The sequence below is a fragment of the Janthinobacterium sp. BHSEK genome, assembly GCF_056174685.1.
Map to the genome: position 1 here is coordinate 1 of NZ_JBWBYV010000015.1, position 55,459 is coordinate 55,459.

Sequence of the window (55,459 nt, forward strand, 5' to 3'; positions counted from 1 at the left end):
CCCGCCGCCACACCACGCACTCGCAACACGGTTCCCTGGGGCACGAGCCACCAGGCAAGCTTGAAACTTACTGACTTTACAAGGTTACACACATGGAATGGTTATTTGACCCGACAATCTGGGTCGGCCTGCTGACGCTGGTCGTACTGGAAATCGTACTGGGTATCGACAACCTGATCTTCATCGCCATCCTGGCCGAAAAGCTGCCGCCGCACCAGCGCGACAAGGCGCGCGTGCTGGGCCTGACCCTGGCCCTCGTCATGCGCCTGGGCCTGCTCTCGCTGATTTCCTGGCTCGTCACACTGACGACGCCCTTGTTTTCCATATGGACCTTCTCGTTTTCGGGGCGCGACCTGATCCTGCTCGTCGGCGGCCTGTTCCTGCTGTTCAAGGCCACCACCGAGCTGCACGAACGCCTCGAAGGCGTCACGCATGCCCAGACGGGCCCGAAAGTCTATGCCGGCTTCGGCCTCGTGGTGGCGCAGATCGTCGTGCTCGACGCCGTCTTTTCCCTCGACGCCGTCATCACGGCCGTCGGCATGGTGGAAAACCTGTACGTGATGATGGCGGCCGTCGTCATTTCCATCGTCGTCATGATGCTGGCCTCGAAGGTGCTGACGCGCTTCGTCAACGCCCACCCCACCGTCGTCGTGCTGTGCCTGAGTTTTTTGCTGATGATCGGCCTGTCGCTGGTGGCCGAAGGCCTGGGCTTCCACATTCCGAAGGGCTATCTGTACGCCGCCATCGGTTTCTCGATCGTCATCGAGTTCTTCAACCAGCTGGCGCGCCGCAACTTCCTCAAGCTGCAATCGAACGCCCCGCTGCGCGACCGCACGGCGCAAGCCGTGCTGAGCCTGCTGGGCGGACGCAAGGGCCGCGAAGCCGTGGAAGAGCACGAAGTCAAGGAATTGCCCGACGTCTCCGCCTTCGGCGTGGAAGAGCGCAACATGGTCAGCGGCGTGCTGACCCTGGCCGAACGCTCGATCCGCTCCGTGATGACGCCGCGCGGCGACGTCTCGTGGGTCAACCTGAACGACAGCAGCGAGAAGATGCTGCAACTGCTGCGCGACACGCCGCACAGCATGATTCCTGTCTGCAACGATGACCTCGACAATGTGGCCGGCATCGCGCGCAGCAAGGACCTGATCGAAGACCTCGTCTCGCATGGCAAGATCGATCCGGCCAGCATGCGCGAAGCCGTCGTCGTGCCGGAAGCGGCCGGCGTGCTGAAAGCCATGGAAACCCTGAAGCGCTCGCGCGGCCAGCTGGTGCTGGTGGTCGACGAATTCGGCACCGTGCAAGGCGTGCTCACGCCGATCGACATCCTGGAAGCCATCGCAGGCGAATTCCCCGACGAGGACGAACAGCCCGACGTGGAAGTGCTGGGCCCCGGCCACTGGCGCATCGATGGCGCGACGGACCTGCATTACCTGGAGCAAGTGTTCGAGACGGAAACCCTGGTCAGCGAAGACGGCGAATACAACTCGCTGGCCGGCTTCCTGCTGGCGCATTTCGAGAACATGCCAGCCGTGGGCGAAGTGCTGGAGCTCGACGGCTTGCGCTATGAAATCGTCGAGGCCGACGAGCGCCGCATCGCCAGCGTGGACGTGCGCCGCAGCGAGCCCGATCACAGTTTGTAACACAATGGCAAGCGTGCTACGCTTGCCATGCCGTATGCTGGGGTCTGCCTTTTTTGGAGACGCCAACATGAAACACTCGCTGCTACGCCTGACTCTGCTCGCTTGCGCCGCCTTGGGCAGCCAAGCCCATGCCGCCACCATCAAGCCCGGCCTGTGGCAAGTCGATAGCAAGATGGCGTCGCCCGACGCCGCCACCGACAACGCCATGTCCATGGTGCTGCAGCAGCTGGGCAACCTTCCTCCCGATCAACGCAAGCAACTGGAAAGCATGGCGGCCAGCCGCGGCATGGCCATGCCCACCGTGGGTGCCGACGGCGCCGTGCGCGTGACGGCGTGCGTGACGCCGGAAATGGCGGCGCGCAAGCAGATTCCCACGGGCCAGCCCGGCGACTGCACCTCGAAGAACAGCGACACCGCGGGCGGCATGCATGTATCGTTCACCTGCGCCAACCCGAAATCGAGCGGCGAAGGCCAGCTCACGTTCACCGGCGACCGGGCCTTCAATATGCAGTTGGCGGTGACGACCAGCGCGCGCGGCACACCGGAACAGGTGAATGTGACGAGCAACGGCAAGTGGCTGGGGGCAACGTGCCCGGCCCCATCCGCCTCCGCTCAGAAGCCGTGACGGAAACCCATGTTGAATGCGGCGTCGCCGCGCCCCGCGTCGCTGGCATTGCCCACCGTGTAGCGGGCGCCGTTCTTGTTGTGGATCTTCGCGTAGGACGCGTAGAAATCGCTGCGTCTTGACAGGGAATACGTGAGGCCGACGGCCACCTGATTGGCGTCGCGGTTGGCCAGGTCGCGGTCGTCCTTGCGCACGTACGAGGCCAGCAGCTTGAAGCCGCCCACGGGCACGGACACGCCCAGCAAGGTGTCGCGGCTGTCCGATGACGACATCGACAGGGCCAGCGAGCTGTAGGCATTGTTCGGGTCCCACGGCGAGCTGCCATAGCCCTTGTTCACGCCCACGGCGGCAAAGGCGGTGGCCACTTTCAGGTCGATGTTCGCCGCGATCAGGGTGTTGCGCGACGACATGTCAATGGCGGGCAAGGTGCCGGAGGCGAGGATGAAGTTGTTCTTGCGCTGGTGCGACACGCTGACATTCACGGCGCCGGCCGAATAGCCGAGGGTGGCGCCATACGCGCGGTTGTTGGCGCTGCTGTATGGCGACTCGCCGAAGCTGTAGATGGCGCTGGCCGTCACGCCGCGCAAGGCGGGCGTCGCGTATTTGACGGTATTGTCGTAGCGTTTCACGCTGTAGCCGGCCAGGTTGCTGGCGCTGCCAGCCATGCCGCCCTTGAACGGGTCGGCCACGTCGGTCAGGGTCAGGTATTGCAGGTTGTACTGGCGCCCCAGGGTCAGCGCGCCCAGGCGGCTGTCCAGGCCCACGTAGGCCTGGCGGCCGAACAGACGGCCCTCGTCCGACTGGCCCGTGTCGTTCTGGATGCCCGCTTCCAGGGTAAATACGGCGGAGACGTCGTTGCCCAGTGCTTCGCGGCCCTGCACGCCCAGGCGCGAGCCGGAGGCGACGCCACCGGACAGCTTGGCGCCGGCGCAACCGGCGGCACAGCCCCGTTCGGCCACGATACCCGCGTCGAGCACGCCGTACACGGCAACGTTGGTGGATGCGGCATTGCCCGCGCCATCGGCAGCCTGGGCCGTCGCGCCCAGCGCGAATGGCCCCATCCCTATCACAGCAAGCGCAAAATACGAGGTCTTCATGATAAATATCTCGGTCACGTGAATTGAAACTTCCCGGTATTGATCAGGACATGCGCTGTGTGTCTGATCCAAGTGTTACCTTATCCTCGCTTTTTGTCCAGCCATCCGTGCGTTGTACAACAGAAACTTCAGCTTAGCCTCAAGAAACACGTCGCGCACTGACAACACGCAAGATTGACCATGATTGTGCCAATATGCGGCAAAATGGCGTGAATTGCAGGCCCTGCCGTAAAGCAATGTTCGGTGGCGAACGTTGCGCGATCTGACGCAGGCGGTACACTACTGGTTTTACCGACAGCGGCTCGCCCGTTTTTTTGCATGCTAGCTATCCTCGAACGCATTGACCCCAACTCCAGCAATATCGACTTGCTGGTGGAATTATTCAACTCACTGCGTCCCAAGCGCCCCCACGACAGCGCTACCGCGATTGCCAACGTGCGCACCCTGCGCCAGCTTCTCAAAGGTAACCCCGCGCAGGCGCGCGCCCTGCACGAATACGTGCTGCGCGTGCTGGCCGCGCGCCGCCACGCCAGCCTGTACACCGATATCGGCGTGCTGTCGAACAGCGGTTTCTTTACAGAATTAAAACGCCGCATCGCCTACCGCATGCTGCCGCCCGCCCTCGGCGACGAATACCTGAACGACGCGCTCGACCAGGTGCTGTACCTGAAGACCGATTATTTGTGGATCAGCAACGTGCCCGCCACGGACTGGCTGGAACTGTTCGACGTATTGACCAGCGATGAGGTCGAACTGGCCGTCGGCGATGGCAATATCATGCTGCCGGGCATGCTCGACGCCATCCGTACCCTGTCCTACCGCGTCTGCGCCATGGGCCTGGAACCGGAACTGACGCGTTTCCACAATGAAATTGAAGTGTTCCAGTCGCCGTTCATGGTGCAGAACACGGAAGTGAACGCCTATCTGGACGCCTATACGAGCCTGCTGCAGGGCGATATCGAACACATCGAGGATGCGCGCCATTTGCTGGTGATGCTGGACCAGTGCGACGCCGTCATCGCCAAGATCCGCAAGAAGGCGCTGTACCAGGGCACCAGCATTCCCCTCACGTATTTATTGGTGGCGCTGGCGCAGAGCATCGACCGCTTGCGCAAGCTGCTGTTCCTCGTCGACACGAGCGGCGAGCTGCCCGCATCGAACAACGTGGACATCGACGCCATCACGGTGGACGCCACGCAGGACTTACTGCACCCGCAACCCGTCAGCCGCCGCCGCGCGGGCGCCGTCGGGCTGGCGCTGGAACTGATACGCGCGCATAACCACAAATACAAGGTCAGCGACCTGTTTTCCGACAATATCAACTTGCTGGCGCGCAATGTGACGGAAAACGCCAGCCGCACGGGCGAGCACTACATCGCGGAAAACCGCCGCGAAATGGGTGCCATGTTCCTCTCGTCCGCCGGCGCGGGCGTGATCATCGGCTTCATGGCCCTGTTCAAGATCTTGATGTCCTACCTGCGCTCGGCGCCGCTGGTCGAAGCCTTCATGTTCAGCATGAATTACTCGATCGGCTTCATGTTCATCCACTTGCTGCACTTCACGGTGGCCACCAAGCAGCCGGCCATGACGGCGTCGCGCATCGCCGCCGGCCTGCACAGCAAGGATGGCCGGAACATCGACCTCGACAGCATGGCGGAACTGATCAACAAGGTCTTCCGCACGCAAAACATGGCCGTGCTGGGCAACCTGGCGACGGCCATCCCCACGGCGTGGCTGATCGCGCTCGGCTACAAGGCGATCACGGGGCACAACCTGGTGACGCCGGAAAAAGCCATGCACCTGCTGCACGATATCGACCCCATCGGCAGCCCCGCCATCTTCTACGCCATGATCGCGGGCGTGTGCCTGTTCGTCGCGGGCCTGATTTCCGGCTACTACGACAACCAGGCCCTGTACACGCGCTGGGCGCAGCGCATCGCGCAATTGCGCGGCCTGGGCCGCGTGATCGGCCAGGAACGCTTACAACGGCTGGGCCTGTACCTGGAAAACAACCTGGGCGGCCTGATGGGTAACTTCTATTTCGGTATCCTGCTGGGCTCCATCGGCACCCTGGGCTTCCTGATCGGCTTGCCCATCGATATCCGCCACATCACCTTCTCGGCCGCCAACTTTGCGACAGCGCTGGTGGGACTCGACCACAATATGAGCTGGCAACTGGCCGTCAAGTCGCTGTCGGGCATCTTCGCCATCGGCACGGCCAACCTGCTGGTCAGCTTCGGCCTGGCCCTGTGGGTAGCTCTGCGTTCGCGCCAGGTGCGCTTCAAGCACGGCATGCAGTTGCTGAAGATCCTGGGCAAGCGTTTCCTGCGCTCGCCCATCGTCTTCTTCTTCGGTTCGAAAAACCCGCCGCCACTGGCACTGGCCGATGACTCGGCAAACCTGTCACCCACGACCAAGGCTCAAAAATGACCGCTCGCCGCATGCAACCCTGCCTCACCGCCCTACTGCTGTGCTGGACCCTGGCTGCATGCGCCGCGTTGCCAAACGTTAAAAATCTCAATACCACCCTGGAACCCGTGGCCAAGCCCAAGGTGATCACGGGCAAGGGCGCCGTGCTGAACGTCAACAGCCGGGCCGCCCTGCTCAACAAGCGCTGGGCCAGGTCCGGCATGGACTTGAAGACCCAGGCCGCGCTGGAAGAGGCGGCCACGGGCGTGCCTTTGATCAAGGGCAACAAGGTGACCCTGCTGTTTGACGGCCCGCAAACCATGGCCGCCATGTTCCAGGCCATCAGCGAAGCGAAGAACAGCATCAACCTGGAAACGTATATCTTCGACCAGGACCCGCTGGGCCTGAAATTCGCCGACATGCTGATCGAGAAGCAGCAGGCGGGCGTGACGGTCAACGTCATCTATGACAGCGTGGGCACGATCGGCGTGCCGCAGGCGTTTTTTGACCGCATGCGCGCGGCCGGCGTGCACCTGGTGGCCTTCAATCCCGTCAATCCCGCCAAGCTCAAGGGCGACGACTGGAAGATCAACAACCGCGACCACCGCAAGGTGCTGATCGTCGATGGCAAGACGGCGTTTACGGGCGGCATCAATATCAGCGATACCTATGCGAAAAGCTCGCTGTTCCGCTCGAAATCGAAGCCCACCGACAAGAAGGACGTGGGCTGGCGCGACACGCACGTGAAAGTGGAAGGCCCGGCCGTGGCCGCCTTCCAGTGGCTGTTCATCCGCACCTGGGCCCAGCAAGACCAGGCCGACTTGCCGGACGCCAATTATTTTCCCGTGCTGTCCGAAGTGGGCGACAAGCTGGTGCGCGTGGTGGCCAGCGAACCGGACGGCGGCTTTGAAATCTACAAGGCCTACATCCTGGCCATCCAGGAAGCCAAGAAATCCATCCACATCACGTCCGCCTATTTCGTGCCCGACCAGCAGACGGTCGACGCGCTGGTCGCGGCAGCGAAACGGGGCGTGGACGTCACCGTGGTGCTGCCCGGCGTGTCCGACAGCGGCCTCGTGTTTCATGCGGGACACGCGCTGTACGACCAGCTGCTAGCCGGCGGCATCCGCATCTTTCACTTGAAACTGGCCGTGCTGCACGCCAAGACGGCCGTCATCGACGGCGCCTGGTCGACGGTCGGCTCGACCAACATCGACATGCGCAGCTTTTTGCACAACAGCGAGCTGAACGTGATCGTGCTGGGCGACAGCTTCGGCCGCGAAATGGAAAACGCCTTCCAGGAAGACTTGCGCGACTCGGAAGAGATCACCAAGGCAAAATGGGAAACGCGCCCCATCTCCGACCGCATGAAGGAGTGGGCGGCGCGCTTCATGAACTACTGGCTGTAAGCACCGATCAGGCGGCTGGATATTTGCACAAATATGCACTATATTGCACCAATAGTATGACGATCGTCGTACTGCTCATATCTGGAGTGGACCACCATGGGAACCGTGCGCAAGACCATTACCTTGACGGACCAGCAGGACGACTGGATCAAGGCGCAAATTGACGCGGGGCGCTATACGAACGACAGCGAATACATCCGCGACCTGATCCGGCGTGAACAGGAACGCAGCGCCGAACTCGATGCGATCCGCGCGGCGCTGGTGGAAGGCGAGGCCAGCGGCGAACCCCAGCCTTTCGACGCCAGGGCTTTCAAGCAGAGAATGCTGGCAGCGCATGGCTGAATACCGGCTGACGCCCGCCGCCGAACGTGACCTTGAGGCGATCTGGGCGTATACGTCGCAGCGGTGGAGCGTGCAGCAGGCCAGTCTTTATCTTGACACCATGACGGCAGCCTTCGATGACCTGGCACGCGCGCCCGAGACGGCACCGGCATGCGAGCAGATTCGGCCCGGCTACCGGCGCCGCAAAGTCGGACGGCACATGATTTATTTCCACATCACTCACTATGGCATTGCCATCGTCCGCATTTTGCATGACCGCATGGATGCGGCACGCCATCTGTAATTAACACATCATTGATCACAGCGGCCGCAAGCTGGCCCACACCCCGCCCTGGCGTTCGAACGCTTCCGTGCTGACCTTTTCAAAGTCGGCGCTGTCTTCATTCCAGCTGTAGCGCTCGACCCGGATGCAGCTGTTTTCCACGCGCAGCACATTGAACGAGTTCGACTCGCCCCTGCCCCGCGTGGACGTGGCCGTGCCCGCCTGCACCATCAGGGCCGCGTAACCGGCGATCTTGTAGCGCTCGGCCGTGTTGCCCGCCACGCTGGCATGCAGATGTCCCGCCAGCAATAAATCCACGCCGCATTCGGAAAACATTTGCAGCGCCTGCGGCGCGCGGTCCACCAGGTCATCCTCGTCGAAGTGCTCGGGCAAGTCGAATGGATGGTGCGTGACGATGATGCGCGTCAAACCGGGCGACAAGCGGCCCAGGCGTTCACGCAGGAAATCGATCTGCTCGTGGCTGATGCGGCCATCCTTGAACGTCAATGAGCGGGCCGTGTTGATGCCCAGCACGGCGATTTCCTCATCCACGTATTCGGGCGACAAATCGTCCGTCACATGGCGCCGGTATTTCACCAGCGGCGTCAGGAAGCGGGAAACGACGTTGTACAGGGGCACGTCATGGTTGCCCGGCACCACGATCTGCGGCCCCGGCAAGCTGTCGAGAAAGTGCCGCGCCGCCTGGAACTGGGCGCTGCGGGCCCGCTGGGTGAGGTCGCCGGAGACCACCACCACGTCCGGTTCCAGGCGCTCGACCAGCGCGCGCAAGGGCGCCAGCAAGTCCCCGTCGACCCGGCCGAAATGCAGATCCGATAAATGCACGATGGTACGCATCGCGTTCTCCTAGCTGGCGGCGGGTACGGGCGCCGGCACGATCACTTCGAGCGCGGCCGTGCGGATGCGGTAGCGCAGCGGGGTATTCATGACGGTCACTTCGCCATCGGTGGCCACGCGCAGGCGGCGGTGGCGCGTGGCGATCTCCAGGTCGGTGGCCGTCAGCACATCGAAATCCTTGGCCTGCGACAGCTTGCCGAACAGTGCATGCAAGGCCAGCTTCAGCAAGCCCAGGCGGCCCGGACGCTGCGCCACGTACAGGCTCAGCTGGCCGCCATCGAGCCGTTCGCGCTCGCCGATATTCAAGCCTTCCATCAGATATTCATTATTGCCGATGAAGACGAAAGGCGTGCGGCGCGCATGCACGGCGTCGTTGAGTTTCAGCTGCACGCTGAGAAACGGATAGCGGCGCAAGGCGGCCACCAGCGCCCAGCTGAAGGCCAGCCACTTGCCCCGTCCCAGCCGCCGCTGCTGCTTTTCGCGGTCGCGCACGATATCGGGATACAGGCCCAGGCTGGAATTGTTCAGGAAGATGCGGCCATTGACTTCGCCCACGTCGACCTGGTGTCGCACGCCCTGCGCCACATTGGCAATCGCCGCATCGAGGTCAAGCGGGATATTCAAATCCTTGGCGAAGTGGTTCAAGGTGCCCAATGGCAAGACGCCAAACGACGTGCCGCTGCCGACGACGACGGAGGCGACGGCATTGATGGTGCCATCGCCTCCGCCGGCCACGACGATGGGCGCGCCATCGCGCAAGGCTTGTTCGGCCGTGGCGATCATCTCGGCCCCGCTTTGCGCCAGGGTGATGGCGGCGTCGAGGCCCACGGCCAGGAATTGTGCTTCGAGCTGCTGCGCCCAGTCGGGCGCATAGCCGCAACCGGCGCCCGCATTGATGATGACTGCAATCTTGCTCAGGATCACTCCCCTTATCTGGTTTGCCGGATATGCCGGCGGCGGCGCAGGGTCGATACGCCGGCGATACAGATGGCCAGCCAGCCATAGCTTTCCGCCATGGCCGCCAGCACATCGCTCAGGTAATGCGCGCCCAGGTAGATGCGGCTGAAGCCGACGAGCGACGCCATCAGGAATGCGCCCAGCGCGATGGCGATGCGCTTGCCCCAGGCGCCCGGTGCCGTCTGGCAAATCAGGTAGGCGGCCAGCAAGCCGTACAGGGCTGTCGAGGTGGCCGTATGGCCGCTGGGAAAGCTGTACGTGCTCAAGGCCGTCTGCAGGATGGGCTCGTCAAAGCTGGGCCGCGCGCGGACAAAAATGTACTTTAACAGCAGGTTCAAAAACATGACGCCCGGCATGGTGATCACCAGGGTAAACAGCCAGTAATTGGCGCCCTTGCGGTGCAGATACCAGCCCAGCAAGATAGCCAGGGTGATGGCGCCGATCACGCCATGCATATGCGTGACGACCAGCAGGCAACTGGTGATCCACGGCACGGCATGCTGGTTGAACCACTGCGCCACCTGCAGGTCGATCACGGTGATCCGGGCCATGCCCATCACGGCTTCGGCGATCTCGTGGAAGACCACGATGGCCACCAGCATCAGGGCCACGCCCACCGTCATATGCAGGCCCAGCTCGCCTTCGGGCGACAGGCGCGCCTCGACGAAGCGCCGCAGTTTCATGGTCCAGCCCGTGGTCATGCCCATGTCATTATTCTCTTGCAAACTGATCTCTCTTTCATGTTCCTGGCGATGATCAAAAAAACCACACCAGAAAAAAATACTGTTTATTCATACAGTAGCTGTGTTTTCATACAGTAGTTATGCTATTCTGATGACTCGTTCAACACATCTCCCTCAAAGGAATTGTCATGGCAACATTGAATAGCGGTTTTGGCTCACGGTTCGGCCTGGAATACGCCCCAAGCTCTTTCCTCGTCCGCATGGGCAAGCGCGAAATCCTCGTTTGCCGCGACTTCCGCAAGCGCTACTACACCGTCAATCCCTTGATCGAGTGCGGTACGGGCATCGAGCCGGGCTATGTTGAAGTGCTGCTGATGCGCCGTTGGCTCCTCATTCTATCCAAGGCGCATTAAGAATGCCTTTAAAGCATGGTGCTTGCACCCTGTTGTAAAGTCAGCTCCGCCCGGCCACGCCGGGAGCGCGCCAGTACCGGCCAGCGGCAACGCTGGCCGACCCCTCATTACTGCGTGCGTTCCGGGGCGGCCGGGCTGGCAGGTGTATTCGGGCCTGTCTTGACAGGCGCCACCTTGTCGAACACATTCGCTTCGTACCACAGCGTAACGAACAGCACCGTCACGACGGGGCCGATGAACAGGCCCACGAGGCCCAGGGTTTCCACGCCGCCCAAAATGCCGAACAGCACGGCCAGGAAAGGCAAGCGGGTGGCGTTGCCGATCATGCCGGGGCGCACGAAGTGGTCGGCCACGAACAGCACCACGGTGCCCCAGGCGGCCACGCCGATGGCGGCGCCCACATTGCCCTGGAAGACCAGCAAGGCGGCCGCGCACAGGTAAGCGAGCGGCGCGCCGAACGGGATGATGGCCAGGATGCCCGTGGCGAACGCCCACAGGGCCGGCGACGGCAAGCCGGCGATGGCATAGGCGAAGCCGATCAGCACGCCTTCAGCCAGACCCACCAGCACCAGGCCGTTGACGGTGGCGCGGATGGCGGTCGGGATCTTTTGCGCATAGCGGCCCCAGCGTTCAGGGCGCAGGAAATGGCTGCCGACGGCCGTGATCTGGCGCGTCAGCGCTTCGCCATCCTTGTAGAAGAAAAACAGGCATAAGAAGGCCAGGCCGAAGTCGACCAGGCGGTGGAAGACGTCCGCGCCCAGTACCTTGAGCATGTCGCGCGCGGAATGAAAGCCGCCCACGGCGCTGCCCGCAAAGAAGTGGCCGAGGCCGTGTGGCTGGCTCAGGGTGGCTAGCCACCAGTCGCCGATGGCGCTGCCCGCCAGGGGAATATGCGGCACCCAGTCCGGCACGGGCAAGCCGTCCGTATTCGCATGGACGACGAAATTGGCCAGCACGGGCACTTCGCGCGCCGCCTGCGCCACGCCGAACAGCACGGGGATGATGAAGATGCAGGCAAACGCCAGGGTCAGCACGGCTGCCGCGATGATGGTGCGCCGGCCCAGCGCCGCGCGCACGCGCAGGTACAAGGGCCAAGTGGCCACGCACAGGATGCCGGCCCACACGAGCGGCAAAAAGAAACGCTTCATGACGAAGGCCGTCACGGCGATCAGGGCCAGGGAAAAGCCTGCGCTGACGATGTCGCGCTGGGTATCGGTCATACCACTCCATTCGTGCCCGGCGCCACAGGCCGCCAGTATTCGCTATGCGCCAGTTGCGCAGGCATAGCGTAACACGCCACCCGCCAAGCTTATACCAGTCCCAGTTCCACCGGTTTGACGCCGGCAAACACATGATCGAGTTGCGCCGGCGTCAAACCGAAGGTGCGGCGCAGCAAGCCGCCCAGCACGGCCCGGTATTCATTCAGCACGGGCATGTCGCGGTTCTGGAACAGCGTCGCCTGCGAAATCGCCACCTGTTCGCCCGCCACCTGCTTGCCCTTGATCCCGCCACCGAGCACCCAGAACACGCTGCCGTGGCCATGGTCCGTGCCGCGGTTGCCGTTTTCGCGGAAGGTGCGGCCAAATTCGCTGACCACCACCACCACGGTATTGCGCCATTCGCTGCCCATTTCCTGCGAAAACGCGGCCAGGCCCCGCCCCAGCTCGTCGAAGCGCCCCGCCAGATAGCCGTTGGCGCCGCCCTGCCCCACGTGCGTATCCCAGCCGCCCACATCGACGAAACCGAGGTTGTATTTGTCCTTCATCAAGCGGGCGATGCGCTGCGCTTCCAGTTCAAAACCCTTGGTACTGATGGCGTTGCGGTTGGCCGCCTGCATTTCTCCCGTCAATTCCCGGCTCACGTCCGCGCGCACGGCAAAGCCCGCGCTGACCGGTTGCTGCAAGGGCGTGCCCTTGTACATGGCGGCGATGAGCTGGCTTTGACGCGCATCAATACCGGACTTGCCCACGGAGCGCAGCCCCATGTTCGGCACTTGCACGCCGCCCTGGAAGATCAGGGGCAGCTGGTCCGTGAAGGAAATGGCGTGATTGCCGCTGTTGAGGCTTTGCGCCAGCCGGTTCAAAAAGCCCGAGCGGAAATCGCGGCGCCCGCCCAGTTCCTGCCCCAGTTCAATGCTGTCCTGCGTCTCGAAATGGCTGCGCGTCAAATCCGTCGTGCCCGCAAACGGGATGAAGGCCGCCTCGCCGCCCGTGAACATCGGGTAGATGGTCTCGCGCAAGGCGGGATGCAGGGCCCAGTCGGCGTTCAAGGCCAGCGCGCCGTTGTCCGCACCTGGTTTTGCAATGGCGATATTCGGCCGCGATGCATAATAAAAATCGCTGCCGAGCGGCACCAGCAGGTTGTTCGCGTCATAGCCGCCGCGCAGGAAGACAAACAGCAGCTTCGCATTCGTGGCGGGCGCGGCCAGCAGGCTGCCCGCGTGCGACAACAGGGGCGCGGCGGCCAGGGCTTTCAACAGGTCACGACGGTTCATGGCGATCCTTTCAATCTAGCGGTGCATCATTTCCGGCGAAGAGAGCAGAAATGTATTCCACTCCTGCGGCGAGGCGGCCTGCTCCAGGGCCTGGCGCGTGGCGGGACTCAACGTTGGCTGCAGCGACTGGTAATACAGGGCGCTGGCCAGCTGGGGAAACGCGACCTTTTCCTGCGGCTGCGGCCCATCCGTCTTGAACAGGCCGGCGCTGCCCGAACCGATGGTGCGGGCGATATCGAAACGCGTCGTCATCTGGCCGGGGCTGGCCCAGGAGGCGTCCGTCAGCGGATAGCCATCGGGCGTCTGGCGCCCGTACAGGGGCTGGCCCATGCGCGCAAGCCAGCTCAGCATGGGGCCCGCGTTCAGGATCGGCTTGTCGTCGTAGCTGAGGCGCACGGCCGACACCACATAATGCATGGGATCCTTGAATTTCTTGCCCAGCGACTGCCTGAACTCGGGACTGCTGAACATGGTCTGCAGCACGTCGGCGATCATGCCGTCGCTGTGCTGGAAGGTGGCCGCCATGCGCGCCACCAGGGCTTCGGGTGGATTGTCGCCGACGAAATACTGGGCCAGCTTGCCGCTGATAAAGTGCGCGGTGGCGGGAATGCGGCTCAGGCGGTCCAGCGCTTCATCGAGTTCGGCCAGTCCCCGGCCCTTCACCGTTTGCCCCAGAAATTGTTTATCGCCGTAATCGTGGCGGTTCGGATTGAATTCGAACAGGCCGCGGCGCACGTATTGCGATTGCAGCGCCGGTTTCACCTTCGGCGTATCCGTGCCCAGGTTGACGCCCACGCCCGTCAGGATGCGCGCCAGTTCCTGCACGTCGGTCTGGCTGTAGCCGCCGTTGACGCCCAGGGTGTGCAGCTCCATCAGCTCGCGCGCATAGTTTTCATTGATGCGCTTGACGGCATTGGCTTCATTGTCCAGGTAGCGCAGCATCGCCGGATGGTGGACGGTGGCGCCCAGCAAGTCGCGGAATTTCCCCAGTGCGTGCGGCGCGATGGCGTTCGCCTCGTAATCGCCCACCATGGCGCGCAAGTTGTGTTTGCCTTGGTGTACGCTGAAATGGTTGAGCCAGAACCAGCTCAGCTGCTGCTGCAGCTGGTTCGGCGAATACACGTCCAGCAACAGCGAACGCGTGGCCGCCTCGCGCGCCAGGCGATTCAGTTCCTGCTGGTACTCCTTTTGCGCCTGCTGCTTCGCCATGTCGTCCATGACGCCGGCCGATGCCTTGCGCTTTTGCTCCACGGACATGACGAGCTGATCGAGCGGCACCTGGCTGATGGTCATGGCGTCGATCTGCGCCTGCACTGCGGGCGGCAGCGTGGCTTTGCCTGGGTGCAATTGCGCCCGCAGCCAGGCGTTCCAGCCTTTCTCTTGCACCTGGCGCACGCTGCCCCCGTTCACGCCCCAGCTGACCCGTTCCAGCATGGCAATGTCCTGCGCGGAACTGACCGGCGCGCGATGATCGGCCTGGACGGCAGGTTCCGTCGCGGCACAGCCGGCCAGCAACAGCAGGGACATCAAGGTCGTCGGCAATAATCGGTTCGGGGTCATGGCAATCCTTCAAGCGGTTTCATGCAGAATGCCTGAGAGTACGCCCAGGTTGACGTGCGCATGATTGCCATTTGCAACGAGTTGTAATCAAGCAGGATTGCTCATTAGGAAACTTTTCGCGGGTACGGGCACATGACTGATGAATAATCTCGGATAAAATGTTATCGGGAGAATTGCGTATTGCAATGGCAGCTACGTATTTTCTCTTGAACCAGACATTATCCATACAATACGTCCATATTAAAAAGAAATGAAAATATTATTTATCGCTGCATTCGGAATGTTATCGCTCATACAAACGCCGTCAGCCTCCGCGGAGAATCTGAATGGAAAAACGCTGTATGTCCAGCGATGTGCCGTGTGCCATGGCGCAGAGATCAAGGGCACAGGGCCATTGGCGAATAAAAGCACGCCTCCCACGCCGGACCTGACAACGGCCGCTTTCAAGAAACGCCTGAAGGATTATCCGGGCGTGATCGTATCCTCGGTCATACTGCGTCCGAATGGCGATTTGATTCCAAAGACCTTGAAAGAGAATGGCGTCAAGATCGCGCCATACGCCTGGCGGGTAAAGGATTTTCGCGATTTGAATCAATACATGAGCGATGTGATTTTCAAAAACCGCTGATCTTACAATCAGCGGAGTACACCTCGCGCAGGAATCATCCGCAATCAATTATCCTGTTTGAATAACTCCGCACACTTGTCGCGCAGGAAATCGCGCAGCTGCAGCACCAGCGGCGTCACCTGCGCCCGGTGCATGCAGACCAGGTGCAGGGGCGTGGCCTCGCCCGCCACGTCGGGCAGCAGCACGTGCAGGCGGCCGGCCGCCACGTCGCCGGACACGTCCAGCCGCGATTTACAGGCGATGCCCAGGCCCGCCACGGCCCAGCGCCGCACGAGTTCGGCATCGTCGGCGCTGCGGTTGCCGCTGACGGCAATCGTCACTTGCTCGCGCTGGGGCAAGCGGTAAAAAGTCCAGCGGTCGTGCAAGCCGTCTTCCAGCGCGAAGCGCAGGCAATTGTGCTGCGGCAAGTCTTCCAGCGCCAGCAGGGGGCCATGTTCGCGCAGGTAGCCGGGCGACGCCACCAGCACTCTGTCGTTGGCGGGCGCGATGGGCATGGCGACCATGCTCGAATCGTCTTGCTGGCCATAGCGGATGGCCACGTCGACTTGCTGGCGCACCATGTCGGCCACCCGGTCGCTGACGCTGAGCTGATACTGCAGCTTCGGATGGCGCACTTGGAACTCGTCCAGCCAGCCCAGCATCAGGTTGCGGCCCAGGTCGGAAGGCATGGCAATTTTCAAGGTTCCGCCGAAACTGTCCTTGCCGGCCAGCAGTGCGTCATGGCCCGCGCGCAGCAGGCGCAAGGCTTCGCGCGCGTGCTCCAGGTATTGCGTGCCTTCCGGCGTCAGGCTCAGCGAACGGGTCGTGCGGGCCAGCAGGCGCAAGCCCAATTCCCCTTCCAGGCGCTTGACGGCGGCGCTGGCCAGCGCGGGCGAGATGCCGATCTCGCGCGCGGCCGCCGAGAGGCTGCCCCGGTCGGCCGTGCGCACAAATACCTGCAAGTCATCGAGTCGCAGCAATTTTCAGCATTCCTTTGAAAGTGTTTCGGTACGCGCCGTCTTTTTCGCTGGCGAGAAAATGGCCATGATACGTCATCAAGCCTGTATGGCGTAGGTCGGATTAGGTCCAAAGGACCGTAATCCGACAACATTGTTGGCGTGGCCGATGGTGGTGTCGGATTACGCGCGGTACAGCCGCGCTAATCCGACCTACCCGACTCCATCACTGTTTTACCAAAGGAAGAATATGAAAGCCATCGCCTACCACCACAGCCGGCCCATCACGGATGCCGACGCCCTGCTCGACATCGAGCTGCCCGTGCCCGTCGCCACGGGGCACGACCTGCTCGTCGCCGTCAAGGCCATCTCCGTCAACCCCGTCGACGCCAAGGTGCGCAAGAACCGCGCGCCGAAAGACGGCCAGCCGGAAGTGCTGGGCTGGGATGCGGCCGGCGTCGTCACGGCCGTCGGCCCCGACGTCACCCTGTTCCAGGCGGGAGATAAAGTCTGGTACGCGGGCGCCATCAACCGCCCCGGCAGCAACAGCGAATTTCAATTAGTCGACGAGCGCATCGTCGGTCACATGCCGGCCAGCCTCGATTTCGCCCCGGCCGCCGCCCTGCCGCTCACGGCGATCACGGCCTGGGAATTGCTGTTCGACCGCCTGCAGCTCAGCCGCGACAAGAATCTGACCGGCAAGTCGCTGCTGGTGATCGGCGCGGCCGGCGGCGTCGGTTCCGTGCTGGTGCAGCTGGCGCGTCAATTGACGGGCGTCACCATCATCGGCACGGCGTCGCGCGCGGAAACGGCCGACTGGGTCAAGCAACTGGGCGCCCACCACGTGATCGACCACAGCCTGCCGCTGGCCGCCGAAATCACGCGCCTGGGCTTGCCGCCCGTCGATTACGTGATCAGCCTGAACCAGACCGACAAGCATTTCGAGCAGATCGTGGAACTGATCGCGCCGCAAGGGAAATTTGCCCTGATCGACGATCCCGAGCACATCGACGTGCGCAAGTTCAAGGGCAAGAGCGTGTCCCTGCACTGGGAACTGATGTTTACCCGTTCGCTGTTCCAGACGGCCGATATGCTCCAGCAGCATGCACTGCTGGAGGAACTGGCGCAGCTGGTGGACGCGGGCGTGATCAAGACCACCGTGGCCGAGCGCTTCGGCACGATCAATGCGGCGAATCTGAAGCGCGCGCATGCCTTGCTGGAGAGCAATACGGCCAAAGGCAAGATCGTCCTTGAAGGGTTCTAAACTCAGGTAATCAAAATGGCCCGGAAATCATTGACGTTCGTCAATGTCGGGCCCGTGATCACACTATCTCCCAGCGCCTGGAAGAAGCCGTGGCCATCGTTGTTGTCGAGGCTGTCGCGGGGACGGATAGCCAAGTCCCAAGCGCGCCGCAGGGTGTCGGGCGCCAGGAGCGCGCCGGCGATCTCTTCCTGGCCGTCGACGCCATCCGTGTCGCCGGCCAGCGCGTGGATGCCCGCTTGCCCGTCCAGCGCGATGCCCAGCGCCAGCAAAAATTCCACGTTGCGCCCGCCGCGACCGTTGCCGCGCACGGTGACCGTCGTTTCGCCGCCCGACAGCAGCACGCACGGGGCGGGAAACGGCTGGCCCCGTACCGCCGTCTGCAGCGCGATGCCGGCCATCACCTTGCCCACGTCGCGCGCCTCGCCTTCCAGGCTGTCGCCCAATATATACGGCGTGACGCCGGCCGCGCGCGCCACGGCGGCCGCCGCTTCCAGGGCCATCTGCGGCGTGGCGACCAGGGTCGTGCGCGTGCGCGCCAGCCGCGGATCATCGGGTTTCACGGATTCGCCGCGCCCGCTTTCCAGCGCGGCGCGCAGGCTGTCCGGCAATGCGATCCCATAGCGGCGCACGATGGCCAGCGCGTCGGCGCACGTCGTCGCGTCGCCCACCGTGGGGCCGGACGCGATATCGCCCAGCTTGTCGCCGGGCACGTCGGAAATCGCCAAGGTCACCACTTGCGCAGGATGGCAGGCGGCCGCCAGCCGGCCGCCCTTGATGGCGGACAAATGGCGGCGCACGCAATTCATTTCGCCGATAGTGGCGCCCGACGCCAGCAGCGCGCGGTTCAGGGTTTGCTTGTCTTCCAGGGTGATGCCGTCCAGCGGCAAGGCCAGCAGCGACGAACCGCCGCCCGAGATCAGGCACAGCACCGTATCGTCCGCCTGCAGATTGCTAACCAACTCCAGCATGCGGCGCGCCGCCGTCATGCCGGCAGAGTCCGGCACAGGATGCGACGCTTCCACGATCTCGATGCGCTCGCACGGCACGGCATAGCCGTAGCGCGTAACGACGAGCCCCGACAGCGGCCCCGGCCAGTGCCGCTCGACGGCTTGCGCCATGGCGGCCGAGGCCTTGCCGGCGCCGATGACGATCAGCCGCCCCTTGGGCGCGGGCGGCAGATGGGGCGGTATGCAATGCGATGGCTGCGCCGCCTCGATGGCGGCGTGGAACATGGCTTGCAGCAAGGCGCGCGGCGCTGGGGTCGTCGTCATGGTGTGTCCTCCGGTATCCGAACCCGATCATAGCAGTGCCGGCAAGCTGGCAGCTAGAATGGCGTCTTGACGACATCACAGGAACACCATGAGCGACGCCATCGAATGGACCAGTCTTGCCCGCACCTTCGGGCTGTTTACCGTTACGGCCGTGGCCGAACTGCTGGGCTGCTACCTGCCCATGCTATGGCTGAGCAACAAGGGCAGCGCCTGGCTGCTGTTGCCGGCCGCCATCAGCCTGCTGGTCTTCGTGTGGCTGCTGACCTTGCATCCGGCCGCCAGCGGCCGGGTCTACGCCACGTATGGCGCCATCTATATCGCCACGGCGCTGGGCTGGCTGTGGCTGGTGGACGGCATCACGCCCGCCTGGACGGATGTGACGGGCGTGGGCCTGGCCCTGGCCGGCGCCGCCGTGATTGCCATGGGACACAAGGCAGCATAATTACGCCGCGTGCTGGCGGAAATTCGTTTCCGCCGACCACGCCGCGCTGGCGCGGGCCAGCAGCACGGCTTCGCCATCGGCCAGCCAGTCGTCCGCGTCGGCGATCTTCCACATGGCTTGCAGCAGCTTGCGGCGCAAGTCCGGGTCCGTGATTTCATCGAGCAGGCTGTCGATCACGCCATGGGCCAGCTGCACGGCGCCATGCACGGTCGACGTCAGCATGTCGTCGCACAGGTCTTGCAGCAGCTGTTGAAAAGCGGCCGGCGCCAGGTCGATATGCTCGAGAATCTTGCTGCGGTGCATGGCTTGCAGCTCGGCGCTGGCCAGGTTGCCGTCGACCACCATCATCAGGGCCAGGATACGTCCCGCTGCCTGGGGACTGTTCGCTTCATAGGTACGCATGATTTCATTCTTTCATTGTGATTGATCAAAAGACGCGCCACCGCCTTGCGGGGCGCGCCGTACTGCAGTTTTACTTTTTGTCGCTGCGGGTGATGAACACGCTCGCCACGCAGCTCGATACGATCAGCACCGCCACCACCAGCAGCGACGCTTCGACGGGCACGTGGTACCACGGCATGACCAGCATCTTGGCGCCGATGAACACCAGCACCATCGCCAGGCCATACTTGAGCATGTGGAAGCGGTCAGCCACGTCCACCAGCAGGAAGTACAAGGCACGCAAGCCCATGATGGCGAACAGGTTCGACGTGAAGACGATGAACGGGTCCGTCGTGATGGCGAAGATCGCCGGGATCGAGTCGACCGCAAACACCAGGTCCGTCACCTCGATCAAGATCAGCACCAGAAACAGCGGCGTGACATAGCGCAAACCGCCCTTTGCCACGAAGAAACGCTCGCCGTGGTCGCCGTCCGCCACCCGCAAGTGACGGCGGGCAAAACGCAGCACGGGATTGTTCGCCACGTCCGGTTCCGCATCGGCCGCCACCAGCATGCGCATGCCGGTAATTAACAGGAAGGCGCCGAACAGGTACAGCACCCAGCTGAATTCGCTCACCACCCACGCGCCGGCCATAATCATCACGGCGCGCATGACGATCGCGCCCAGCACGCCGTAGATCAGCACGCGGCGCTGGTACTGGATCGGCACCTGGAAGGCGCTGAAGATCAGCAGGAAGACGAACACGTTATCGACCGACAAGGCTTTCTCGATCAGGTAGCCGGAGAAAAACTCCAGCGCCTTCTGGTTGGCGATCTCGGGACCGGCCGTGCCGTTCAGATACCACCACAGGCCGCCGTTGAACAGCAGGGCCAGGCTGACCCACACGAGCGACCACGTCGCCGCTTCCTTGACGCCCACCTTGTGCGCCTTGTTGCCGCCGAAGACGAACAAGTCCAGCGCCAGCATCAGCAGGACGAAGGCGATGAAACCGGCCCACATGGGCGCCGTTGCAATGCTCTCCAGGCCGTTCATCGGCGGCCTCCGCAATAATCTGTCTGTATCCTGATGCCCATGGCATTCTCCTTGCATGAATTGAGCAGTCATCATAGGCTGAATATAAACATCGAACAAATCGAATATAATTTACGAATACATCGAAAAAATCGATGCATTAATTTGCCGGGAACATACATGTCCACACTCAACTTCAAGCACTTGCGCTATTTCTGGATGGTGGCCAAGACGGGCAGCATCGCCCGCGCGGCCGAGCAGCTGCACCTGACGCCGCAATCGATTTCCGGCCAGCTCAGCGACTTTGCCGACACCCTGGGCGTGGAACTGTTCCGCCGCAGCGGGCGCAAGCTGGAATTGACGGAGACGGGCAGGCGCATCCTCAGCCATGCGGAAGAGATCTTCAGCACGGGCGACGAATTGCTGGAAATCGTGCGCGACCAGTCGCGCACGGCGACGACCACGTTTCGCGTGGGCTGCGCCGATTCCGTGTCCAAGCTGATCGCCTGCCGCCTGGTCGAACCGGCGCTGGGGCTGGCCGAACCGCTGCGCATGATCTGCCGCGAAGGCCGGCTGGCCAGCCTGCTGGCGGACCTGGCCGTGCACCGGCTGGACCTGATCATCGCCGACCGCCCCATGCCGTCCCACTTGAGCGTGCGCGGCTACAACCACCTGCTGGGCGAAAGCGGCATGACCCTGTTCGGCACGCCGGCCCTGGCCGCCACCCTGGAAGGCGGCTTTCCGCTATGCCTGAACGGCGCGCCGCTGCTGCTGCCGGGCGAGGATTTCGCCATCTACGGCCGCCTGCTGCAATGGCTGGGCGACAACCACCTGCACCCGCGCATCGTGGGCGAGTTTGACGACAGCGCCATGATGCAGGCCTTCGGCCAGTCCGGCGCCGGCCTGTTCTTCGCCCCTACCGTGATCGCGCCCCAGGTATGCGAACAGCATGGCGTGGTGGCGCTGGGCCGGGTCGACAGCCTCGTCGAGCAAGTGTATGCGATCACCACGGAGCGGCGGCTGAGCCACCCCGCCACCATCGCCATCAGCCAGAGCGCGCGGCGCGAACTGTTCGTGTAGTAGTTCCACAACTGAAGTTCCACAATTAAAACCCCGCAAATACATTTGAGCAAATACATCTATATAATGACAAGCCTCCCCGACGCCCTGCGCGCCCCTTCCAGGACTTGCCGCAATGAAGCACTTGCACGACATCCCCTCTGCCTTCAAGCATGAATTTGCCAACCCGCGCCTGTGGTGGTCGCGCGCCGTCGTCGTCGGCATGGCCGCCGTCGCGGGCCTCGTCGTCGTGGGCTTTACGTGGCTCGCGGAAACAGCGCTCGATTGTTTTCTCTTTTTTAACGGCAAGGCCTGGTGGTTCGCCCTGCTGTGGACACCGGCCTGCGCCGCCCTGCTCGTCTGGCTGACGCGCCGCTATGCCATGGGCGCGGCCGGTTCCGGCATCCCGCAGGTGATGGCGACACTGGACCCGGCCGTGGCGCCGGAACAGCGCTCATTGTTTGTGTCCCTGAAACTCAGCGCCGCGAAGATCGGCCTGACGGCGGGCGGCTTGCTGGGGGGACTCTCGCTGGGGCGCGAAGGGCCGTCCGTGCAGATCGCCGCCGGCGTGATGCTGGCCGCGCGGCGCTGGCTGCCGCGCCATTCGCAGGTGAGCGCCCACTCGCTGCTGGTGGCCGGTGGCGCGGCCGGCATCGCGGCCGCCTTCAACACGCCGCTGGCGGGCGTCATGTTCGCCATCGAGGAACTGTCGCGCTCGCCCGAGCAGCGCAACAGCGGCTTGATTGTCGCCGGCATCGTGCTGGCCGGCATGATGGCCGTCTCGATCCACGGCAACGCCACCCACTTCGGCATCATCCATCCCGGCCCCATCGGCCTGGCGCTGGCACTGCCAGGTTTACTGGTAACGTTGGTCGCGGGCGTGGCCGGGGGCCTGTTCGCCCGGCTGCTATTGGCGTCCGCCCGGAGCAATCCGCTGGGAAGATTATCGGCGTGGAGAACAGGCCGGCCCGTGCTGTTCGCCGCCGTCTGCGGTTTGCTGGTGGCGGCCATCGGCATCGCCAGCCACGGCGCCACGTTCGGCAGCGGCACCGTGGCCACGCGCGCCATGCTGGAAGGTTCCAGCGACGTGGCGCCGGCCTTTGTGGCCTTCAAATATGTGGCGACGTGGCTGACCGTGTGGTCGGGCGTGCCGGCCGGTATCTTTGCACCATCCTTGGCCATCGGCGCCGGGATCGGGCATGACATTGCGCAATTGCTGCACTACCCGCATGCGCCCGCGCTGATCGCGCTGGGCATGGTGGGATTCCTGGCCGCCGCCACGCAGGCGCCGCTGACGGCGTTCATCATCGTCATGGAAATGGTCGACGGCCACGGCATGGTGCTGAGCCTGATGGCCTGCGCCGTGGTGGCCAGCACCGTCTCGCGCGTGCTCAGCGAACCGCTGTACGGCGCGCTGGCCCAGCTGCAGCTGCAACGGCTGCCGGCGCCACCGAACTAAAAATGGCTGCAGGGGCGCAGCAAGCTGCCCTCCTGCCATGCGCAGAGGGTCCGCGTGCCGTCCTCGGCCCAGTTGCGCTCCAGCCCGTGCTTTTCCCCATGCACATAATGGAGGTGCGATTTTTCGCGGCCGTCCGGCCACCAGGCCTCGTACAGGCCCTCGCGCTGGCCGTCCAGATACGTCCCGTGCTCGGCCAGCCGGCCATTCGGATGAAACGCTGTCACTTCGCCCGACAGCACGCCATCGGCAAAATGGGCGCGGTTGCTGACCTGGCCATGCTCGTCAAAGCTCAGGTATTCGCCATCGGCGGGCTGGCCCGCGTGGTACCGCAATTCACGGCTCAGCTGGCCATTCGTATGGTAGTGGCTATGCAAGCCCTCGTACTCGCCGCCGCGGTAAGCCTTGCGGCTTTTTAGCGTGCCATCCGCATACCAGGCGACGTTCACGCCATCGAAGTCGCCCTCGCCGTTGCGCTCTTCCAGCAGGGCCGGCTGGCCATCGGCGAAATACACGCTGCGCTGATAGACGTAGCGGGGCGACTCCGGGTCCGCGCCGCGCAGCCAGGCATCCATGTGCAGCTTGCCCGGCGGCTGCGCGAAATACAGCTGCCAATGCCAGGCCTGGCGGACCGCATCGTGGCGCAGCGGCGCGCGCTGCTCGTACATGGCGGCGGCACGCCCGGCAGGCTGGTAATCCGCGTCGAAATACAGGATGGCCGGCGACGGTTCGGAAGGCAAGGCCGGGTCGGCCGACTCAGTGGCCATGGAAAGGGATGAACCGGCCAGGACGGTAGCCAGCAAAACGGGAATGACGATCTTCAAAGCATGCTTTCATCAACGGTGCGATGGCGCCGATGATAAGGGCAAGCGGAGCGGCCCGGCCACACGCTTGCCGCGTGATTACATGGTGAACGGAAACGGCTGCATGCCCCCCTGCCTGTCATCGGGGGCGACGACGGCCAGCAAGGCGTTCAAGCCCTGGTTCAGGTGCGCCAGGCTGTCGGGGTCCAGCTGGGCCAGCGCGCTGGGCAGCAAGCCGCGCGCCGGCTGCGGCGCGCCGGCGATCACGGCTTGCCCTTCCGCCGTCAGGGTGAGCGTAACGACGCGCTGGTCGGGCTGGTCGCGCGCCTTGCGCACATAGGTTTTCTTCACCAGCGCCTCGACCAGGTTGCTGGCCGTCGTCTGGTGTAGCGACATCTTGCCGGCCAGCTCGCCCATGCGCAGGCCCGGCCGCTCCAGCAATTCCTGCATCACCCACAGTTGCGCGCCCGACACGCCGCATTGCTTCTCGATCTGTGCCGAATGCCGCTGCGCCGCGCGCATGACCACGCGCATGTTTTGCAAGGCCATGCCTTGCGCCCTGGCCATTGCCGAAACTTCCGCTTCCACCACCATTGCCTCCAGTTATCAGACCCGGCTGCGCGCCTGCTGGCGGGCCGGAATCCCTGCATGATACCTGCAAAGGCGGGTGGATTCCTAGCGCATGGGGACTGGCTCTCCGCCTTGCCAAACCTGCTCCAGCACCAGCTTGCCGGCCGCGTCCCACTGGCGTTCGATGCCGTGCTTCTGGCCGCGTTCGTACGGCACGATCTGCCGCAGGCTGCCATCGCCGTACCAGGTCTGCAGCAAGCCATGGCGCTGGCCGTCGCGCATGGGCGTGACACTGGCGCGCATGCCGTTGTCATGCCATTCCGTTAAGTCGCCCTGCTCGCGCCCTTGGGCATCCTGCTGCCAGGCAACGGTCGGCTGGCCATTGCTGCCCCACTTCTGCATGCTCAGCAGCTTGCCCTTGCGGTACAGCGCTTTCTGCGCCAATTGGCCATTGTCATGGCTGTCGAACGACCAGCCGTCGGGCTCGCCATTGCGCCACGTCATGCTGGCGAGCACCTTGCCGTCCGGCGCCAGGGTGACTGCCTCGCCATCCTGCTGGTCATGGATGAAATGGCTGCGCTGGAACAGCTTGCCGTCGGCGTAAAACAATTGCTGCAGCCCATGCATCCTGCCGCCCTTCAGGAAGGCGCGGCTGCTCACCTTGCCATTCGGCCCATACGATACATACTCGCCATCGGCCATCTGCTGGCCGTGGTAAGTGATGCGGTTCATCAGCTGGCCATTCTCATGGTAAGACTCGACAATACGGTCGCGCCCGTTCGGCAGCCGGGTCACTTTTTGCTTGAGCTGGCCGTTGTCATAGAACGACGTGCCGCCGGCCGGTGCCTGTGCCTGCGCCGCCAGCGGCAGCACCGTCATGAGCGCTGCCAGCAGCGCCAGGCGCATTTGCTGTGCATACCGCATGCGATCCCCCTACTTCTCGGCCACGGGCTGGCCATCGTGCCACGCCTGCTCCAGCACCAGCTTGCCGGCCGCGTCCCACTGGCGCTCGATGCCGTGCTTCTGGCCGCGTTCGTACGGCACGATCTGCCGCAGGCTGCCGTCGCTGTACCAGGTCTGCAGCAAGCCGTGGCGCTGGCCGTCGATAAACGGCGTCACGCTGGCGCGCACGCCGTTGGCATGCCAATCCGTCGTGTCGCCATGGTCGCGCCCCTGCGCGTCTTTCTGCCACGCAAACTTGGGCCGGCCATTCGGCCCCCACGTTTGCAAGCTGAGCACGGCGCCTTTCCGGTACAGCGTCTTGTTCGACACGACGCCATTGCCATGGCTTTCAAACGACCAGCCGTCGGGCTGGCCGTGCACCCAGACGGTCCTGGCCAGCACCTTGCCATCCTCGGCATACATGACAAACTCGCCCTCGCGCTTGCCATCGACGTGCCGTCCCCTTCGGAACAGCTTGCCATCGGCATAAAACGATTCCTCGAGGCCATCCATCTGGCCATTGCGGCGATACGAACGGTTGCTGACGGCCCCGTTCGCGCCATACGACACGTGCTCGCCATCGGCCATCTCATCGCCGTGATACAGCGTGCGGCTCATCAACTGGCCGTTCTCGTGATACGTTTCCGAGATGCTGTCGCGCCCGTTCGGCAACGCGGTCACTCTTTGCTGGACCTGGCCATTCTCGAAGTACACGCAGCCGCCCAGCAGCTCCTCGCCCTGGGCATTGAAATAGGTTTCCCGCAACAGCTGGCCATTCTCGTAGTAATACTTGCGAAACTTTACGAACCTGATCTGACTCAGGTCCAGGTCCGTGGCATAGGTTTCAAAGGCCAGCACGCCCGGCGTATCGGGAAATTCGAGCCGTACATGCCAGGCGCCCAGCGCCTCGTCGCGCACGGGCGGCGTGCGCAGCGCATACACGGCGCGGCGCTGGTTGCTGGGCATAAAATTTTCATCCAGATACATGGTCCGGTCTTCCTCCTGCAAGGTTGGCGTTGGCGCTGGCGACTGCGCCGCCGGCTGTGCCTGCGCCGCCAGCGGCAAGGCCGCACCCAGCGCGGCGGCCAGCAGCCAGCGCATCGTCTGTTGATTCTTCATGTTGCTGTTCATGTTGCTTTGCGGCCACTATCATAAAGGCAAGCGCCGTTCGCCATGGGCACGATTGCCGCCCCCGCAATAAAAAACCGGGACCAGACCTGCTGGTCCGGCCCCGGTCCGGGGACATGCGCTGGCGCGGCAGGCGCGCCACACATCAGCCCATGCCATCCTTGACGGGCGACAGCTGGCTCGCATGCAGCCGCGCATACGCGCCGCCCTGCTGCAGCAAGGCGGCATGGCTGCCCGACTCGACCAGGCGTCCGCCCTGCATGACGACGATGCGGTCGGCGCTTTCGATGGTGGATAAGCGGTGGGCGATGACGATGGTGGTGCGGTTGCGCATCAGCACTTCCAGCGCTGCCTGCACGGAGCGCTCCGACTCCGTGTCCAGCGCGCTGGTGGCTTCATCGAGCAGCAGTATCGGCGCATCCTTGTACAGGGCGCGCGCGATGGCCAGGCGCTGGCGTTGCCCGCCCGACAGGCGCGAACCGTTCTGCCCCGCCTGGGTCGCGTAGCCTTGCGGCAACTGCATGATGAAATCGTGCGCGTAGGCGGCGCGCGCCGACGCTTCGATCCTGTCCTGGTCCGGGGCCGGGTCGCCATACGCGATATTCGCCGCCATCGTATCGTTGAACAGGATCACATCCTGGCTGACGAGGGCGAACTGGCGCCGCAGGGCCAGCAAGGCGTAGTCGCGCACGTCGACGCCGTCGAGCAGGATCTGGCCGCCGCTGACGTCATAGAAGCGCGGCAGCAAGCCCAGCAAGGTCGTCTTGCCGCCGCCGGAACCGCCCACCAGGGCCACCGTTTCGCCGGCGCGGATGTCGAGCGTGATATCGCTCAAGGCCGTGGGCGCATCGGGGTCGTCGCTGTTGTAGCGGAAGTTGACGTTCTGCAGAGACAGATTGCCCTGCACGGTGGCCGGGGCGATGGTGCCCGGATCCGGTTCCAGCGGCGTGTCGATCAGGCCGAAGACGGACTCGGCCGCCGCCAGGCCCCGCTGCAACGGCTCATTGATTTTCGTCAAATTCTTGATCGGCGACTGCATGGCCATCAACGCACCCATGAAGGCAACGAAGGCGCCCGGCGTGATGGCGCCGCTTTGCGCGCGCAGCATGGCGAAATAGATCACGGACGACAGGGTGATGCCGACGAGCATCATGATGAAGCCGGAATTCATGGCCGACGTGGCCGCGTGCTTGACGGCCAGCTGGCGGTTGCGCTTGACGACATCGACGAAGCGCGCCTGCTCGTAATCTTGCCCGCCGAAGATTTTCACCACGCGCTGGCCGCCGATGCTTTCGTCCAGCACCGACGTCAGCTCGCCCACGGCTTGCTGCGAACTCTTGCTCAGATGGCGCATGCGGCGTCCCGCCAGGGTCACGACGATGGCCACGATGGGCATCGATGCCATGCAGAACAGGGCCAGTTTCACGTCGATGCTGAACAGCAGGATCAGGTAGCCGATGGTGGCGACGGAATCGCGCACCATCACATTGAGCACGTTCAAGCCTGCCTGCGACACCTGGCTGGCGTCGAAGGCCACGCGCGATTGCGTCAGGCTGGTGGTGGTGGTGTCGAAGAAGCGGCTGGGCAGGCGCATGATGGTGGCGAACATCTTTTCGCGCAAATCGGCCTGCACGCGGCTCGATAGCCATACGGAACCGTAATCGCCGGCAAAGCTGGAGACCATGCGCAGCACGGCCAGGCCCAGGATGGTGGCGGGAATCACCCACAAGTCCACCTGCCCTGCCTGTGCCGGCAAGAAACGGTCGACCCAGCCCTGCAGCATGCCCATCACGCCGGACACGGGCGCGACCTGCGTGCTGGCCGTCGTGCGCATGGCGTCGACGACGTTTTGCAGCTGGCGGATTAACAACACATCGGTGGCGGACGCCACGCCCACGGCCAGCAAGGTGGCGGCAACGATGGCGCCATAGCGGCGAAACTGGCCGGCCAGGCGGAAGAACAGGAGGCGACTTTGCTGCATGCAGGTGACAAAAGTGAGGGTAAAGCGTGATTCTAACCGCTGCCAGACTTACCTATGAGAAAGTCGTCACCTTGCCGGCGCAGGACCGGCAAGGGAAAGCGCGGACGATCAGCTCTTCGCCACTTTCCACGCGGCAGTGCCAGCCTTGCAGACCTTCAGCTTGAGGGTCTGTTCCTGGCCCTTGGCGCTCAAGCCCACCTGCACCTTGCGGCACGTTTGCGCATCCGTCTTTTCCGTGTCGCTGGCCGTGATCTCGGCGGCGATGCGCACGGAATTGCGCAAGCCTTCATTGCTCCATTGCACGGTTTCGCCATCTTTCTTGTCGTTGAGCACGTCGGTGACGGCCTTCACGAAGACGGGCTTGTCGCTCTTGTTCAGGTAAGCCATCGGCGTATCTGCCAGGAAACCCAGGCCGACGGCGGAAGCGGAAGCGCTGAAGACGACGCTGCCCAGTATCAGGGTGGACAGCAATGTGGCGGGACGAATACGCATGGAAAACTCCTTTTAAGTAAAAATAGGGACCGCCGGGGCGGCCCTTAGCCGGGATCCGCCGGCGAAATACCCACGGCCAGCAAGGCGTCGATGCTGGGCACGAAATAGATCGCCGACGACAGCGCCGTGGAAAAATCCAGCAGCCTGTCCGTCTTGGTGACGCCATCATAGCCTACGCCGTACATTTGCCGCAGCATGCCCATGGTCACCGTGATGTCCTTGCAGAAACCGACAAACATGACGCCCGCCCCGGTCGCATTGGCGTAATTGGCATTGCGGCGCACGATATCGACTTCCTCGCCATCGCGGATAAACTGGTTGCGGCCCACGTGGGAATCGACGGGCAGCGGCGACAATTCATGGCTGCCGGCCTTGGTGCGGCCCCACACCTGCTCCGCCGCGTGCACGGGCAAGGCGCGCAGGCGCTCCACGTCCATGCGCCATTTCTGCAGCAGCACGGTCGAGCCGCCCGCACCTGCCTCGCCATCGGGAATGATGGCCACGCCATTCGCGCGGAACGGATTCGGGTTGGCGACGCCGTCGGCAAAGCCGTCGAAGGTCACGTTATTGTGATACGGAAAACACACCTGCTCGCTGGCCAGCTCGGCGCAGGGACTCAGCAAGGTGAGCGTCGTGCGCATGCTGTCGTACAGGGTGGCCGCGTTCGACTGCGTGATCCAGACCCAGAAATCGTGCTGGGTGGCGGGCGCCGTCTTGCCGTTGGCGCCCACCAGGTCGTGCGCGAACGATGCCATGTTGTCCGGCACGCAGCCGGGGCAGGCTGCGCGCCACAACTCGGGCTTGAATCCCAGCACCACATTGGCCGTGCCGCCCGTCAACTGGTGGTGGCGGTTCAGGGTGGGGTCCAGGATGCCCGTGACCCCGGATTCCCACAGTTTGCCCAGCAGCCTGAACAGCTGCTCCGGTTCAACGCCGGCCTTCACATTGAACTGCAAATGCACTTCGTCGCGCGCGACGACAGACAGCATGCTTTGTGGAATTGCCATGACCAATATTCCTTTTTTCGTTTTCCAGGTGAATCTTAAACCAGAAGTGCCGGATGGCAGTTTCATTTAGGCAACATGCGATATCTGTAACTATAGGTCGTCATGAATTGGACGATAATGCAATGACGTAGAGCAAGAATCAAGAATGGATACCAATGAAATTGTATGAAAAGCTCGTCAGCGACATCGAGCAACTGGTGGCCCAGGGCGTGCTCTTGCCCGGCGAACGCATACCTTCCGTGCGCCAGACCAGCCAGCAGCACAAGCTGAGCATCACCACGGTGCTGCGTGCCTACGTCAAGCTGGAAGGCATGGGCGTGATCGAAAGTAGGCCCCAGTCCGGCTACTTCGTGCGGCCCCGCGCCGACGGCGATGCGCAGCCGGCCGACCTGTGCATGCAGGCATCCCAGCCGAGTACCGTGCCGGCCGAAGTGCACGTCAGCCGCCTGGTGCTGTCGACCCTGCGCTCGATCGGCTTGCACGACGCCATCCCGCTGGGCTCGCCCTACCCCGATCCCGCGCTGTTTCCGTGGGAACGCATCAACCAGTACGCGAGCGCCGTGGCGCGCCGCAACCGCGACTGGAGCATGACGGACGACCTGCCGCCGGGCAACCCGCAACTGATACGCGAAATCGCCCGCCGCTACCTGGAAAACGGCCTGGCCGTCGATCCCGACGAAATCATCGTCACCGTGGGCGCCACGGAAGCGATCAACCTGTGCCTGCAAGCGGTGGCCAGGCCGGGCGACACCATCGCCGTCGAATCGCCCACCTTCTATGCCATGCTGCTGGCCGTCGAACGGCTGGGCATGAAGGTGGTGGAAGTGTCCACCGATCCGTATGACGGCATCAGCATCGAAGCGCTGGCCGACATCATGGCCCGGCAACCGATCGCCGCCGTCATGGTGATGCCGAACTTCCAGAATCCGCTGGGCTTCCAGATGTCGGACCAGCGCAAGCGGGCCCTGGTTCAGCTGCTGGAGCAGCACGACGTGCCCGCCATCGAAAACGGCGTCTACAACGAACTGTATTACGGCGACGCCCACCCGTCCTCGCTCAAGTCCTGCGACCGCAAGGGCCTGGTGCTGCACTGTTCCTCGTTTTCCAAGAGCCTCAGCGCCGCCCAGCGCGTGGGCTGGGCCCTGGCCGGACGCTACCGCAGCAAGGTGGAGGAACTCAAATTCCTCAACACGCTCACCACCTCGTCGTTCCCGCAGCTGGCCATCGCCGAATACCTGCAGAACGATGGCTACGAACAGCATCTGCGCCGCACCCGCAAGGCCTACGCCCAGCAGGCGCGCATCATGGCCGCCGCCGTGCTGCGCTTCTTTCCTGCTGGCACCAAAGTCTCGCAACCGCAGGGCGGCTACGTGCTGTGGGTGGAGTTGCCGGGCAACGTGGACTCCATGCGGCTGTACCGGCGCGCGCTGGAATGCAAGATCACGGTGGGCCCGGGACGCATGTTTTCCGTCAGCCAGGCCTACAGGCATTGCATCCGCCTCAACTACAGCTATCCGTGGAGCGTGGAGGTGGAACAGGCGATCATCTTGCTCGGCAAACTGATCACCGAATTCTTGTAAACCATTCACCCGCCTACCAGCGACATGCGCACGGTGGGATACTGCTTGCGCTGGGCGCCGCCGGCCTGGGCCAGCGCGCCGCGCACTTCCGAGTAGCGATCGCCACGGCGCTGCCAGTGCCGGCGCAACACGGTTTCCAGCCCTTGCGAGCCTTGCGCAAGATCAAGGTGGGGCCGCAGGTCGAGGCCGTCGTGGGCGAACAGGCAGGTAAACAGCTTGCCATCGGACGAGACGCGCACCCTGCTGCAGTCGCCGCAGAACGGCTGCGACACGCTGGAAATGAAACCCACTTCGCCGCCGCCATCGAGATAACTGTAGCGGCTGGCCGTCTCGTGCAGGATCGGCTTGCCTTCGCCCAGCGATACGAGGGGGAACTCGGCCGCGATCAGCGCGCGCGCCGCGTCCGACGTGACGACGTGCGTGCGCGACCAGGCGCCGATGCCGCCCACGTCCATGAATTCGATCAGGCGCAGGATCACGCCCGTGTGGCGGAAGTGGCGCGCCAGCGGCACGATCTGGCTATCGTTGACGCCTTTCTGCACGACCATGTTGACCTTCACGGGGTGCAAGCCGACGGCTTGCGCCACCTCAATCCCGTGCAGCACTTTTTCGACGGGAAAGTCGACGCCATTCATGCGCTGGAAGATGCCGTTGTCCAGGCTGTCGAGGCTGACGGTGACGCGGTCCAGGCCCGCCTCCTTCAGCGAGCGCGCCTTGGCCGCCAGCAAGCTGCCATTCGTCGTCAGCGCGATGCTCACGGCGCGCCCGTCCGGCGTGGTGAGGCGCGCCAGGCGCTCGATCAGCTGTTCCAGGTTCTTGCGCAGCAGCGGCTCGCCGCCCGTGATGCGGATTTTATCCACGCCCAGGCGCACGAAGGCGCGCGCCATCGTTTCGATCTGCTCGAAGGACAGGCGCTCGCTCGATGGCAGAAACGGGTAATCGCTGGGGTACAGTTCGGCCGGCATGCAATAGGTGCAGCGGAAGTTGCACTGGTCAATGACGGAAATGCGCAAATCCGTCAAGGGGCGGCCCAGCATGTCCACGCAGGGCTCAAGATAGTCTGGCTGCCGAAGCGCCGGCTGCGGATACAGGATGGTGTTCATTGTGCTTCCCCTCGATAGGCATTCGTCTGGACGTAGCATAGGACGAATGAAGGGGTACAAGGAGGTACAGTCCGGCGCCAGCCGATAGAGTACAGACGCGATCTAATCCGCTGACGGCGCGGCAAAGACGCTGGCGCACAGTTCCGCGCCCGCCGCGCTCAGCAGCGCGCTGCCGCCGCCGCTCTCCGCCGTCGTCACGCTCACCAGTTGCGCGCTGGACAGCGCATTGAGCTGACGCAGCAAAGTACTCATCTGTACTCCCGCCCGCTTGGCCAGCTTGGCCAGCGACCACGGTTTCTCGGGCGCCTCCTGGTGCGCTTGCCACAGCAGCGCCAGCAGCGCTATCAGTGCCGCGTCGACTTCGTCTTCCTTGTTGTGCATGTTTTTTCTCCTTGTTCACATCATAAATCAGCGCTGATGCCGGCGCGACCGGCATCATCGTCTTGCCATCTGTACTCTGTTTTTTTGTCCGGAACTGTGCGCCTACGGGGCAGTCCGCCGCCCCTACCATGTGATTGTCCCATCGCATATCACCAGGAGAGTCATCATGAGCAAGCCAAAGTCCGACGCGCGCATCGCGCCCTACACCCATGCCGCGGCCGGCTGGGGTGCCCTCAAGTACGTGGCCATCAACCTGTTCAAGGAAAAAGTCAGCGCGGGCAATTACCGTTCGCTGTTCGAGCAAAACCAGCCCGACGGCTTCGACTGCCCCGGCTGCGCCTGGCCCGACCGCGAACACGCGTCGACGTTCGAATTCTGCGAAAACGGCGTCAAGGCCGTGGCCGCCGAATCGACGAGCAAGCGCGTGCGCCCCGAGTTTTTCCAGGAACACACGGTCACGGAATTGATGGAACAGTCGGACTATGATCTGGAACAACATGGCCGCTTGACGGACCCCATGGTGTACGACGCGGCCAGCGACAAATACCAGGCGATAGCCTGGGACGACGCGTTCGCCCTCGTGGCGCACCATTTGCACGCGCTGGACGACCCGAACCAGGCCGCCTTCTACACGTCGGGCCGCGCCAGCAACGAAGCGGCCTTTTTGTATCAGCTGTTCGTGCGCGCCTACGGCACCAACAACTTCCCCGACTGTTCCAACCTGTGCCACGAAGCGACGAGCCGTGGCTTGCCGGAAACGGTGGGCATCGGCAAGGGCACGGTGCTGCTCGATGACTTCGAGCATGCGGATACCCTGCTGCTGTTCGGCCAGAACCCCGCCACCAACCACCCGCGCATGCTGGGCGAATTGCGCGAAGCATCGCGCCGCGGCGCCACCATCGTCTCCATCAACCCGCTGCACGAACGGGGCCTGGAACGCTTCACCAGCCCCCAGCATCCGCTGGAAATGCTGACGGGCGGCAGCACGAACATCTGTTCGCTGTTCATCTGCCCCACCCTGGGCGGCGACTTCGCGCTGATCAAGGCCATGGCCAAGCGCGTCGTCGAACTCGATGACGACGCCATCGCCCACGGCCAGGAGCGCGTGCTCGACTGCGCCTTCATCGCCGAGCACACAAGCGGCTTCGACGCCTTCGCCGCCGACCTGCGCGCCGAAAGCTGGGACTTGCTGCTGGCCGAATCGGGCGTGGCGCGCGACAAGATCGAGGAATTGACGCAGATCTATATCAAAGGCAAGGCCGTCATCGCCACCTGGGGCATGGGCGTGACGCAGCACAAGAATTCGCTGGCCACCGTGCAGATCCTGTCGAACTTGATGATGATGCGCGGCAATATCGGCAAGCGCGGCGCGGGTCTGTGCCCCGTGCGCGGCCACTCGAACGTGCAGGGCGACCGCACCATGGGCATCGAGGAACAGCCGACCAAGGAATTCCTCGACCGTCTGGGCCTGGTCTTCAACTTCGAGCCGCCGCGCCACCATGGCTACGACGCCGTCGGCACCATCGAAGCCATGCTGGAGAAGAAGGTGAAAGTGTTTGTCGCCCTCGGTGGCAATTTCTCGATGGCCACGCCGGACACGCCGCGCACCTGGGACGCGCTGCGCTCGTGCGACCTGACGGTCCACATCGCCACCAAGCTCAACCGCAGCCATCTGGTGCACGGCAAGGATGCGCTGATCCTGCCCACCCTGGGCCGCACGGAAATCGACGTGCAGCAAGGCGTGGCGCAAGGCGTGACGGTGGAAGATTCGATGAGCATGGTGCACATCTCGTTCGGCATGAACCAGCCCGCCTCGCCCAACCTGCGCTCGGAAATCGCCATCGTGGCCGGCATGGCGCAGGCGACACTGGGCAGCGAGAAGATCGACTGGCTGCGCTATTCCGGCAATTATGCGCTGCTGCGCGATTCCATCGAGCAAGTATTCGACGACTTTTTCGACTACAACTTGCGCGTGGCCAAACCGGGCGGTTTCCACCTGGAAATTGCCTCGCGCGAACGCGTGTGGAAGACGGCAAGCGGCAAGGCGCAATTCCTCGTCAACGCCGTGGAACGCGATACCCCCATCCATCGCGCCCGCCAGCAATACGGCGAGCGCCTGATGGTGCTGATGACCACGCGTTCGCACGACCAGTACAACACGACGATCTACGCCATGGACGACCGCTACCGCGGCGTGTTCGGCCAGCGCCGCGTGGTTTTCATCAACAAGGACGACCTGTCCATGCTGGGCTTTGCGGCCGGCGACTGGGTCGACCTGATCGGCGTGTGGCATGACGGCATCGAACGCCGCGCCGACCGCTTCCTGCTGGTCGAGTACGACATTCCGCGCGGCTGCATCGGCGCCTACTACCCGGAAACCAATCCGCTGGTGCCGCTGGGCAGCGTGGGCCACGGTTCGCGCACGCCGACCTTCAAATCCATCCCCGTGCTGCTGTCGCCTTCAGCCGCCCTCAGTTGATCAGGAGAACGCCATGTTCGGTTTCGATACCCTGGACCTGTCGCGCGCGCAATTTGCGATGACGGCCATCTTCCACATCCTGTGGCCCATATTGACGATCAGCCTGTCGCTGTTCCTGTTCGTCGTCGAGGCGCTGTGGCTGCGCACCAGCGACCCCGTCTACTACCGCCACGCGCGCTTCTGGAGCAAGTTGCTGGTACTGAACTTTGCCGTCGGCGTCGTCAGCGGGATTCCCCTGGAATTCCAGTTCGGCACCAACTGGGCGCCGTTCTCGCACCATTCGGGCCAGTTCATCGGCAACATCCTCGGTTTCGAGGGCGCCATGGCCTTCATGCTGGAAGCGGGTTTCATCGGCGTCATGATGTTCGGCTGGGGCCGCGTACCGAAGGGCGTGCACCTGTTTGCCACCGGCATGGTGGCGCTCGGTTCCAGCATTTCCTCGTTCTGGATCATGGTCGCCAATTCCTGGATGCAGACGCCGGCCGGCGTGCGCGTGCTTGATGGCAAGATCATCGTCACCGATTACGTGGCAGCCATCTTCAATCCCGACATGGCCTGGGCCGTGGGCCACATGTGGGTAGCCGCCGTGGAAACGGGCTTGATCGTCATCGCCGGCATTTCCGCCTGGTATATGTTCAAGCGCCGCGAACCGGCCTTCTTCGCCCGCTCGTTCAAGCTGGCGCTGATGCTGTTGCTGGTCATTGCACCGTTGCAAGTGTGGCTGGGCGACTCGAGCGGCGTCGACGTCTTCAAGACCCAGCCCGCCAAGGGCGCGGCCATCGAAGGCCACTGGCACACGAATCGCGATGGCGAAGGCGCTGCCTGGTCCCTGCTGGCCTGGCCCAACCAGGCGGAACAGAAGAATGACTGGTCGCTGGAAGTGCCCGGCATGCTCAGCGTGATCGCCACGCATAGCGCCACGGGCAAGATCACGGGCCTGGCCGACATCGCCCGCGCAGACCAGCCGCCCATGCTGCCGCTGCTGTACTACGCCTTCCGTGCCATGGCCGGCATCGGCATGTGGTTCGTGCTGCTGGCGTTCTGGACCTTCGTCGCCTGGCGCAAGGTGGGCGGCCGGGTGCAGGAGTTCGTGCGCAACCGCAAGCTGCTGCTGGCCTGGGTGCTGACGATACCGCTGCCCTACATCGCCGTCGAGTGCGGCTGGATCGTGCGCGAGGTGGGACGCCAGCCATGGGTCGTGTACGGCTTGCTGCGCACGCGCGACGCCGTTTCCGACGTGGCGGCCCATGCCGTGGCCGGCAGCATGCTGATGTTCTGCGTGTTTTACATCGTGCTGTTCCTCACTTTCTTCGTGTTCGCCAGGAAATGGCTGCAACAAGGCCCGGACGTGGCGCTGCCCCTGCCCGATGCCGTACATGCCACGGGGTATTGAAATGCGCCCCCATCAATCAAGGAGTTTGTAATGGATATCAATTCGCATGCCATGCTAGGCAACGCCTGGTTCGGCCTGATCGGCCTGATGCTGGTGTTTTACGTGGTCACGGACGGCTTCGACCTGGGCGTGGGCATCCTCAGCCTGTTCACCCGCCGCGAGCAGGAACGCAACCTGATCTTCCAGTCGATCGAGCACGTGTGGGACGCCAATGAAACCTGGCTGGTGGTGGTGGGCGGCGCCCTGTTCGGCGCCTTTCCCAGCGCCTATGCCACCTTGCTGGAACAGCTGTACATTCCCATCATGCTGCTGATCGCCAGCCTGATCATGCGCGGCGCCTCGATCGAGTTCCGCCATGCGGCCGGCAACAAGCGCCTGTGGGACCTGGTCTTCGGTGTGGGCAGCCTGCTGGCCGCCGTGGCGCAAGGCGTGGTGCTGGGCGAGGTCATCACGGGCTTGCAGCCGGGCTGGCTGAGCGGCATTTTCACGGCCTGCACGGCGCTGGGCGTGGTGGCCGGCTATTGCCTGCTGGGCAGCACTTATCTGATCAAGAAGACGGGCGGCCAGCTGGAAGCGGCCGCGCGCCGCTACGCCACCACCAGCGTGCTGGCGACGGTCGCGGCCGCCATCGTACTGTCGGCCGGCACCATGGTCTTCAGCGCCATCGGCCACGACCGCTGGGCGCAGCCGGGCGTGTTCGGCGTGCTGCTGGCCCTGGCCGCCATCGCCGCCAGCGCTTTTATCTACATCCTGTGGGCCGTGCATGTGAACGGCGTGCGCGGCCCGTTCCGCGGCGCCATCGTGCTGTTTTTGGCGTCATTCGCGGGCCTGGCCATCAGTTTCTTTCCAGATCTGGTGCCGGGCAAGCTGAGCATCGCGGCGGCCGCATCCGACGAGCCGACCCTGATCTTCATGCTGATCGGCATGGGTTCCATGCTGCCGATCATGATCGGCTACAACCTGTTCCAATACTACGTCTTCGAGGGCAAAGTCGTGCCCCGCAAGCATTGATCGGCATCAGATCATGATCATTCGGCCTACCACCAACTGGTTCCGCATGCTGTTCGTCTGGGATGGTTCCGTGCTGCAAGCCATCATCCCGCAATTGCTGCTGATGCTGGTCGTCAGTTCGCTGGCCTTGCTGACGGATGGCCGCATCTTCGGCGTCAAGATTCCACTCGATACGGCGCCGTTCCCCATGGTCGGCATCAGCCTGGCGATCTTCCTCGGCTTTCGCAACAATGCCAGCTATGCGCGCTTCGTCGAGGCGCGGCATATCTGGGGGCAATTGCTGATCGCCGCGCGCGCCCTCGCTTCGCAGGCGCTCACGTATCTGCCGCAGGAAACGAGCGGCCTGGACCACCAGTTACTGCTGCGCCGCCTGATCGCCTTCGTCTACGCGCTCAAGCACCAGCTGCGCCAGACGGACCCGCAAGAAGACCTGGCGCGCTACCTGCCTGCCGGCGAAGTGCAGCAATTGCAGGGCGTCAACTTCAAGCCCGTCGCCGTGCTCCATTCGGTGCGCGCCATGCTGCACGAGGCCGTGCAGCGCCAGCCGGGCCAGATGCAGCTGCTGTGGATGCTCGACACCCAGCTCAACGACCTGGCCGCCACGGTGGCCGGCTGCGAGCGCATCAAGAACACGCCGATCCCGTATCCATACGGCGTGCTGGTGCACCGCACCGTCTACATGTACTGTTTTTTACTGCCGCTGGGCCTGGTGGACGCCATCGGCGTGGCCACGCCCCTCATTTCCGTCTTCGTAGCCTACACCCTGTTCGCGCTGGAAGCCATCGCGCAGCAGATCGCCGAACCATTCGGCCTGGCCCCCAACTGCCTGGCCCTGAACGCCATGACGCGCGAAACGGAACGCTCGCTGCTGGAATTGAACGGCGACCCGCTGCCGCCCTCGATCCGGCCCTGCCCCCGCTATCAGATCGATTAACTGGAGGAAAAATCATGGAATGCGACATCGGCATCACCACCATCGAACGCGATGGTTTCCTGGAAGTCCACATGGTGCGCCACCAAGGGGGCGTGGCCACGGCGGGCCGCGACATGGTGGCCGAGGAATATCCCGTGGCCCTCGTCTACAACGGCATCGCCCACGCGGTGATGATGGCCACGCCGCGCGACCTCGAGGAATTCGCCGTCGGCTTTACCTTGACGGAGGGTATCGTCGGCAGCGTGCGCGACATCTACGACCTCGACGTGTGCTGCGGCGAAGACAGCGCGGAAGTGCGGCTGACCATCGCGCAGCCCGATTTGATCAAGCTCAAGGCCCGCCGCCGCGCGCTGACGGGGCGCACGGGCTGCGGCGTGTGCGGCATCGAAAGCCTGGCCCTGCTGGACCTGGTGCCGGAAAAGATTACGCGGCCCCTGCCGCCGCTGGTGGCCAGCAGCGCCATCCTCGGCCGGGCCGCGCGCGAACTGCTGCCCTACCAGGAGCTGATGCACAAGACGGGCGGCGTGCATGCGGCCGCCTGGTGCACGGCCGAGGGCGCGGTGGTAAAAGTGTTCGAGGACGTGGGCCGGCATAACGGCCTCGATAAACTGATCGGCTACCTGGCGCTGCACCGCATCGCCATGCACGACGGCTTCGTCTTCCTGTCGAGCCGCGCCAGCTATGAACTGGTGCGCAAGTCGGCGCGCATGCATATCGGGCTCGTCGCCACCATCTCGGCGCCCACCTCGCTGGCCATCCGCATCGCGCGCCAGGCCGGCATACAGCTGGCCAGCTTTTGCCGCCGCGACGGCTTTGTCGATTACACGGCGGGCGAAGGGGAAAATAGCGGCCAGCATGCACCGTGAACAGCCGATGCTACATTCTTTGCCGTAAAGCAAGTGCACGCTTGACTTGCCGTCGCTGCGGGCTTTCAATGGCAATAATTTCCAATTGTTAACTTTTCCTGCTGCAACTGCGGCAACGATGAAAGGATGGCGGCAATGGCCCTGGCACAAGAGCAGCATCTGGCGGACACGTGGCAAACGGGCGGCTTGAAGCCGCGCGCCTGCGACTGCGGCGGCACGGTCTTTACCATCCTGCACCAGCGGGTGATGGCGGACATGCGGCGCCGGCAATTTCTCGGCGGCACGGCCGCCATGCTGGCGCCATTCATCGGCTTGTCCACCAGCAATGCCATCGCCCAGCAGCCGCAAACAGCCGACCGCCCCCTATTGCTGACCAATCTGCGCCTGTTCGACGGCACGGGCAAGGCACCCCGCGCAGGCATCCACGTGCTGGTGACGGGGGCGACGATTACCGCCCTGCTGCCGGCCGGCGAGAAAGTCGAGGGCGCGCACGTGATCGATTGCCAGGGCAAGCTGGTCATGCCGGGCCTGATCGACGCCCACTGGCATACCATGCTGGCCGCCATCAATCAGGTGACGGCCATGACGTCCGACGTCGGCTATTTATATCTGGTGGCGGCGCAGGAAGCGCGGCGCACCCTGCTGCGGGGGTTCACGTCCGTGCGCGATCCCGGCGGCCCCGCGTTTGCATTACAACGCGCCATCGATGAAGGCATCGTCGACGGTCCGCGCATCTTCCCGTCGGGCGCCATGATTTCGCAGACCTCGGGCCACGGCGACTTCCGCATGCGTTCCGATATCCCGCGCGCGGCCAACGCGCCGCTGGGCATGGCGGAAACGGCGGGCATGGCCATGATCGCCGACGGCGAAGCGAAAGTGCTGCGCCGCGTGCGCGAGCAGCTGATGCTGGGCGCGACGCAGATCAAGATGATGGCCGGCGGCGGCGTCGCGTCCATGTACGACCCGCTCGACAGCACGCAGTATTCGGAACGCGAACTGCGCGCCGGCGTGGAAGCGGCCGCCGACTGGGGCACGTATGTGATGACCCACGTCTACACGCCAAAAGGCATACAGCGCGCCATCCGCGCGGGCGTGCGCAGCATCGAGCACGGCCAGCTGGCGGACGACGAATCCGCGCGCATGATGCGCGACACGGGCACGTGGTGGAGCCTGCAGCCTTTCCTGCAAGACGCGGATGCGAATGTGTATCCTGACGCGGCGCGCAAGGCCAGCCAGGCCATCGTCTCGGAAGGCACGGTGAAGGCGTATGCGCTGGCGCAAAAGTACGGCATCAAGACGGGCTGGGGCACGGATATCCTGTTCAACGCGAAAAACACGCCCACGCAGGGCCGCCAGCTGGCCAAGCTCACGCGCTTTTACGATCCCCTGACCTTGCTGGCGCAGGCGACGGGGCAGAATGGCGAATTGCTGGCCCTGTCCGGCCAGCGCGCGCCCTACCCGGGCGCCCTGGGCAAGCTGGCGGCAGGCGCCCTGGCCGACTTGCTGGTGGCCGAGGGCGACCCCGCGAAAAACCTCGATTTCCTCGCGCATCCCGAGGAAAGCTTGTTCCTGATCATGAAGAACGGGCGCATCTACAAGGACAAATTGGGCGCGCCGCTGGCAGGCTGAGGCTACCGGCGTTGGCAAGCGGGCAAGGCTTGCCGCATAATGCGGGCATGTTCAAACTGACTTTTCTCGGCACGTCTTCCGGCGTGCCCACGCGCCACCGCAACGTCACCTCGCTGGCCCTGCAAACCACGCACAACCGCGACTGGTGGATGATCGATTGCGGCGAAGCCACGCAGCACCGGCTGCAGCGCCTGCCCTTGTCCGTGCACGACCTGGTAGGCATCTGCATCACCCACGTGCATGGCGACCATAGCTATGGCCTGCCGGGCCTGCTGGCCAGCGCCTCCATGACGGGGCGCAAGAAGCCCTTGCTGCTGATCGCCCCGGCCGCCATCAAGGCATGGATCGACGCCACCCTGTTGCATACGGAACTGTTCCTGACGTATCCGCTGATCCACATCGACGTGGACAGCGCACCCGTCGTGCATGCAGCAGCGGGCTTGACCGTCTCGCGCCATGCGCTGTCGCACCGCGCACCGAGCGTGGCCTACCGTTTTACGCTGGAAACGAGCAGGTGGAAACTGGACAAGGCCGCCCTGCAGGCGGCGGGCGTGCCGCCCGGCCCGGCCTGGGGACTCTTGCAGGCGGGTCAGGATGCGCTGCTCGACGATGGCATGGTCTTGCACGCCTCCGCGTTCCGCCAGACGGAAACGCAGCGCGCCACCGTGGTGATCGGCGGCGACAACGACACGCCGTCCTTGCTGACGGACGCCTGTGCCGATGCGCAATTGCTCGTGCATGAAGCCACCTACACGGAAGCCATGCTGCAAAAGGTGGGGCCCGGCCCCACGCACAGCTCGGTGCAGCGCGTGGCGCAGTTCGCCGAAGCGGTCCGCTTGCCGAATCTGATCCTCACCCACTTCAGTGCCCGCTATCACAATGCGGACGGCATGGCCGAACTGGAAGCGGAAGCACGGCTGCATTACTCGGGTGAACTGTTCCTCGCGCGCGATTTCGACAGCTATGAACTCGATGCGGCCGGCGTGCTCGGCAAGCTGCCGGGGAAGTCTAGTGGGGATTGACGCCGTATTGCTCCGCATACTCGGCAGCCAGCGCGCGCGCCGCCTGCTGCTGTGAGGGCGTGAGGATTTCCAGCAACTGGTCGCGGTTCTTGATTGATTGCGTGCTGCCCGCCTCGGCCGGCATGGCGATCCACGCATACGCCTGCACGTAATCGAGCTCGACGCCCTGCCCTTGCGCGTACAGCAAGCCGTACTCGTTCTGCGCCGACAGGGAACCGGCCTCGGCCGCCTGCTTGTACCAGAATGCCGCCTCGGCGTAGTCTTGCGGTACATCAATACCCTTGCGGTAAGCCTGCGCCAGATTGAATTGCGACTGGCCATCGCCCGCCTCGGCCGCCTGGCGTCCGTAGGCCAGCGACTGCCGCATATCTTGCGCGACGCCATCGCCGCTCGCATACATCAGGGCCAAATTGGCCAGCGACGGCGGAAAGCCCGCCTGCGCTGCCGCCGTAAACAATTCCACCGCTTTCGGCACGTCTTGCGTCACGCCATGGCCCTGGTAATACAGGCTGGCCAATAAATGCTGGCCGGCCGGATCGCCGGTGCGCGCCGCGGCGTCGAATTGTTTAAATGCCTCGGCATGATTGCCGTCGTTATAAGCGAGAATGCCCGCTTCATTCAAAGATTCGGGAGAAGATGTCATCAGCATTCCTTATGCGGGGATTTTCTGGCATTGTACACAGCACTGTTCCGCACAGAATGCACAATAGAAACCGTGTGGCGCATTGCCCAAATCATGCGTTATGATCATTCTCCACCTGATGCAATCGGGGCATTGTGCCCGAAGAATAACGCCATGAAATTGATTGTTCTGCTTTTATCCCTGATTGCCACGTCGGCTTATGGCGGCACCTTGCACCTGGACAAAGCCGCGACAGGAACAGTGCGGCAAGCGGCCGACATCCGCTATGTCAATCACGATGAAAAACAGACCTACCGTCTGAAAATCGGCAAGCAGTGGCTCAATGGCAGTTGCAGCAGCAGTGGTACGGGCAATTTGCACGCGCTGCTGCTGGACATGAATTTCGACGGTCATGCCGATCTGTGGGTCACCGGCTACACGGATAGCCAGGGGCGCATCCGCTGTTCCGATGTGTGGCTGTGGGATACACAGGCAAAACAATACAGTTTCAACAAACCCTTATCGGCGATTCCAAATCTCGATATCAACATCGCCGAGCAAAGAATCGAAGGCGGCATCGCCAATTGCGGCTGCGCCGCGCAATGTTTTCATGAAGACAGCTATGCGTGGCGGGCTGACAAATTAATCACCACCGCCCGGCGTGAACAGGATTGCGAGCGCTACCGGGAATACCTCCTCAATGATAAAAACGACTTGATCATCGTCAAGGATGAAATCATCGATAGCGCCAATCCCGGCCAGCAAGCCATCGAACATACCAAAGTCGTTGACTGGCAGCGCCACGCGCACATTATGCGCAAACCGTGGGAGTAAATCCTTCACTACCATCCAACAATTCACAACAATTCACGCACACATGACGACACACCCCGCATCGATTACTTTTCATGCCGCCAGGGCGGAAGATACCCCGGCCTTCATCGCCTTGCGCGGCAAGACGCGGCAAAATGCCGTTTCCAAGGAACGCCTGGCGGAAGTGGGCATCACGGCCGACACCTGGGCCGACATGATGCGCTCGGGCAGCCTGCCCGGCCAGGTCTGCCATCACGACGGCCAACTGGCCGGCTACTGCTTTGGCGAGCGCGACACGGGCGAAATCATCGTCCTGGCGCTGCTGCCGGAATTCGAAGGCCTGGGCATCGGCAAGACCTTGCTGGAAGGGATCATGGCGCAGCTGCGCGCGCAGGGCCACCAGCGGCTGTTCCTCGGCTGCTCCAGCGACCCCGCTTCGCGCTCGTACGGCTTCTACCGCTACCTGGGCTGGACCGCGACGGGCGAGACGGACAAGTATGGCGACGACGTGCTGGAGTTTCGCTTTACGGCCTAGGCTGGCAAGCGGCTGGCATCCCACACGCGCAGGATCTGCGTGATGGCGGCGTCAAACACGGCGTAGCCCACGCCGTCGCGGGCCTGGATGGCCACGCCCGACAAAAAACTGTCGAACACGGCCGCCAGCGCCGCAGCATCCGTACCCGCCGGCAACTCACCGCTGGCCATGCCCCGCTCGACACAATGCACGAAGCCGGCGCGCGTGCGCGCGCGCGAAGCCGTCAACGGGGCTGCCACGGCCGCATGTTCGGCCGTCGGCGCGCTCATGCAGCCGAGCGCCACCATGCAGCCGGGCGGGTGGCCCGGCTCGGACTGCATGCGGGCCGACTGGCGCAAGGCCAGTTCGATGGCTTCGCGCGGCACCAGGCCATCGTCCCACAAACACTCCGTCACGCGCGCAAACGTGTCCAGATAGCATTGCGCCGCCTCGCGGAACAGCGCTTCCTTCGAGCCGAACGCCGCATAAAAGCTGGGCGCGGAAATGCCGCCGCCCAGGCTCGCCTTGAGCTGGCTCAAGGAGGTCGATTCATACCCTTGCTGCCAGAATAAAAACATGGCCTGCTCGACGGCTGCCTGCCGGTCGAACGTGCGCGGCCGTCCCATTTGCGCCATCCACCGCTCCTTCTCGTCTATTCACCACCACTTACATACTACTCGATACAGAAGTCATTGACAACGCGGCGCGCCATCGCCTATATTTATACCGATCGATACATATGTACCGTCACGACGGCCGGGGGCACTCCTGCGCCCGGTTACCTCGCCACACTTCCAAGGATAGCCGCTTTGAATCACGCCACACTCACCACCGGAGCCAGCCCCGCGCTGGCCGACCGTCTCCCCGTTTCCGGTTTATTAGCCCTGGCCATGACGGGTTTCATCTGCATCGTCACGGAAACCTTGCCCGCCGGCCTGCTGCCGCAGATCAGCGCGGGGCTCGGCATCAGCGCCCCGCTGGCCGGGCAAATGGTCACGGCCTATGCGCTCGGTTCCCTGCTGGCGGCCATACCGCTGACCATCGCCACGCGCGGCTGGCGCCGCCGCAACGTGCTGCTGCTGACCATCATCGGCTTTCTCGTATTCAATACCGTCACGGCCCTGTCCTCCCACTACTGGCTGACCCTGGCAGCCCGCTTCTTTGCCGGCATGGCGGCCGGGCTGGCGTGGAGCTTGCTGGCTGGCTACGCGCGGCGCATGGTGGCGCCCCACCAGCAAGGCCGCGCCCTGGCGCTGGCCATGGTGGGCGCGCCCGTCGCCCTGTCGCTGGGCGTGCCGCTGGGCACCTTGCTCGGTTCGCTCGTCGGCTGGCGCGCCGCGTTCTGGATCATTTCCGCGCTGACGTTGGTCCTGATCGGGTGGGTGCTGGCGAAAGTGCCGGACTACCCTGGCCAGCGTGCGCATGAGCGCCTGCCCCTGCGCCGCGTCTTCACGACGCCGGGCGTGCGCCCCGTGCTGGCCGTCGTCATCGCCTGGATGCTGGCGCACAATATTCTCTACACCTACATCGCCCCGTTCGTGGCGCCAGCGGGATTGACGGCGCGCATCGACCTGGTGCTGCTCGTCTTCGGCGCTGCGGCCATGGCCGGCATCTGGATCACGGGGAAATTGGTCGAGCGCCACCTGCGCGCCACCGTGCTGGCCAGCCTGGCGACCTTTGCCGCCACGGCCCTGGTGCTGGGCGTCGCATCGCACGTTCCTGCCGTCATCTATGTCGGCATGGCCGTCTGGGGCCTGAGCTTTGGCGGCGCAGCAACGCTGTTGCAGACGGCACTGGCCGACACGGCCGGCAGCGGCGCCGACGTGGCCTTGTCGATGAACGTGGTGGCGTGGAATGGCGCGATTGCGGCCGCAGGCGTGGTGGGCGGCGCCCTGCTGGAAACCTGGGGCGCGGACGCTTTCCCGTGGGCCATGGTGGCTTTGCTCATGCTGGCATTCGTGGTCGCCTGGTCGGCCCGCGCGCACGGTTTCCGGCCGGGACGGCGCAGCGGCGGCGCGCCCGTGGCCGGGCATTGAGATTGTCTTATTGCGTTGCCGGCACCGTCACGATGTGGGGCACGTGTCCCGTATGCGCGAGGAAACGGACCAGGGTGGCATGCGACAGCGCCACCGTGGCCGTATTGCGCAGCGGATGGGCTTGTATATGGTCAGCATCCCACACGGCCTGGTCCAGCACCAGTTCTACCGCCTGCGCGCCGTCATGGATCAGCGCAAACAGGCTGACGGAGCCGGGCGTGATGCCCAGGTGCTGCAGCAGGCGCTCGGGCGAGGCCATGCTCAGCTTACTGGCTGGCAACAGCCGCCCCAGCGCCGCCAGGTCGATGCGCTTGTCGAAGGGCACGATGACGAGCAAATGCCGCCGCCCTTTTTCATCGCGCACGAACAGGTTTTTCACCATCAGGCCGGGCATGGCGGGCACGTGCATCAGCGCCTCATCGATGGTGTGGACGGCCGGGTGTTCGACCATGGTGTAATCGCCGGCGCTGCTTGCCAGCCAGCGGGACAGTATCTCTTGCATGGGCATTTCCTCAACGCGAGTGCGATGGGAAATTGTAGCGGATCGGGGCGCTGTCACCGCTAAGGTTTTTTCTCCGCCTCGGCTTGATCGGCGGCCGCCAGCCCCCAGTCATTCCAGCCTTCGCCGAACAGCTCGATGGGATGCTGCGTGCGTTCGGAACCATTGCCGCAGCGCATGGCATCCGGCGGACAATACTTGTCGCAACCCCAGCAGATGCGCTCGGGGTTCTTGGGGTTCAGGGGAAAGGGCTTGGCCATGGCGTGGGGATGCAGTCGGTTGAGGTCTCGTTGACGACTCTAGACCTGGCGCGGGGGAACGGTCAAACGAATTTCAGTGAGGAATTTGCTTAGGTCAAGTTTGCGAAGATTGCTGCGGCAGCAGCTTGCATCCTATGTTCACCCAAGAGACCAGCGAACGTCATTCCCTCTCATAACTACTTACCGCATCATTAGCATGACTCTTGATGACCTTCATTATTTTTCCATTGCCTTTATATTTCATTTCAAGAACTCTCAGCTGATTTTGCGCCACCTTGCAGTATTTATGTATGTTCTTGAGGAGATCATCCTGCTGCCGCTTAGGTAGCTCGCCATCAAACTCTCCCGCCAAGTGTTCACATGCTTCTGCGTTATAGATAAACCTGCTGACATCCTTAGGGAGTGGCTCGGCTGAAAAGGCGAAAGGCAGACCAAAGACAATAGACACTATCAGAAAAATTTTTCGCATGACTTTCCTTTAATAGCCGTTATTGGACCAGTGTGGCCGGTCGCTTCCAGGCCCGCTGTATTTCTTTACCCCATATGTTGCAGCGACCGCAATAAGTTGCCTGTTCATGCCCGTCCTCGGCAAAGTGGCAATCTTCACCAGATTGCCGCTCGCATCTTTCACCTCAACCGTTCCGCTCCACAGCAAATCCATATCAATTGCCAGACCAGAATTGTGTTGCGAGCGCAGTGCGGGTTTGATGGGTAAATGATTAATCTGCAAGACAATCAACATTGCCTTTGCAGCCTTGACAGATGCGTCAATTTCACCGTGATCCCATTCGATATGCACACCCGCCATTTTCGGGATGTGTTGGGGATCAAGCTGTTTTCTTGCGATTCTCCACGCATAATGCATCAGGTAGGAGCGCTGCGGCGGTCTGTAGGTGGCATTGATTGCAACCCTGATCCCCGCCTCTTTCATTGCATATAGAAAATCTTCCACTGCCAAACGAAAATTTCCCGACAAATCCCTGGTGTTGGTGCTGCCTGGAAATTTTCGCCCCCATTTCTCACCACTGAGTTCGTCGTCCATCTCGCCTCCATCATCAAATGTCCTTAATTTAATGCAAACCTGGAGGGATGGTGTTGACAGAGAACAGGAGGCTTTGGCAGCAATATCAAGTGGCTATAGACGCCTTATCCCGCAGAAACAGATACTTCCAGCACGGTCCGCGCGCAGCAGGCACCACCGTCAGCCGCCTGCGCCTTCATCTCGTCCAGCGCATACACCATCGTCACCGTAGCGCCGGGCACGAACAGCTTGATGTCCTGCTTGCGGTGCGTGTAGATGCTCTCGTTGACTGTCGAGCCATCGGTCAGACGCAAAGTGAAGCTGTTGACTTGATCGCCGCGCCGGCTATCCTGGCCAGCGAAATACGTGCGCTCGATGCAGCCCGTCAACGTTTGCGTCTGGAGGCGGCCGGCTTTGATGCTTTCCCACCACTCGTCGGAGGCGAACAGGCCGTGCCTGCCTTTCAGGCCCATGTGGGGCCTGGAGCTGTCGAGGGTAAGAGCCTGGGTCTTGGCCACGCGAGCGGGGTCTTGTGCCAGGGCTTCGGCGAGGGTGTAGACGGGTCTCATAAAGGCACAAGCGTTCCTGGAAGCGCTCACTTAATGTTTGCGCCGAATGATAAAAGCATTCGCGGCAGGTTCAAAACCGAGCGTCGGATAGTAGGACATGACATCGGGAGCGGAAAGCAATATCAGGGACACTTCGTCGCCGATGACGGCCTGGGTGCGCTGGACAAGCGCTTTGCCGATACCCATGCCCTGGTATTGCTTGTCTACCGCCAGATCCGAGAGATAACAGCAATACGCATGGTCGGTCAGCGAGCGGGCAAGCCCCACCAGCTGGCCATCCACCCATGCCGACAGCACCAGGCAAGGCACGGCAAACATGCGCGCGATTCGCGGGAGGTTGCTGGTGGGCCGCTTGATGCCGGACTGATCGAAGACGCGAACAACGTCCAGCGGATCAAGGGGGAAGTTATGACGATATTCGACAGTGGTGTTTTTCATTGGTTCACGGATGTAAAGAGATGGCGCATGGGAAACCTCTGCCATGCACCTAGTATAACCAGCGATGATCGAGGCATGTGAACGATACGGCATCGGTGACGGGGCGCCAGGAGTGCGCGCCAGAGGCGCCATGCTGCCAGCGGCCACATCGCCGGCATGCCCGTTCAGTGATTAAAGCACCTCCAATCTGTTAAAATAGTTGAAAATTTTAATGATCCATGAATAACCTGTATTTTTCAGACACAAGGAATGTGTTTAGCAAATGAAAGCCATTATATTCTGCACCAGCTTTATAAAAGATGCGCCATCATGGGAAAGCCGGTATCAACGGTGGCTCGATTACTACGAAAACATTCCAATTAATGCAGTAAAGAAGATAATGATTGACGATGGATCGCCATTTCTTCCGCCTACCGAAATCATCAAGACAGTTTCCCATAGCACTCCGCTGGCTGCAAATGGCGATGAAAACCTCATCATTCGCTTCGACAACAATCTGGGACGACAAAGCGGGGCTGACTACCCGGGCTGGTGGCGCAGCTTTCTGCACTCGGTCAAGGTCGCCAATGAAATGGGCGTGGATAAAATCATCCATATCGAATCGGATGCCTATATCATGACGCCGCGCCTGGTAAAATTCATCAATGAAATCGAATCAGGCTGGAACGTCCTGTGGTCCCCGCGCTATCGCATGCCAGAAACGGCCATTCAAGTTATCTGCAGAGATCAATTTGCGATTTTTGAGAAATTCAAGGATGACCATCCGGATTATTCTTTTCCGGATATTGCGGAAAAGTTACTTCCTTTTACAACTGTACATACACAGTTCAAGGGCGACCGTTACAGCGATTTCACGAAAAACAGATGGATATTTCGTTCGAAAAAATTCAACAAAATCCCCATTTTTAAACATGTTTTTTTCTGGGAAACAATCCCGCCCGATGCGGACTTCGTCACGCAAGGCATTCAGCGTCAACAATTCATGTTCAGGCGCGATGAAGTGGCATGAATTCGTCATGGTGGGGGATATCAAACAGCCTCGGCAAGGAGTGTAAAGATGCAGCTACCGTTACGATGGAATCAACGCATGTGCGCCGCCCTTGCCGGCGCTCTTTTTCTTGTCGCTGGCATCGCCTCGGCAATCGCTGCCACGCTTGACGAGGATAGAACCCGCGGTGACATACATGGTTTGTTTGAGATCAGGGAGGCCGCAGTCAAGTTCATGGCAGCAGAAAATGCCAAAAACGGCACACAGTGGCAGGTATTGGAGCCGAACCGGAAGATTCTGGTGGCGAAATGCGCGCTACCTTTGCATGTGACATGGGTGCCGAAGAGCCATGGCCTGTCTAGGCCGAATGTTGCTGTGAGTTGCGCCAGGACCGTAAAGCCGACGATACAACATAAATGGGACGTGTTTGTGCCGGTCGATAAGGGGCCACAACGCGCCGCAGCTATTCCGGCAAACTCCTGAGAGTCGCAAAAAGACTGCATTGCCGATAGGCCCCAGACAGCGCAGACCTTAGGTGAGGCTGGGCAGGCGCGTCAGAAGCTCGATACGGCCGATACGCTGATGACGCGGACTGATGGCGACTCTCGCCCCATGTCGCTCGGTCACCCTCTTCCGAAACGCTCATGTAACGCACAACTCGTCCCTACCCGAGTCAAGTTCCGTCAGGGACGAGGCTCAAGTACATTGGTGGCGCACTACTCTGCCGTAGTCGGGTCAATGACCGAGATGACTTCCGACACGCGGTTTGCAGGGAAGCCACCTTGCTGGGCATGTTCGCGAACCAGCGCTTCATTTGCAGCGATGTAAACACAGTAGATTTTATCGCCAGTAACATAGCTTTGCAGCCATTGAATTTGTGGCCCCATCTTGTTTAAGACACCGCAGGACTTCTGCGAAATGGCTTGAAGTTCTTGCTCTGACAACTTCCCAGCCCCGGGAATATCACGCTCAATAACGTACTTTGGCATAGCAGTCTCCTTATGAGGTTTCCGGGCGAACACGACACTCGCCGGTTCCATGCGTCACATATGCCGTGACATGTATTCGTTATATACCATGCTGGTGGGTTGGTGTTGCTGGAATTACCATGAAACGTACTAGAGTCTGGTCTGCTATTCAGACACGGGTGACGCATGGCGTGCTATGAGAGCTGGTTCGGCTGATTGGAACGACGAATGCGCGGCTGGGGTGCAGCAGCTGCAGGTGGAGGATTCGGGGCGGGCTGGGCAGGTAGGCCCGGGCCTTCGAATCTCACACGCAGGGCGCGAGGGTGCCCTGCTCGCTTCGGCCAGGCAATAAAAAACCGCCCGAAGGGGGGTCTTTACTTCTTGGTGGAGGCGGTGCAAGCCACACATCACTATTTTATGCCGCATCTACGAGATTATCCCGAAGACGTACCTACTGTTGTGCTACCTACCGTCGAAATCGTCCATCAAGATAAAGTTTTGATCTTTGGCCGCCTCTGACTACAAAAAGTCGGCGCTTCACATCGCAAGCTTGATACAGAACGGCTGCCACTGGGTTACTGACCTGACCAAGGAAATATATCCATAACATGTCGCAATCTACGCTGTCTCAGCGATATCTTTAATCTCCTGTATCACATCCTCCACGATTTTCCCCTGCTGTAGCACCACCACCCGTTGCGCCATGGCGATGGTTTCCGGGCGGTGCGCAACGATCACGCGCGTGAGCGGGATTTTCCGTATCGCCGCGTTGACGGCTTGCTCATTGCGCGTGTCCAGATGGCTGGTCGCTTCGTCGAGCACCAGCAGTTTCGGGTTTTTATACAGTGCACGGGCCAGCAGGATGCGCTGTTTCTGGCCGCCCGACAGGCCGCTGCCGATGTCGCCCACCAGGGTATTGAAGGCCATCGGCATGGCGGCGATTTCCGCATGCACGGCGGCCAGCTGCGCGCAGGTCTGGATTTGTTGCTGATCTGGCGAAGGCGCAAAGAAGCTGATATTGTCGGCGATAGAACCTGCGAACAGGGTGTCTTCCTGCATCACCGTGCCCAGCAATTGCCGGTAGTTCGTCATGCCTAGGCTGCCCAGCTGGATGCCGCCGATGAGGATCTCGCCTTCTGTTGGTTCCAGCAAGCCCAGCAGCAATTTCATGAGGGTCGTCTTGCCGCAGCCGGACGGGCCGGTGACGGCGATACACTGCCCGGCGGGAATGTGCAGATTGAGGCCTCTCAATACATAGGGTTCGCTGTCGGCGTAGCGGAAGGCCAGGTTACGGATCTCGATCGATGGCGAGATATCGTCCATCTCCACCTCGACGTCGTTGCCGTCTGCTTCCGCGTCCGTCAGGACGATATCGGCCACGCGCTCGCCATGCAGGCGCAGCATGCGCAATTCAAACAATTTGTCGATCAGGCCGGCCATGCGCTGGCTGAACTGGTCCTTGTAGCTGATGAAGGCAAACAGCATGCCCACCGAAAAACGGTTGTCCAGCACGGCCAGCGCGGCCATCCAGATGACGATCACCCGTTCGGCGCTGAAGAGCAAGGTATTGGCCGTCTGGTAAGAAACGGACAGCTTGGCGATGCGCAGGTCGGCATTGAACTGGTCGGCCAGCGCATTGGTCCAGCTGGCGCGGCGCTCCGCGGCGCGGCCGAACAGGCGGATACTCTGGATGCCGCGCACGGATTCCAGGAAGTGCGTCTGCTGCCGGGCCGCATGGATGATCTGTTCGGCCGTCGCCTCGCGCATGGCCTTGAACAGGGCCCAGCGCAGCAAGACATACAGCAGCACGGCGATGCAGGCCACGCCCGCCAGCAGCGGACTGTAGAGCAGCATCATGCCCAGGGTGGCGAGTACCAGCACGCCATCGATGGCGCCTTCGACGAATTGCGTCGTCAGGCTGCGCTGCATGGTCTGGATGGAATTGAAGCGCGAGACGATGTCGCCCGTGTGGCGCTTCTCGAAATACGGCAGCGGCAGTTTTAACAGGTGGGCGAAGGCGTTGCCCAGCCATTGCAAGTTCAAATTCGTGGCCAGCACGGTGGTGATCCAGGAACGCACGGCGCCGATGGCCGTCTGCACCAGCACCAGCAGCAAAAAGCCGCAGCCAAGCACGGTGATCAGGTCGCGGTCGGCGGCCAGCAGCGCCTCGTCGACCAGCCATTGCATGTAGAACGGCGCCACCAGCGCGCACACCTGCAGGGCCAGGCCCAGCACCAGCAATTGCAGCAAGCCGCGCTTCAATCCCACCACACGCCCCATCAGCGACAGCAGGGAGAATTGCTGCTTTTCCTCGGCCTTCTTGAACTCGGTGGTGGGCGTCAGTTCCAGCGCCACGCCCGTAAAATGTTTCGCCACTGCGGCCAGCAGCAGGCGGCGCTGGCCCACGGCCGGGTCGTGGATCACGGCATGGCTGCCGGAGACTGCTTTGAGCACGACAAAATGGTTCAAATCCCAGTGCAGGATGGCGGGCAGCTTCAGCTCGGGCAAATGCGGCATGTCGAGTTTTAACGGCCGCGTATGCAGGGCTAGCCCCTGCGCCATCGCCATCAGCCCTTTTAAAGTCACGCCTTTCAATGACACGGAAAAGCGCCGGCGCATGCTGGAAATGTCGGTCTGGTGGCCCCAGTAGCTGGCCACCATTGACAGACAGGCCAGGCCGCATTCGGCCGCTTCCGTTTGCAGCAGGACGGGCAGGCGCTGGCTGCGCCAGAAGGACAGGTGGGCAAGATCAGGAAGATGCATGAGTATTGTGGACAATCAATATGGGGCTTACAGGCGCCCGGAAATGCTGAACAGGGGGTCGAGCACCCATTCATACAGGCGGCGCTGCTCCAGCAGCACGCTGGCGTCGACCAGCATGCCCGATTTCAACGGCAGGGTTTCGCCATACGCCTGCACGCTCTGGCGCTGCAAGGTCAAACGGATACGGTACAAGGGTTCGCCATTCGTGCCGCTGACGGCGCCCGGCACCGCCAGCTCTTCGGGCCGCAGCGAGGTGCTGGCCACTTCGCGCACCAGCGCCGGATACTGGCCGAATTTCTGGTACGGATACGCCTGGTAGCGCAGCAACACCGTCATGCCCGGCTTGATGAAGCCGACCGAGCGCGACGGTGCGTAGATTTCCGCCTCCAGCTGGGCGCCGGCCGGCAGCACGGAGGCGAGCACGCTGTTGGCCGCCACGGTCTGCCCCAGTTCGGTGGTGATGGCCGTGACCATGCCGTCCTGCGCCGCGCGCACGAGGATTTCGCGGCGCGCCTCGTTTTCCGTCAGGTCTTGCTCGATGGCGGAGACATTGCGCTGCAAGCCTTCCGTGTCGCGCTGCGCCTGCACCTGCAAGTCGCGCACGTCCGCTTCCGTGGTGGCCAGGTCGCGGCCGCTGGCCGACTTGATGCGTTGCAATTCCGCCAGGCGCTGGTGTTGGTCCAGCAGCTCGGCCTGCTTATCCTGCAGCTGGGCGGATGAGATGTAATGGGTGGCGTGCAGCTCGCCGTAGCGCTGGTAGGATTGTTCCGCCAGGGTAATACGGCGCTGCTGCAGCGCGATCTGGCCATCCATGCGGGCGATCTCCGCCGCCAGGTCGCTGGCGCGGCGTTGCCCCGCCGCCATGCGCTGGCGCGATTGCAGGCGCGACTGCTGCAATTCCGCGTCATAGCTGTCGCGCCGGCTTTTCAATAAGTCCGAGACGACCTGCTGGGGCGCCCCCGCATTGGCGCTGCTGCGCTCGCCCGACAGCACGAACAGCACCTCGCCCGCGCGCACCGCCTGCCCCTCCTTGACGCGCACTCCGGCAATGACGCCCGCCTGGCCCGGCATGATGCGGATCACGCCACTGGTCGGCAGCAGCACGCCCTGCGATTGCGCCTTGCGCGTGGTGCTGAAGAAGATGACGAAGGCGACGATGGCCAGCGCGATACCCAGGAACAGCCAGGTCAGGAACAGGTGGCTGACGGGCCGCGCCAGTAAGACCGTACCGTACTGCTTGTTACCCAGATGCTCGATGGCTTGCTGGCGGAACAGCGCTTGAATAGATGGAGCAGGTGCCATGGGAGCAGCAGCTTTTGGCTTATCAAACAAAATTATCTATTTCCCCACAAAAATAAAGATACTGACTCTGTGACTGTTTTGTGAAGCTGCCTCTATGAAAATTTTAACACGTAAAAATTAAGTATTAAGA

General features: G+C 62.7%; 56 protein-coding genes. 25 read left to right on the top strand and 31 right to left on the bottom strand.

Features of this window, described 5'->3' with window-relative positions; translation table 11 throughout:
• Positions 1-92 precede the first annotated feature (92 nt).
• Both AC0V2Y_RS07345 and AC0V2Y_RS07350 read left to right on the top strand, forming a co-directional pair.
• Positions 93-1,640 carry a TerC family protein gene (locus AC0V2Y_RS07345; RefSeq protein WP_475415961.1) on the top strand — a complete coding sequence of 516 codons (1,548 nt, stop codon included), beginning with the start codon at positions 93-95 and terminating at the stop codon, positions 1,638-1,640.
• A gap of 67 nt (positions 1,641-1,707) precedes the next feature.
• Positions 1,708-2,265, top strand: a complete 558-nt coding sequence (locus tag AC0V2Y_RS07350; RefSeq protein WP_475415962.1) for a DUF3617 domain-containing protein — start codon at positions 1,708-1,710, stop codon at positions 2,263-2,265.
• On the opposite strand, the gene AC0V2Y_RS07355 is transcribed toward AC0V2Y_RS07350, so the two are convergent.
• Positions 2,253-3,362, bottom strand: a complete 1,110-nt coding sequence (locus AC0V2Y_RS07355) for a porin (protein ID WP_475418152.1) — start codon at positions 3,360-3,362, stop codon at positions 2,253-2,255. The two genes, AC0V2Y_RS07350 and AC0V2Y_RS07355, sit on opposite strands and share 13 nt — an antisense overlap.
• A 318-nt stretch (positions 3,363-3,680) precedes the next feature.
• On the opposite strand from AC0V2Y_RS07355, the gene AC0V2Y_RS07360 reads away from it, so the two are divergent.
• The 4 genes from AC0V2Y_RS07360 to AC0V2Y_RS07375 all read left to right on the top strand — a co-directional run bounded on the left by AC0V2Y_RS07360 (position 3,681) and on the right by AC0V2Y_RS07375 (position 7,805).
• Entirely contained in the window at positions 3,681-5,792 is a 2,112-nt protein-coding gene (locus tag AC0V2Y_RS07360) for a site-specific recombinase (protein WP_475415964.1), read from the top strand.
• On the top strand, positions 5,789-7,180 hold the full coding sequence (cls, locus tag AC0V2Y_RS07365; protein WP_475415965.1) for a cardiolipin synthase: 1,392 nt from the start codon (positions 5,789-5,791) through the stop codon (positions 7,178-7,180). The genes AC0V2Y_RS07360 and cls overlap by 4 nt, the downstream gene beginning before the upstream one ends.
• Positions 7,181-7,276: 96 nt before the next feature.
• Positions 7,277-7,522 (top strand): type II toxin-antitoxin system ParD family antitoxin, encoded by a 246-nt coding sequence (locus tag AC0V2Y_RS07370; RefSeq protein ID WP_070224900.1) that lies wholly within the window; start codon positions 7,277-7,279, stop codon positions 7,520-7,522.
• Positions 7,515-7,805 (top strand): type II toxin-antitoxin system RelE/ParE family toxin, encoded by a 291-nt coding sequence (locus AC0V2Y_RS07375; protein WP_475415966.1) that lies wholly within the window; start codon positions 7,515-7,517, stop codon positions 7,803-7,805. Before AC0V2Y_RS07370 ends, AC0V2Y_RS07375 begins: the two co-directional genes overlap by 8 nt.
• Before the next feature lie 15 nt (positions 7,806-7,820).
• Here AC0V2Y_RS07375 and AC0V2Y_RS07380 read toward each other — a convergent pair whose 3' ends face one another.
• The 3 genes from AC0V2Y_RS07380 to AC0V2Y_RS07390 are packed head-to-tail and all read right to left on the bottom strand — an operon-like array spanning position 7,821 to position 10,321.
• A complete protein-coding gene (locus AC0V2Y_RS07380) occupies positions 7,821-8,639 on the bottom strand; it encodes a metallophosphoesterase family protein (protein WP_475415967.1) in 819 nt (272 codons plus the stop codon).
• A gap of 9 nt (positions 8,640-8,648) precedes the next feature.
• Positions 8,649-9,563, bottom strand: a complete 915-nt coding sequence (locus AC0V2Y_RS07385) for a diacylglycerol/lipid kinase family protein (RefSeq protein ID WP_475415968.1) — start codon at positions 9,561-9,563, stop codon at positions 8,649-8,651.
• A 5-nt stretch (positions 9,564-9,568) separates the two neighbouring features.
• Entirely contained in the window at positions 9,569-10,321 is a 753-nt protein-coding gene (locus AC0V2Y_RS07390) for a phosphatase PAP2 family protein (protein ID WP_475415969.1), read from the bottom strand.
• A 146-nt stretch (positions 10,322-10,467) separates the two neighbouring features.
• On the opposite strand from AC0V2Y_RS07390, the gene AC0V2Y_RS07395 reads away from it, so the two are divergent.
• Positions 10,468-10,692 carry a hypothetical protein gene (locus AC0V2Y_RS07395; RefSeq protein ID WP_010396348.1) on the top strand — a complete coding sequence of 75 codons (225 nt, stop codon included), beginning with the start codon at positions 10,468-10,470 and terminating at the stop codon, positions 10,690-10,692.
• A 107-nt stretch (positions 10,693-10,799) separates the two neighbouring features.
• On the opposite strand, the gene AC0V2Y_RS07400 is transcribed toward AC0V2Y_RS07395, so the two are convergent.
• The 3 genes from AC0V2Y_RS07400 to AC0V2Y_RS07410 all read right to left on the bottom strand — a co-directional run bounded on the left by AC0V2Y_RS07400 (position 10,800) and on the right by AC0V2Y_RS07410 (position 14,746).
• Positions 10,800-11,912, bottom strand: a complete 1,113-nt coding sequence (locus AC0V2Y_RS07400) for an AI-2E family transporter (protein WP_475415970.1) — start codon at positions 11,910-11,912, stop codon at positions 10,800-10,802.
• A gap of 89 nt (positions 11,913-12,001) precedes the next feature.
• Positions 12,002-13,186, bottom strand: a complete 1,185-nt coding sequence (locus tag AC0V2Y_RS07405) for a DUF1501 domain-containing protein (RefSeq protein ID WP_475415971.1) — start codon at positions 13,184-13,186, stop codon at positions 12,002-12,004.
• Between the two features lie 15 nt (positions 13,187-13,201).
• Positions 13,202-14,746 (bottom strand): DUF1800 domain-containing protein, encoded by a 1,545-nt coding sequence (locus AC0V2Y_RS07410; RefSeq protein ID WP_475415972.1) that lies wholly within the window; start codon positions 14,744-14,746, stop codon positions 13,202-13,204.
• A 250-nt stretch (positions 14,747-14,996) separates the two neighbouring features.
• Here AC0V2Y_RS07410 and AC0V2Y_RS07415 point away from each other — a divergent pair, with 250 nt between their 5' ends.
• Positions 14,997-15,374, top strand: coding sequence for a c-type cytochrome (locus AC0V2Y_RS07415; RefSeq protein ID WP_475415973.1), 378 nt, complete (start codon positions 14,997-14,999; stop codon positions 15,372-15,374).
• 44 nt (positions 15,375-15,418) lie between these two features.
• On the opposite strand, the gene AC0V2Y_RS07420 is transcribed toward AC0V2Y_RS07415, so the two are convergent.
• Positions 15,419-16,333 (bottom strand): LysR substrate-binding domain-containing protein, encoded by a 915-nt coding sequence (locus tag AC0V2Y_RS07420; RefSeq protein ID WP_475415974.1) that lies wholly within the window; start codon positions 16,331-16,333, stop codon positions 15,419-15,421.
• A 226-nt stretch (positions 16,334-16,559) separates the two neighbouring features.
• Here AC0V2Y_RS07420 and AC0V2Y_RS07425 point away from each other — a divergent pair, with 226 nt between their 5' ends.
• Positions 16,560-17,573 carry a zinc-binding alcohol dehydrogenase family protein gene (locus AC0V2Y_RS07425; RefSeq protein WP_475415975.1) on the top strand — a complete coding sequence of 338 codons (1,014 nt, stop codon included), beginning with the start codon at positions 16,560-16,562 and terminating at the stop codon, positions 17,571-17,573.
• Positions 17,574-17,575: 2 nt separating this feature from the next.
• Here AC0V2Y_RS07425 and AC0V2Y_RS07430 read toward each other — a convergent pair whose 3' ends face one another.
• Positions 17,576-18,844 carry a glycerate kinase type-2 family protein gene (locus tag AC0V2Y_RS07430; protein WP_475415976.1) on the bottom strand — a complete coding sequence of 423 codons (1,269 nt, stop codon included), beginning with the start codon at positions 18,842-18,844 and terminating at the stop codon, positions 17,576-17,578.
• Positions 18,845-18,932: 88 nt separating this feature from the next.
• On the opposite strand from AC0V2Y_RS07430, the gene AC0V2Y_RS07435 reads away from it, so the two are divergent.
• Entirely contained in the window at positions 18,933-19,286 is a 354-nt protein-coding gene (locus AC0V2Y_RS07435; protein WP_475415977.1) for a YnfA family protein, read from the top strand.
• On the opposite strand, the gene AC0V2Y_RS07440 is transcribed toward AC0V2Y_RS07435, so the two are convergent.
• Both AC0V2Y_RS07440 and AC0V2Y_RS07445 read right to left on the bottom strand, forming a co-directional pair.
• Positions 19,287-19,688: a TerB family tellurite resistance protein gene (locus AC0V2Y_RS07440; protein ID WP_070224889.1), complete on the bottom strand. Its 402-nt coding sequence runs from the start codon at positions 19,686-19,688 to the stop codon at positions 19,287-19,289.
• 70 nt (positions 19,689-19,758) lie between these two features.
• Entirely contained in the window at positions 19,759-20,721 is a 963-nt protein-coding gene (locus AC0V2Y_RS07445; RefSeq protein WP_329958086.1) for a TerC family protein, read from the bottom strand.
• A 159-nt stretch (positions 20,722-20,880) separates the two neighbouring features.
• Between AC0V2Y_RS07445 and nhaR the strand changes: the two genes are divergently transcribed.
• Together nhaR and AC0V2Y_RS07455 are read left to right on the top strand one after the other, a co-directional pair.
• Entirely contained in the window at positions 20,881-21,780 is a 900-nt protein-coding gene (nhaR, locus tag AC0V2Y_RS07450; RefSeq protein WP_099409922.1) for a transcriptional activator NhaR, read from the top strand.
• 115 nt (positions 21,781-21,895) lie between these two features.
• Complete coding sequence (locus AC0V2Y_RS07455) at positions 21,896-23,218, top strand: chloride channel protein (protein WP_475415978.1); 1,323 nt, start codon at positions 21,896-21,898, stop codon at positions 23,216-23,218.
• Here AC0V2Y_RS07455 and AC0V2Y_RS07460 read toward each other — a convergent pair.
• From AC0V2Y_RS07460 to AC0V2Y_RS07490, 7 genes are all read right to left on the bottom strand, one after another.
• Positions 23,215-24,039 carry a toxin-antitoxin system YwqK family antitoxin gene (locus AC0V2Y_RS07460; RefSeq protein WP_475415979.1) on the bottom strand — a complete coding sequence of 275 codons (825 nt, stop codon included), beginning with the start codon at positions 24,037-24,039 and terminating at the stop codon, positions 23,215-23,217. The genes AC0V2Y_RS07455 and AC0V2Y_RS07460 overlap by 4 nt on opposite strands.
• 78 nt (positions 24,040-24,117) lie before the next feature.
• On the bottom strand, positions 24,118-24,612 hold the full coding sequence (locus AC0V2Y_RS07465) for a MarR family winged helix-turn-helix transcriptional regulator (protein WP_475415980.1): 495 nt from the start codon (positions 24,610-24,612) through the stop codon (positions 24,118-24,120).
• A gap of 81 nt (positions 24,613-24,693) precedes the next feature.
• Positions 24,694-25,512, bottom strand: coding sequence for a toxin-antitoxin system YwqK family antitoxin (locus AC0V2Y_RS07470; protein ID WP_475415981.1), 819 nt, complete (start codon positions 25,510-25,512; stop codon positions 24,694-24,696).
• Between the two features lie 9 nt (positions 25,513-25,521).
• Positions 25,522-26,661, bottom strand: a complete 1,140-nt coding sequence (locus tag AC0V2Y_RS07475) for a toxin-antitoxin system YwqK family antitoxin (protein WP_475418326.1) — start codon at positions 26,659-26,661, stop codon at positions 25,522-25,524.
• Positions 26,662-26,803: 142 nt separating this feature from the next.
• Positions 26,804-28,639: a lipid A export permease/ATP-binding protein MsbA gene (gene msbA / locus AC0V2Y_RS07480; protein ID WP_475415983.1), complete on the bottom strand. Its 1,836-nt coding sequence runs from the start codon at positions 28,637-28,639 to the stop codon at positions 26,804-26,806.
• A 108-nt stretch (positions 28,640-28,747) separates the two neighbouring features.
• Positions 28,748-29,131, bottom strand: a complete 384-nt coding sequence (locus AC0V2Y_RS07485; protein ID WP_475415984.1) for a hypothetical protein — start codon at positions 29,129-29,131, stop codon at positions 28,748-28,750.
• A gap of 44 nt (positions 29,132-29,175) precedes the next feature.
• The gene (locus AC0V2Y_RS07490) at positions 29,176-30,138 is read right to left on the bottom strand and encodes a Dyp-type peroxidase (RefSeq protein ID WP_475415985.1); all 963 of its coding nucleotides are present in this window, start codon (positions 30,136-30,138) and stop codon (positions 29,176-29,178) included.
• Between the two features lie 155 nt (positions 30,139-30,293).
• Here AC0V2Y_RS07490 and AC0V2Y_RS07495 point away from each other — a divergent pair, with 155 nt between their 5' ends.
• Complete coding sequence (locus AC0V2Y_RS07495; protein ID WP_475415986.1) at positions 30,294-31,718, top strand: aminotransferase-like domain-containing protein; 1,425 nt, start codon at positions 30,294-30,296, stop codon at positions 31,716-31,718.
• A 5-nt stretch (positions 31,719-31,723) separates the two neighbouring features.
• On the opposite strand, the gene moaA is transcribed toward AC0V2Y_RS07495, so the two are convergent.
• Complete coding sequence (gene moaA, locus AC0V2Y_RS07500; RefSeq protein WP_475415987.1) at positions 31,724-32,821, bottom strand: GTP 3',8-cyclase MoaA; 1,098 nt, start codon at positions 32,819-32,821, stop codon at positions 31,724-31,726.
• A gap of 102 nt (positions 32,822-32,923) precedes the next feature.
• A complete protein-coding gene (locus AC0V2Y_RS07505) occupies positions 32,924-33,202 on the bottom strand; it encodes an ArsR family transcriptional regulator (RefSeq protein WP_475415988.1) in 279 nt (92 codons plus the stop codon).
• 166 nt (positions 33,203-33,368) lie between these two features.
• Here AC0V2Y_RS07505 and AC0V2Y_RS07510 point away from each other — a divergent pair, with 166 nt between their 5' ends.
• From AC0V2Y_RS07510 to AC0V2Y_RS07540, 7 genes are all read left to right on the top strand, one after another.
• Positions 33,369-35,681, top strand: coding sequence for an FdhF/YdeP family oxidoreductase (locus tag AC0V2Y_RS07510; protein ID WP_475415989.1), 2,313 nt, complete (start codon positions 33,369-33,371; stop codon positions 35,679-35,681).
• A gap of 13 nt (positions 35,682-35,694) precedes the next feature.
• A complete protein-coding gene (locus tag AC0V2Y_RS07515; RefSeq protein WP_475415990.1) occupies positions 35,695-37,074 on the top strand; it encodes a cytochrome ubiquinol oxidase subunit I in 1,380 nt (459 codons plus the stop codon).
• A gap of 30 nt (positions 37,075-37,104) precedes the next feature.
• Positions 37,105-38,085: a cytochrome d ubiquinol oxidase subunit II gene (locus AC0V2Y_RS07520; protein WP_475415991.1), complete on the top strand. Its 981-nt coding sequence runs from the start codon at positions 37,105-37,107 to the stop codon at positions 38,083-38,085.
• Positions 38,086-38,098: 13 nt separating this feature from the next.
• Entirely contained in the window at positions 38,099-39,019 is a 921-nt protein-coding gene (locus AC0V2Y_RS07525) for a bestrophin family protein (protein ID WP_475415992.1), read from the top strand.
• 14 nt (positions 39,020-39,033) lie between these two features.
• Positions 39,034-39,885 carry a formate dehydrogenase accessory sulfurtransferase FdhD gene (fdhD, locus tag AC0V2Y_RS07530; protein ID WP_475415993.1) on the top strand — a complete coding sequence of 284 codons (852 nt, stop codon included), beginning with the start codon at positions 39,034-39,036 and terminating at the stop codon, positions 39,883-39,885.
• 135 nt (positions 39,886-40,020) lie between these two features.
• Entirely contained in the window at positions 40,021-41,514 is a 1,494-nt protein-coding gene (locus tag AC0V2Y_RS07535) for a metal-dependent hydrolase family protein (RefSeq protein ID WP_475415994.1), read from the top strand.
• Between the two features lie 47 nt (positions 41,515-41,561).
• Positions 41,562-42,536, top strand: a complete 975-nt coding sequence (locus tag AC0V2Y_RS07540) for a ribonuclease Z (RefSeq protein ID WP_475415995.1) — start codon at positions 41,562-41,564, stop codon at positions 42,534-42,536.
• Here the strand turns inward: AC0V2Y_RS07540 and AC0V2Y_RS07545 are convergent.
• On the bottom strand, positions 42,523-43,179 hold the full coding sequence (locus AC0V2Y_RS07545; protein ID WP_475415996.1) for a tetratricopeptide repeat protein: 657 nt from the start codon (positions 43,177-43,179) through the stop codon (positions 42,523-42,525). The two genes, AC0V2Y_RS07540 and AC0V2Y_RS07545, sit on opposite strands and share 14 nt — an antisense overlap.
• Positions 43,180-43,209: 30 nt before the next feature.
• Here AC0V2Y_RS07545 and AC0V2Y_RS07550 point away from each other — a divergent pair, with 30 nt between their 5' ends.
• Entirely contained in the window at positions 43,210-43,992 is a 783-nt protein-coding gene (locus AC0V2Y_RS07550; protein ID WP_475415997.1) for an XAC2610-related protein, read from the top strand.
• A 43-nt stretch (positions 43,993-44,035) separates the two neighbouring features.
• Entirely contained in the window at positions 44,036-44,506 is a 471-nt protein-coding gene (locus tag AC0V2Y_RS07555; RefSeq protein ID WP_475415998.1) for an N-acetyltransferase family protein, read from the top strand.
• Here the strand turns inward: AC0V2Y_RS07555 and AC0V2Y_RS07560 are convergent.
• Positions 44,503-45,120, bottom strand: a complete 618-nt coding sequence (locus AC0V2Y_RS07560) for a TetR/AcrR family transcriptional regulator (RefSeq protein WP_475415999.1) — start codon at positions 45,118-45,120, stop codon at positions 44,503-44,505. The genes AC0V2Y_RS07555 and AC0V2Y_RS07560 overlap by 4 nt on opposite strands.
• A 255-nt stretch (positions 45,121-45,375) precedes the next feature.
• On the opposite strand from AC0V2Y_RS07560, the gene AC0V2Y_RS07565 reads away from it, so the two are divergent.
• Complete coding sequence (locus tag AC0V2Y_RS07565; protein ID WP_475416010.1) at positions 45,376-46,521, top strand: MFS transporter; 1,146 nt, start codon at positions 45,376-45,378, stop codon at positions 46,519-46,521.
• A 7-nt stretch (positions 46,522-46,528) separates the two neighbouring features.
• Here AC0V2Y_RS07565 and AC0V2Y_RS07570 read toward each other — a convergent pair whose 3' ends face one another.
• From AC0V2Y_RS07570 to AC0V2Y_RS07595, 6 genes are all read right to left on the bottom strand, one after another.
• Positions 46,529-47,023: a prolyl-tRNA synthetase associated domain-containing protein gene (locus AC0V2Y_RS07570; protein ID WP_475416000.1), complete on the bottom strand. Its 495-nt coding sequence runs from the start codon at positions 47,021-47,023 to the stop codon at positions 46,529-46,531.
• 59 nt (positions 47,024-47,082) lie between these two features.
• Positions 47,083-47,280, bottom strand: coding sequence for a DUF3079 domain-containing protein (locus AC0V2Y_RS07575; RefSeq protein WP_332862333.1), 198 nt, complete (start codon positions 47,278-47,280; stop codon positions 47,083-47,085).
• Between the two features lie 160 nt (positions 47,281-47,440).
• Complete coding sequence (locus tag AC0V2Y_RS07580) at positions 47,441-47,749, bottom strand: hypothetical protein (RefSeq protein ID WP_475416001.1); 309 nt, start codon at positions 47,747-47,749, stop codon at positions 47,441-47,443.
• A 9-nt stretch (positions 47,750-47,758) separates the two neighbouring features.
• The gene (locus AC0V2Y_RS07585) at positions 47,759-48,322 is read right to left on the bottom strand and encodes a hypothetical protein (protein ID WP_475416002.1); all 564 of its coding nucleotides are present in this window, start codon (positions 48,320-48,322) and stop codon (positions 47,759-47,761) included.
• A gap of 104 nt (positions 48,323-48,426) precedes the next feature.
• Positions 48,427-48,870 (bottom strand): hypothetical protein, encoded by a 444-nt coding sequence (locus tag AC0V2Y_RS07590; protein ID WP_475416003.1) that lies wholly within the window; start codon positions 48,868-48,870, stop codon positions 48,427-48,429.
• A 30-nt stretch (positions 48,871-48,900) separates the two neighbouring features.
• Positions 48,901-49,353, bottom strand: coding sequence for a GNAT family N-acetyltransferase (locus AC0V2Y_RS07595; protein WP_475416004.1), 453 nt, complete (start codon positions 49,351-49,353; stop codon positions 48,901-48,903).
• 217 nt (positions 49,354-49,570) lie between these two features.
• Here AC0V2Y_RS07595 and AC0V2Y_RS07600 point away from each other — a divergent pair, with 217 nt between their 5' ends.
• Positions 49,571-50,317, top strand: coding sequence for a hypothetical protein (locus AC0V2Y_RS07600; RefSeq protein ID WP_475416005.1), 747 nt, complete (start codon positions 49,571-49,573; stop codon positions 50,315-50,317).
• 48 nt (positions 50,318-50,365) lie between these two features.
• Positions 50,366-50,779, top strand: a complete 414-nt coding sequence (locus AC0V2Y_RS07605) for a hypothetical protein (protein WP_475418153.1) — start codon at positions 50,366-50,368, stop codon at positions 50,777-50,779.
• Positions 50,780-51,012: 233 nt separating this feature from the next.
• Here the strand turns inward: AC0V2Y_RS07605 and AC0V2Y_RS07610 are convergent, their stop codons facing one another.
• The 3 genes from AC0V2Y_RS07610 to AC0V2Y_RS07620 form a co-directional block, all read right to left on the bottom strand.
• Positions 51,013-51,285, bottom strand: coding sequence for a DUF4242 domain-containing protein (locus tag AC0V2Y_RS07610; protein WP_475416007.1), 273 nt, complete (start codon positions 51,283-51,285; stop codon positions 51,013-51,015).
• Positions 51,286-51,882: 597 nt separating this feature from the next.
• Complete coding sequence (locus AC0V2Y_RS07615; RefSeq protein WP_475416008.1) at positions 51,883-54,027, bottom strand: peptidase domain-containing ABC transporter; 2,145 nt, start codon at positions 54,025-54,027, stop codon at positions 51,883-51,885.
• Positions 54,028-54,054: 27 nt separating this feature from the next.
• A complete protein-coding gene (locus tag AC0V2Y_RS07620) occupies positions 54,055-55,329 on the bottom strand; it encodes an HlyD family secretion protein (RefSeq protein ID WP_475416009.1) in 1,275 nt (424 codons plus the stop codon).
• Positions 55,330-55,459: the final 130 nt, after the last annotated feature.

Excerpts from the sequence above, each read along its gene's own strand:
- AC0V2Y_RS07620 (WP_475416009.1), bottom strand. The coding sequence starts at position 55,329 with ATGGCACCTGCTCCATCTATTCAAGCGCTGTTCCGCCAGCAAGCCATC.
- AC0V2Y_RS07465 (WP_475415980.1), bottom strand. The coding sequence starts at position 24,612 with ATGGTGGTGGAAGCGGAAGTTTCGGCAATGGCCAGGGCGCAAGGCATG.
- AC0V2Y_RS07410 (WP_475415972.1), bottom strand. The coding sequence starts at position 14,746 with ATGACCCCGAACCGATTATTGCCGACGACCTTGATGTCCCTGCTGTTG.
- AC0V2Y_RS07370 (WP_070224900.1), top strand. The coding sequence starts at position 7,277 with ATGGGAACCGTGCGCAAGACCATTACCTTGACGGACCAGCAGGACGAC.
- AC0V2Y_RS07515 (WP_475415990.1), top strand. The coding sequence starts at position 35,695 with ATGTTCGGTTTCGATACCCTGGACCTGTCGCGCGCGCAATTTGCGATG.
- AC0V2Y_RS07520 (WP_475415991.1), top strand. The coding sequence starts at position 37,105 with ATGGATATCAATTCGCATGCCATGCTAGGCAACGCCTGGTTCGGCCTG.
- AC0V2Y_RS07345 (WP_475415961.1), top strand. The coding sequence starts at position 93 with ATGGAATGGTTATTTGACCCGACAATCTGGGTCGGCCTGCTGACGCTG.
- AC0V2Y_RS07360 (WP_475415964.1), top strand. The coding sequence starts at position 3,681 with ATGCTAGCTATCCTCGAACGCATTGACCCCAACTCCAGCAATATCGAC.
- cls (WP_475415965.1), top strand. The coding sequence starts at position 5,789 with ATGACCGCTCGCCGCATGCAACCCTGCCTCACCGCCCTACTGCTGTGC.
- msbA (WP_475415983.1), bottom strand. The coding sequence starts at position 28,639 with ATGCAGCAAAGTCGCCTCCTGTTCTTCCGCCTGGCCGGCCAGTTTCGC.
- AC0V2Y_RS07495 (WP_475415986.1), top strand. The coding sequence starts at position 30,294 with ATGAAATTGTATGAAAAGCTCGTCAGCGACATCGAGCAACTGGTGGCC.
- AC0V2Y_RS07470 (WP_475415981.1), bottom strand. The coding sequence starts at position 25,512 with ATGCGGTATGCACAGCAAATGCGCCTGGCGCTGCTGGCAGCGCTCATG.
- AC0V2Y_RS07505 (WP_475415988.1), bottom strand. The coding sequence starts at position 33,202 with ATGCACAACAAGGAAGACGAAGTCGACGCGGCACTGATAGCGCTGCTG.
- AC0V2Y_RS07565 (WP_475416010.1), top strand. The coding sequence starts at position 45,376 with ATGACGGGTTTCATCTGCATCGTCACGGAAACCTTGCCCGCCGGCCTG.
- AC0V2Y_RS07405 (WP_475415971.1), bottom strand. The coding sequence starts at position 13,186 with ATGAACCGTCGTGACCTGTTGAAAGCCCTGGCCGCCGCGCCCCTGTTG.
- AC0V2Y_RS07415 (WP_475415973.1), top strand. The coding sequence starts at position 14,997 with ATGAAAATATTATTTATCGCTGCATTCGGAATGTTATCGCTCATACAA.
- AC0V2Y_RS07610 (WP_475416007.1), bottom strand. The coding sequence starts at position 51,285 with ATGCCAAAGTACGTTATTGAGCGTGATATTCCCGGGGCTGGGAAGTTG.
- AC0V2Y_RS07570 (WP_475416000.1), bottom strand. The coding sequence starts at position 47,023 with ATGCAAGAGATACTGTCCCGCTGGCTGGCAAGCAGCGCCGGCGATTAC.
- fdhD (WP_475415993.1), top strand. The coding sequence starts at position 39,034 with ATGGAATGCGACATCGGCATCACCACCATCGAACGCGATGGTTTCCTG.
- AC0V2Y_RS07380 (WP_475415967.1), bottom strand. The coding sequence starts at position 8,639 with ATGCGTACCATCGTGCATTTATCGGATCTGCATTTCGGCCGGGTCGAC.
- AC0V2Y_RS07580 (WP_475416001.1), bottom strand. The coding sequence starts at position 47,749 with ATGCGAAAAATTTTTCTGATAGTGTCTATTGTCTTTGGTCTGCCTTTC.
- AC0V2Y_RS07350 (WP_475415962.1), top strand. The coding sequence starts at position 1,708 with ATGAAACACTCGCTGCTACGCCTGACTCTGCTCGCTTGCGCCGCCTTG.
- AC0V2Y_RS07440 (WP_070224889.1), bottom strand. The coding sequence starts at position 19,688 with ATGCGTACCTATGAAGCGAACAGTCCCCAGGCAGCGGGACGTATCCTG.
- AC0V2Y_RS07545 (WP_475415996.1), bottom strand. The coding sequence starts at position 43,179 with ATGACATCTTCTCCCGAATCTTTGAATGAAGCGGGCATTCTCGCTTAT.
- AC0V2Y_RS07555 (WP_475415998.1), top strand. The coding sequence starts at position 44,036 with ATGACGACACACCCCGCATCGATTACTTTTCATGCCGCCAGGGCGGAA.
- AC0V2Y_RS07510 (WP_475415989.1), top strand. The coding sequence starts at position 33,369 with ATGAGCAAGCCAAAGTCCGACGCGCGCATCGCGCCCTACACCCATGCC.
- AC0V2Y_RS07485 (WP_475415984.1), bottom strand. The coding sequence starts at position 29,131 with ATGCGTATTCGTCCCGCCACATTGCTGTCCACCCTGATACTGGGCAGC.
- AC0V2Y_RS07355 (WP_475418152.1), bottom strand. The coding sequence starts at position 3,362 with ATGAAGACCTCGTATTTTGCGCTTGCTGTGATAGGGATGGGGCCATTC.
- AC0V2Y_RS07600 (WP_475416005.1), top strand. The coding sequence starts at position 49,571 with ATGAAAGCCATTATATTCTGCACCAGCTTTATAAAAGATGCGCCATCA.
- AC0V2Y_RS07490 (WP_475415985.1), bottom strand. The coding sequence starts at position 30,138 with ATGGCAATTCCACAAAGCATGCTGTCTGTCGTCGCGCGCGACGAAGTG.
- AC0V2Y_RS07375 (WP_475415966.1), top strand. The coding sequence starts at position 7,515 with ATGGCTGAATACCGGCTGACGCCCGCCGCCGAACGTGACCTTGAGGCG.
- AC0V2Y_RS07435 (WP_475415977.1), top strand. The coding sequence starts at position 18,933 with ATGAGCGACGCCATCGAATGGACCAGTCTTGCCCGCACCTTCGGGCTG.
- AC0V2Y_RS07575 (WP_332862333.1), bottom strand. The coding sequence starts at position 47,280 with ATGGCCAAGCCCTTTCCCCTGAACCCCAAGAACCCCGAGCGCATCTGC.
- AC0V2Y_RS07400 (WP_475415970.1), bottom strand. The coding sequence starts at position 11,912 with ATGACCGATACCCAGCGCGACATCGTCAGCGCAGGCTTTTCCCTGGCC.
- nhaR (WP_099409922.1), top strand. The coding sequence starts at position 20,881 with ATGTCCACACTCAACTTCAAGCACTTGCGCTATTTCTGGATGGTGGCC.
- moaA (WP_475415987.1), bottom strand. The coding sequence starts at position 32,821 with ATGAACACCATCCTGTATCCGCAGCCGGCGCTTCGGCAGCCAGACTAT.
- AC0V2Y_RS07445 (WP_329958086.1), bottom strand. The coding sequence starts at position 20,721 with ATGAACGGCCTGGAGAGCATTGCAACGGCGCCCATGTGGGCCGGTTTC.
- AC0V2Y_RS07585 (WP_475416002.1), bottom strand. The coding sequence starts at position 48,322 with ATGGACGACGAACTCAGTGGTGAGAAATGGGGGCGAAAATTTCCAGGC.
- AC0V2Y_RS07535 (WP_475415994.1), top strand. The coding sequence starts at position 40,021 with ATGGCCCTGGCACAAGAGCAGCATCTGGCGGACACGTGGCAAACGGGC.
- AC0V2Y_RS07540 (WP_475415995.1), top strand. The coding sequence starts at position 41,562 with ATGTTCAAACTGACTTTTCTCGGCACGTCTTCCGGCGTGCCCACGCGC.
- AC0V2Y_RS07560 (WP_475415999.1), bottom strand. The coding sequence starts at position 45,120 with ATGGCGCAAATGGGACGGCCGCGCACGTTCGACCGGCAGGCAGCCGTC.
- AC0V2Y_RS07455 (WP_475415978.1), top strand. The coding sequence starts at position 21,896 with ATGAAGCACTTGCACGACATCCCCTCTGCCTTCAAGCATGAATTTGCC.
- AC0V2Y_RS07590 (WP_475416003.1), bottom strand. The coding sequence starts at position 48,870 with ATGAGACCCGTCTACACCCTCGCCGAAGCCCTGGCACAAGACCCCGCT.
- AC0V2Y_RS07605 (WP_475418153.1), top strand. The coding sequence starts at position 50,366 with ATGCAGCTACCGTTACGATGGAATCAACGCATGTGCGCCGCCCTTGCC.
- AC0V2Y_RS07525 (WP_475415992.1), top strand. The coding sequence starts at position 38,099 with ATGATCATTCGGCCTACCACCAACTGGTTCCGCATGCTGTTCGTCTGG.
- AC0V2Y_RS07475 (WP_475418326.1), bottom strand. The coding sequence starts at position 26,661 with ATGAACAGCAACATGAAGAATCAACAGACGATGCGCTGGCTGCTGGCC.
- AC0V2Y_RS07615 (WP_475416008.1), bottom strand. The coding sequence starts at position 54,027 with ATGCATCTTCCTGATCTTGCCCACCTGTCCTTCTGGCGCAGCCAGCGC.
- AC0V2Y_RS07425 (WP_475415975.1), top strand. The coding sequence starts at position 16,560 with ATGAAAGCCATCGCCTACCACCACAGCCGGCCCATCACGGATGCCGAC.
- AC0V2Y_RS07595 (WP_475416004.1), bottom strand. The coding sequence starts at position 49,353 with ATGGCAGAGGTTTCCCATGCGCCATCTCTTTACATCCGTGAACCAATG.
- AC0V2Y_RS07430 (WP_475415976.1), bottom strand. The coding sequence starts at position 18,844 with ATGACGACGACCCCAGCGCCGCGCGCCTTGCTGCAAGCCATGTTCCAC.
- AC0V2Y_RS07395 (WP_010396348.1), top strand. The coding sequence starts at position 10,468 with ATGGCAACATTGAATAGCGGTTTTGGCTCACGGTTCGGCCTGGAATAC.